Origin of the sequence: Streptomyces sp. BK79, from assembly GCF_044142145.1 — a bacterium.
Taxonomy (GTDB): Bacteria; Actinomycetota; Actinomycetes; order Streptomycetales; family Streptomycetaceae; genus Streptomyces.
Genome location: NZ_JBHVOC010000004.1, coordinates 115,343 through 173,013 on the forward strand (window position 1 = coordinate 115,343; position 57,671 = coordinate 173,013).

General features: G+C 73.4%; 46 protein-coding genes (1 of these 46 cut by a window edge). 26 read left to right on the top strand and 20 right to left on the bottom strand.

Going from position 1 to position 57,671, the window contains the following annotated elements:
* Positions 1-117: 117 nt before the first annotated feature.
* The 9 genes from ACFIF2_RS06170 to ACFIF2_RS06210 all read left to right on the top strand — a co-directional run bounded on the left by ACFIF2_RS06170 (position 118) and on the right by ACFIF2_RS06210 (position 11,106).
* Positions 118-888: an SCO2525 family SAM-dependent methyltransferase gene (locus tag ACFIF2_RS06170; RefSeq protein ID WP_395571470.1), complete on the top strand. Its 771-nt coding sequence runs from the start codon at positions 118-120 to the stop codon at positions 886-888.
* A 53-nt stretch (positions 889-941) separates the two neighbouring features.
* On the top strand, positions 942-2,786 hold the full coding sequence (locus ACFIF2_RS06175; RefSeq protein WP_395571471.1) for an SCO2524 family protein: 1,845 nt from the start codon (positions 942-944) through the stop codon (positions 2,784-2,786).
* A gap of 2 nt (positions 2,787-2,788) precedes the next feature.
* Positions 2,789-3,706, top strand: a complete 918-nt coding sequence (locus tag ACFIF2_RS06180) for an SCO2523 family variant P-loop protein (RefSeq protein ID WP_395571662.1) — start codon at positions 2,789-2,791, stop codon at positions 3,704-3,706.
* Positions 3,703-4,668, top strand: a complete 966-nt coding sequence (locus tag ACFIF2_RS06185) for an SCO2522 family protein (protein ID WP_395571472.1) — start codon at positions 3,703-3,705, stop codon at positions 4,666-4,668. Before ACFIF2_RS06180 ends, ACFIF2_RS06185 begins: the two co-directional genes overlap by 4 nt.
* A 1-nt stretch (position 4,669) precedes the next feature.
* Positions 4,670-5,650, top strand: a complete 981-nt coding sequence (locus tag ACFIF2_RS06190; protein ID WP_395571473.1) for an SCO2521 family protein — start codon at positions 4,670-4,672, stop codon at positions 5,648-5,650.
* A 73-nt stretch (positions 5,651-5,723) separates the two neighbouring features.
* Positions 5,724-6,839 (top strand): hypothetical protein, encoded by a 1,116-nt coding sequence (locus tag ACFIF2_RS06195; RefSeq protein ID WP_395571474.1) that lies wholly within the window; start codon positions 5,724-5,726, stop codon positions 6,837-6,839.
* Positions 6,840-7,002: 163 nt separating this feature from the next.
* Positions 7,003-9,093, top strand: coding sequence for an MMPL family transporter (locus ACFIF2_RS06200; protein WP_395571475.1), 2,091 nt, complete (start codon positions 7,003-7,005; stop codon positions 9,091-9,093).
* Between the two features lie 118 nt (positions 9,094-9,211).
* Positions 9,212-10,438 carry a sensor histidine kinase gene (locus tag ACFIF2_RS06205; protein ID WP_395571663.1) on the top strand — a complete coding sequence of 409 codons (1,227 nt, stop codon included), beginning with the start codon at positions 9,212-9,214 and terminating at the stop codon, positions 10,436-10,438.
* Entirely contained in the window at positions 10,435-11,106 is a 672-nt protein-coding gene (locus ACFIF2_RS06210; RefSeq protein WP_395571476.1) for a response regulator, read from the top strand. Before ACFIF2_RS06205 ends, ACFIF2_RS06210 begins: the two co-directional genes overlap by 4 nt.
* Here ACFIF2_RS06210 and ACFIF2_RS06215 read toward each other — a convergent pair.
* The 3 genes from ACFIF2_RS06215 to ACFIF2_RS06225 form a co-directional block, all read right to left on the bottom strand.
* Positions 11,103-12,608 (bottom strand): alpha/beta hydrolase, encoded by a 1,506-nt coding sequence (locus ACFIF2_RS06215; protein ID WP_395571477.1) that lies wholly within the window; start codon positions 12,606-12,608, stop codon positions 11,103-11,105. The two genes, ACFIF2_RS06210 and ACFIF2_RS06215, sit on opposite strands and share 4 nt — an antisense overlap.
* 967 nt (positions 12,609-13,575) lie before the next feature.
* On the bottom strand, positions 13,576-13,887 hold the full coding sequence (locus tag ACFIF2_RS06220; protein ID WP_395571478.1) for a DUF397 domain-containing protein: 312 nt from the start codon (positions 13,885-13,887) through the stop codon (positions 13,576-13,578).
* Positions 13,869-14,702 (bottom strand): helix-turn-helix domain-containing protein, encoded by an 834-nt coding sequence (locus ACFIF2_RS06225; RefSeq protein ID WP_395571479.1) that lies wholly within the window; start codon positions 14,700-14,702, stop codon positions 13,869-13,871. The genes ACFIF2_RS06220 and ACFIF2_RS06225 overlap by 19 nt, the downstream gene beginning before the upstream one ends.
* A 318-nt stretch (positions 14,703-15,020) precedes the next feature.
* Here ACFIF2_RS06225 and ACFIF2_RS06230 point away from each other — a divergent pair, with 318 nt between their 5' ends.
* Genes ACFIF2_RS06230 through ACFIF2_RS06240 form a run of 3 tightly spaced genes read left to right on the top strand, consistent with a single transcriptional unit; the run spans position 15,021 to position 16,912 of the window.
* A complete protein-coding gene (locus ACFIF2_RS06230) occupies positions 15,021-15,239 on the top strand; it encodes a hypothetical protein (RefSeq protein ID WP_395571480.1) in 219 nt (72 codons plus the stop codon).
* Between the two features lie 22 nt (positions 15,240-15,261).
* A complete protein-coding gene (gene recO / locus ACFIF2_RS06235) occupies positions 15,262-16,011 on the top strand; it encodes a DNA repair protein RecO (RefSeq protein ID WP_395571481.1) in 750 nt (249 codons plus the stop codon).
* A gap of 52 nt (positions 16,012-16,063) precedes the next feature.
* Positions 16,064-16,912, top strand: a complete 849-nt coding sequence (locus ACFIF2_RS06240) for an isoprenyl transferase (RefSeq protein WP_395571482.1) — start codon at positions 16,064-16,066, stop codon at positions 16,910-16,912.
* A 58-nt stretch (positions 16,913-16,970) separates the two neighbouring features.
* Here the strand turns inward: ACFIF2_RS06240 and ACFIF2_RS06245 are convergent, their stop codons facing one another.
* Genes ACFIF2_RS06245 through ACFIF2_RS06260 form a run of 4 tightly spaced genes read right to left on the bottom strand, consistent with a single transcriptional unit; the run spans position 16,971 to position 20,141 of the window.
* Entirely contained in the window at positions 16,971-17,390 is a 420-nt protein-coding gene (locus ACFIF2_RS06245) for a Fur family transcriptional regulator (protein ID WP_395571483.1), read from the bottom strand.
* 60 nt (positions 17,391-17,450) lie between these two features.
* Positions 17,451-18,353, bottom strand: a complete 903-nt coding sequence (locus ACFIF2_RS06250; protein ID WP_395571484.1) for a metal ABC transporter permease — start codon at positions 18,351-18,353, stop codon at positions 17,451-17,453.
* A complete protein-coding gene (locus tag ACFIF2_RS06255; protein ID WP_395571485.1) occupies positions 18,353-19,120 on the bottom strand; it encodes a metal ABC transporter ATP-binding protein in 768 nt (255 codons plus the stop codon). Before ACFIF2_RS06255 ends, ACFIF2_RS06250 begins: the two co-directional genes overlap by 1 nt.
* Positions 19,121-19,145: 25 nt before the next feature.
* Positions 19,146-20,141: a metal ABC transporter substrate-binding protein gene (locus tag ACFIF2_RS06260; RefSeq protein ID WP_395571486.1), complete on the bottom strand. Its 996-nt coding sequence runs from the start codon at positions 20,139-20,141 to the stop codon at positions 19,146-19,148.
* A 158-nt stretch (positions 20,142-20,299) separates the two neighbouring features.
* On the opposite strand from ACFIF2_RS06260, the gene ACFIF2_RS06265 reads away from it, so the two are divergent.
* The 3 genes from ACFIF2_RS06265 to ACFIF2_RS06275 all read left to right on the top strand — a co-directional run bounded on the left by ACFIF2_RS06265 (position 20,300) and on the right by ACFIF2_RS06275 (position 27,088).
* The gene (locus ACFIF2_RS06265; protein ID WP_395571487.1) at positions 20,300-21,682 is read left to right on the top strand and encodes a glycine--tRNA ligase; all 1,383 of its coding nucleotides are present in this window, start codon (positions 20,300-20,302) and stop codon (positions 21,680-21,682) included.
* Positions 21,683-21,907: 225 nt separating this feature from the next.
* On the top strand, positions 21,908-22,696 hold the full coding sequence (locus ACFIF2_RS06270; protein ID WP_395571488.1) for a hypothetical protein: 789 nt from the start codon (positions 21,908-21,910) through the stop codon (positions 22,694-22,696).
* Positions 22,697-22,705: 9 nt separating this feature from the next.
* A complete protein-coding gene (locus ACFIF2_RS06275; RefSeq protein WP_395571489.1) occupies positions 22,706-27,088 on the top strand; it encodes an HAD-IC family P-type ATPase in 4,383 nt (1,460 codons plus the stop codon).
* A 247-nt stretch (positions 27,089-27,335) separates the two neighbouring features.
* Here the strand turns inward: ACFIF2_RS06275 and ACFIF2_RS06280 are convergent, their stop codons facing one another.
* Complete coding sequence (locus tag ACFIF2_RS06280) at positions 27,336-28,781, bottom strand: MFS transporter (protein WP_395571490.1); 1,446 nt, start codon at positions 28,779-28,781, stop codon at positions 27,336-27,338.
* A gap of 78 nt (positions 28,782-28,859) precedes the next feature.
* Between ACFIF2_RS06280 and dusB the strand changes: the two genes are divergently transcribed.
* Complete coding sequence (gene dusB / locus ACFIF2_RS06285; protein WP_395571491.1) at positions 28,860-29,993, top strand: tRNA dihydrouridine synthase DusB; 1,134 nt, start codon at positions 28,860-28,862, stop codon at positions 29,991-29,993.
* Here the strand turns inward: dusB and ACFIF2_RS06290 are convergent, their stop codons facing one another.
* Positions 29,994-31,769 (bottom strand): CDP-alcohol phosphatidyltransferase, encoded by a 1,776-nt coding sequence (locus ACFIF2_RS06290; protein WP_395571492.1) that lies wholly within the window; start codon positions 31,767-31,769, stop codon positions 29,994-29,996.
* 482 nt (positions 31,770-32,251) lie between these two features.
* Between ACFIF2_RS06290 and ppdK the strand changes: the two genes are divergently transcribed.
* Entirely contained in the window at positions 32,252-34,981 is a 2,730-nt protein-coding gene (gene ppdK, locus ACFIF2_RS06295; protein WP_395571493.1) for a pyruvate, phosphate dikinase, read from the top strand.
* A 231-nt stretch (positions 34,982-35,212) separates the two neighbouring features.
* A complete protein-coding gene (locus ACFIF2_RS06300) occupies positions 35,213-36,418 on the top strand; it encodes an acyltransferase family protein (RefSeq protein WP_395571494.1) in 1,206 nt (401 codons plus the stop codon).
* A gap of 30 nt (positions 36,419-36,448) precedes the next feature.
* Here ACFIF2_RS06300 and ACFIF2_RS06305 read toward each other — a convergent pair whose 3' ends face one another.
* A complete protein-coding gene (locus ACFIF2_RS06305) occupies positions 36,449-36,916 on the bottom strand; it encodes an excalibur calcium-binding domain-containing protein (protein WP_395571495.1) in 468 nt (155 codons plus the stop codon).
* 182 nt (positions 36,917-37,098) lie between these two features.
* On the opposite strand from ACFIF2_RS06305, the gene ACFIF2_RS06310 reads away from it, so the two are divergent.
* Positions 37,099-38,034 (top strand): oxidoreductase, encoded by a 936-nt coding sequence (locus ACFIF2_RS06310; protein ID WP_395571496.1) that lies wholly within the window; start codon positions 37,099-37,101, stop codon positions 38,032-38,034.
* A gap of 31 nt (positions 38,035-38,065) precedes the next feature.
* Here the strand turns inward: ACFIF2_RS06310 and ACFIF2_RS06315 are convergent, their stop codons facing one another.
* From ACFIF2_RS06315 to ACFIF2_RS06335, 5 genes are all read right to left on the bottom strand, one after another.
* Complete coding sequence (locus tag ACFIF2_RS06315) at positions 38,066-39,220, bottom strand: alkaline phosphatase PhoX (protein WP_395571497.1); 1,155 nt, start codon at positions 39,218-39,220, stop codon at positions 38,066-38,068.
* 147 nt (positions 39,221-39,367) lie between these two features.
* Positions 39,368-40,318: an SMP-30/gluconolactonase/LRE family protein gene (locus tag ACFIF2_RS06320; protein ID WP_395571498.1), complete on the bottom strand. Its 951-nt coding sequence runs from the start codon at positions 40,316-40,318 to the stop codon at positions 39,368-39,370.
* Positions 40,319-40,440: 122 nt separating this feature from the next.
* Entirely contained in the window at positions 40,441-40,806 is a 366-nt protein-coding gene (nirD, locus tag ACFIF2_RS06325) for a nitrite reductase small subunit NirD (RefSeq protein WP_395571499.1), read from the bottom strand.
* Positions 40,803-43,418: a nitrite reductase large subunit NirB gene (gene nirB / locus ACFIF2_RS06330; RefSeq protein WP_395571500.1), complete on the bottom strand. Its 2,616-nt coding sequence runs from the start codon at positions 43,416-43,418 to the stop codon at positions 40,803-40,805. The genes nirD and nirB overlap by 4 nt, the downstream gene beginning before the upstream one ends.
* Positions 43,418-44,635, bottom strand: coding sequence for an NAD(P)/FAD-dependent oxidoreductase (locus tag ACFIF2_RS06335; RefSeq protein ID WP_395571501.1), 1,218 nt, complete (start codon positions 44,633-44,635; stop codon positions 43,418-43,420). The genes nirB and ACFIF2_RS06335 overlap by 1 nt, the downstream gene beginning before the upstream one ends.
* A 189-nt stretch (positions 44,636-44,824) precedes the next feature.
* On the opposite strand from ACFIF2_RS06335, the gene ACFIF2_RS06340 reads away from it, so the two are divergent.
* Complete coding sequence (locus ACFIF2_RS06340; protein ID WP_395571502.1) at positions 44,825-45,607, top strand: sulfite exporter TauE/SafE family protein; 783 nt, start codon at positions 44,825-44,827, stop codon at positions 45,605-45,607.
* On the opposite strand, the gene ACFIF2_RS06345 is transcribed toward ACFIF2_RS06340, so the two are convergent.
* Positions 45,604-46,521 carry an NAD(P)-dependent oxidoreductase gene (locus ACFIF2_RS06345; protein ID WP_395571503.1) on the bottom strand — a complete coding sequence of 306 codons (918 nt, stop codon included), beginning with the start codon at positions 46,519-46,521 and terminating at the stop codon, positions 45,604-45,606. The two genes, ACFIF2_RS06340 and ACFIF2_RS06345, sit on opposite strands and share 4 nt — an antisense overlap.
* Before the next feature lie 106 nt (positions 46,522-46,627).
* On the opposite strand from ACFIF2_RS06345, the gene ACFIF2_RS06350 reads away from it, so the two are divergent.
* Positions 46,628-47,017: a winged helix-turn-helix transcriptional regulator gene (locus ACFIF2_RS06350; protein WP_395571504.1), complete on the top strand. Its 390-nt coding sequence runs from the start codon at positions 46,628-46,630 to the stop codon at positions 47,015-47,017.
* Here the strand turns inward: ACFIF2_RS06350 and ACFIF2_RS06355 are convergent.
* Both ACFIF2_RS06355 and ACFIF2_RS06360 read right to left on the bottom strand, forming a co-directional pair.
* The gene (locus ACFIF2_RS06355) at positions 46,955-47,581 is read right to left on the bottom strand and encodes a class F sortase (RefSeq protein WP_395571505.1); all 627 of its coding nucleotides are present in this window, start codon (positions 47,579-47,581) and stop codon (positions 46,955-46,957) included. The genes ACFIF2_RS06350 and ACFIF2_RS06355 overlap by 63 nt on opposite strands.
* Positions 47,582-47,704: 123 nt before the next feature.
* Positions 47,705-48,238 carry a hypothetical protein gene (locus ACFIF2_RS06360; protein ID WP_395571506.1) on the bottom strand — a complete coding sequence of 178 codons (534 nt, stop codon included), beginning with the start codon at positions 48,236-48,238 and terminating at the stop codon, positions 47,705-47,707.
* A 292-nt stretch (positions 48,239-48,530) separates the two neighbouring features.
* Between ACFIF2_RS06360 and ACFIF2_RS06365 the strand changes: the two genes are divergently transcribed.
* On the top strand, positions 48,531-49,115 hold the full coding sequence (locus tag ACFIF2_RS06365) for an NADPH-dependent FMN reductase (RefSeq protein ID WP_395571507.1): 585 nt from the start codon (positions 48,531-48,533) through the stop codon (positions 49,113-49,115).
* 33 nt (positions 49,116-49,148) lie between these two features.
* On the opposite strand, the gene ACFIF2_RS06370 is transcribed toward ACFIF2_RS06365, so the two are convergent.
* Together ACFIF2_RS06370 and ACFIF2_RS06375 are read right to left on the bottom strand one after the other, a co-directional pair.
* Positions 49,149-51,266: a molybdopterin oxidoreductase family protein gene (locus ACFIF2_RS06370; protein WP_395571508.1), complete on the bottom strand. Its 2,118-nt coding sequence runs from the start codon at positions 51,264-51,266 to the stop codon at positions 49,149-49,151.
* A gap of 103 nt (positions 51,267-51,369) precedes the next feature.
* A complete protein-coding gene (locus tag ACFIF2_RS06375) occupies positions 51,370-52,056 on the bottom strand; it encodes a vancomycin high temperature exclusion protein (RefSeq protein ID WP_395571509.1) in 687 nt (228 codons plus the stop codon).
* Between the two features lie 165 nt (positions 52,057-52,221).
* Between ACFIF2_RS06375 and ACFIF2_RS06380 the strand changes: the two genes are divergently transcribed.
* The 4 genes from ACFIF2_RS06380 to dnaG all read left to right on the top strand — a co-directional run.
* Positions 52,222-53,004: a sirohydrochlorin chelatase gene (locus tag ACFIF2_RS06380; RefSeq protein WP_395571510.1), complete on the top strand. Its 783-nt coding sequence runs from the start codon at positions 52,222-52,224 to the stop codon at positions 53,002-53,004.
* Between the two features lie 49 nt (positions 53,005-53,053).
* The gene (locus ACFIF2_RS06385; RefSeq protein ID WP_395571511.1) at positions 53,054-54,328 is read left to right on the top strand and encodes a deoxyguanosinetriphosphate triphosphohydrolase; all 1,275 of its coding nucleotides are present in this window, start codon (positions 53,054-53,056) and stop codon (positions 54,326-54,328) included.
* A 149-nt stretch (positions 54,329-54,477) separates the two neighbouring features.
* A complete protein-coding gene (locus tag ACFIF2_RS06390; protein WP_395571512.1) occupies positions 54,478-55,752 on the top strand; it encodes an NAD(P)/FAD-dependent oxidoreductase in 1,275 nt (424 codons plus the stop codon).
* A 107-nt stretch (positions 55,753-55,859) separates the two neighbouring features.
* Positions 55,860-57,671 carry the 5' portion of a DNA primase gene (gene dnaG, locus ACFIF2_RS06395; protein ID WP_395571513.1) on the top strand. It continues 117 nt past the right edge of the window, so only the first 1,812 of its 1,929 coding nucleotides appear in the window; the start codon lies at positions 55,860-55,862; its stop codon lies beyond the right edge, outside the window.

Sequence of the window (57,671 nt, forward strand, 5' to 3'; positions counted from 1 at the left end):
CGGGGGTGCGACCGTGCGCCCGACGTGCGCCCGGCGGATGAGGACTGGCGTGTTCCCGGCTGTCTCGGCGTCTCCTGGTGGCCTACCGTGCACGGCACTGGGCTTGTCCGGAACCGAATGGAACGCGGCAGGGTGACTATGGACCGCAACGCCGACGCACCGTGGTCGAAATTCGATCCCGAGGTGTACGTCGACAACAACTACCGGACGCCGCTCGAAGTCGACCTGCTGATCGTCCGGTTGATGCGCGACTACTTCGGCCGCTGTTTCACCGGGACCGCCCCGGACGCCGTGCGGGGCGTCGACGTCGGCGCCGGCGCCAACCTCTACCCCGCGCTCTCCATGCTCCCCTGGTGCGAGAAGGTGCTCCTGCTGGAGTACGCGCGCCCCAACGTCGAGTACCTGGAGCGACAGGTCTCCTCCGGCGGCTACGACACGGCGTGGGACGCCTTCTGGGAGGAACTGCGCGAGGCCCCGGCCTACGCCGGGATCGAACCGAGGAGCCGGTTCGGCGAGATCGTCCGGGTGGAGCGCGGCAACCTGTTCGACCTGGACGGCAACCGCCGCTGGGACATCGGCACGATGTTCTTCGTCGCCGACTCCATGTCCGAGTGCCCCGAGGAGTTCCACCGGGGCGTGCGCTGCTTCATGAACGCGCTCACCGAGGGCGCGCCGTTCGCCGCCGCGTTCATGAAGGAGTCGGTCGGCTACCGCGTCGGCGACCACGACTACCCGGCCTACCGGGTGAACGAGGACCGGGCCAGGGAGAGCCTGGAGGCGTTCACCGGAGAGCTGGAGATCCACGACCTGCACCACATGGTGCGGCCGGGACACGAGGGAATCATCCTCGCCCTGGGGCGGCGCAACGGGGAGATTGCCGCCCCGTAGGAACGGGGACCATTGCTGAACACAGGGCAAGCGGATCTGTACGAGGGGTGCGGATGCAGATCAAGCCACGCCAGCATCTGCTGGACATCTGGCAGGCCATGGCCCGTCACTCGTTCGACGACGGGAAGCTCGTCCGGGGGGACACCGACGGGCTGAGCAGCGTCGCCGACGCCGAGCGCCTGCTGTGCCTGCTGTACCCGGCCACCGAGGTACCGGCCTTCCGCCTCGACCAGCCGGACACCACCGAACGTGACGTCCTGCGCGCCCTCGACCGGCTCGGCAGCAGGCTGGAGATCCCGCCCAACCTGATCAGCGCGCTGAGCCAGTTCATGCGCACCCACACCGGCACGGACGAGAGCCCCACCTTCGCCGGCGGCCACTACTTCCGCCCCGCCGAACCGGGCGGCGAGATCACGCACGAACAGAGCCAGCTCGGCGTGGTCGACTCCTACTCCATGTCCGTCACGCTCTGCCTCGCCACCCTCGGTTTCCTCAAGGTCTACGAGGGCACCACCACCCGCCCCGAGGTGCTCAGGGCCATCGCCGAGCTGAGGGACGCCACGAACGCCCGGCTGACCTCCGCCATGATCAGCCTGCTGCGCTCCTTCACCGTCAACGTCTTCGACGCCGAGTCCGAGCAGGGCAAGCGGCTCATCCAGGTCGTCGGCCAGGGCAGACAGTCCGACCGCGCCGTCCTCCAGCAGTTCTCCCGCCGGTTACGCCCCCTGCGCGCCACCATCATCGAGAGCCTCACCCGCGGCATCCAGGTCGACGAGGGCATCCGCGACGAGAGCCAGCTCTTCGAGTGCGGCTGGGCCTGGGGCATCGTGCAGGACGCGCCGACCATCACCGACCTCGACGTCCAGGTCCCCGGCCAGCCCGACGGCATCGCCGACCGGCTGCCCTACGTGTACTTCACCGTCGTCGCCCTCGACGGCATCCAGGACCTCTTCTCCGACCGCACCCTCACCCTCGGACTGCTCGACGCCGACCAGCAGAAGCTCGCCGAGGCACTGCGCCTGCGCTGGGAACTCAGCCAGCAGTACTGGTCCGCGATCGCCCGCTTCGGCTCCGAGCGCTGGCCCCTGGAGGACCTGCCCTGGCAGACCACCGGCCTGCGCCTGGAGTCCGAGTACTTCTCCCTGACCGTCGCCGCCATCCTCGTCCACGACCTGGTCCGCCGGAAGGCGACCGACGACGACCTCACCCGCACCGTGGCCGTCATGGAACGCCTCGCCGACCGCGGCCGGGTCACCAGCCGGATGACCAAGGACGACCCCACCATCCGGCTGCACCACCCCGGCGTCACCATGCCGCTCGCCGGGTCCGAGCGCTCCGGCTCGGTCCTGCTGTGGCGGATGACCGACTTCTCCGCCCAGCTCCTCAAGCGGATCGTCCAGCTCGCCGAGCTCTCCCGGAACATCGGCGCCCAGGACCGGCTGCTGCGCCTGGCCGAGCAGGCCTTCGAGCACCTGTGGGCCCGGCGCATCGACGACGAGGACGGCGCCGGCCTGTGGGACAACGTCCGGGCCGTCTACCCCGACGCCCGCGACGTCGGACTGCGCATGTCCTGGAGCATCACCGAGCGCGTCACCGAGTGCCTCGTCGCCGCCCGCAACCTGTACGAGCAGCAACCCATCCGCAGCCCCGAACTGGCCGAACTGGCCCGCGAACTGCTCAGCGAGGCCACCCACCTGTTCGGCAAGGAGCAGCTGGAGGCGTCCGCCGCCGCCGACGGCAGCAGAGCCCGGGCCATGCGCAGCATCGAGAGCCGCCTCGACCACGCCCGCAGCCTGGTCGACGAACGGCCCGCCACCGCCTTCGCCCTCGCCCTGCCCGTCCTCCAGGAACTCGACACCCTGGCCCAGGCCAGGGGCGCCGCCGCGCAGGAGGTGTGAGGGTGCTCGTCTTCGCCGCCTCCGACAAGGGAGGCACCGGCCGTTCGGTGACCAGCGCCAACCTCGCCTACCAGCGTGCCCTCACCGGCGACGACGTCGCCTACGTGGACTTCGACTTCGGCTCGCCCACCGCCGCCGCCGTCTTCGACGTGCCCGGCGCGATGCGCGGCACCGAGGAACTGGGCCTGCACTCCTACCTGGAGGGCGAGGTCGCCGAACCGGTCCGGATCGACGTCTGGCGGCAGACCGAGCACCCCCTGCTGCGCGCCCGCCCCAACCAGTCCGGCCGTCTCGTCCTGCTGCCCGGCGACGCGGGCGGCGGCGAGTTCGCCATCGGCGAGGAGTCCCTGGAGCGGTGCATCGACCTGCTGCTGCGGCTCAACGGCGAGTTCGACGTCACCGTCGTCGACCTCAGCGCCGGCCGCAGCTACGCCGTCGACATGGTCCTCGCGGCCACCGCCCACCCCCGGATGCGCAACGTCCCCTTCCGCTGGCTGGTCTTCCACCGCTGGACCCGGCAGCACGTGATCGCCGCCTCCGGACTCGTCCACGCCGACCACGGCATCGTCGGCGGCGGCGTCGAACGCGGCCACGACAAGGAGGCGCTGCGGGCCGCGATCCGCTTCGTGCGGGCCGCCGTACCCGACCCCGAGTCGCCGCTGTGGTCCCAGGGCTCGCCCGCCCAGGCCGCCTGGATGCAGGCCTGCGACGAGGCGCTGCGCCGGCTCGCCGCCGAGCAGGGCATCGGCGACAGCGTCGTCCTCGGCATCGTCCCGCTGGAGCCGATACTCCAGTGGCGCGAGCAGTTGATCACCGAGGAGGACGTGCTCTCCACCCAGATCGCCAACAAGGAGACCCTGGAGGCGCTGGAGGAGATCGCCCGGCGGCTGACGGACGACACGCACTGGGGGCGGCCGTGACGGACGCCGTGTTCCGCGAGACCGCCGCCGAGCCGCGCACCCAGTCGGTGCCGCTGGCCCACCTCTCCCTGGAGCTGGGCCACCTCTACATGGAGGACTTCGAGGCCGGACCGCAGCGGCTGCGCCGGCACTTCGCCGAAGTACGCACGTGGGCCGAGGCCGCGCGGACCGCCGCCACCGCGCGGGCCGGCGGCAAGCGCGCCCGGATCAGCACCTGCTTCCTGATCGACGACTACTTCACCCGCTTCTCCACCCCCGCCGACGTCGTCCCCATGCTCCTCGCCGAGGCCGAGCGGGCCGGGCTGACCGTCGACTACCTCGCCCGCGAGTCCGCCTGCGCCGTCACCGGCACGGTGCCCGTCGCCGAGGCCGTGGCCGGCCGCATCGTCGAGTCGCCGCCGCCCGGCAGCTACGGGCTGCGCCCGCCCGCCGCGCAGACCGGCTGGCTCGCCAACGGCGAACGCGGCCCCGTCGCCCGCGCCCCGCAGGCCATGAAGCGGGCCGTCGCCTGGGAGCCGCCCCGGGAGACCGCCGCCCGCCGCCACTCCGTCTTCCTCGACGTCGAGCTGTGGAGCGACGACGCCGACGGACACCGCACCTGGTCCTGCCCCTTCCTCGCCGCCGTCTGGCAGCTCGCCCGCCTCGGACTGCTGCGCCACGAGGGCGAGGCCGTCCTCGTCCCCCGGCCGCACACCACCACCGGCTTCCCGGACACCTGGGACGACCTGCCCGCCCTGCTCCGGCTCAACGACCGCGCCGACCCCTTCTGCGCCTACCGGACCTGCTCCGTCCTGCCCACCCGCTTCCTCCCCGTCGAGCACGCCGTCCGCGTGATCCTCGACCAGGTCGAGGTCGACCCGGGAGCACTGGCCCAGGTCGCCGAACGCTCCGGACGGGAACACCTGGCCGTCCCCGGCCCGGTCGCCGACCGCGTCTCCTACGTCTACTACTCGGGGCCCTGACGTGGCGCCGGGGCAGAGCACACCGCGCGCCGTCCTCGCCTGCGGCGAGATCCGCACCCTCCTGCTGCCCACCCGGCAGGCCCTCGACGTCCGAGCCGCCGCCCAGCTCCTGGCCCTGCGCGCCGACGAACGCGTCCTGGTCTCGGAGCGCCCCGGTCTCTACGCGCGTTCCCCCGACACCCTCACCGGCGTCGACTGCCCGCTGCCCAGCGCCAACGGCGCCCGGGTCCGCGCGGTCGGCACGGTCACGGCGCACGCCGCCCTCACCGAGGGCCGCGTCCTGCAGACCTCCGCCCACTTCCGCGTGCCGGCCGCCGGACCCGACCAGCGGCGGCCGTGGGGCGAGTACCTGGTACGCCCCGGCGTCGTCGAACCGCTCGGCAAGCTGCCGCACGAGGCGGTCGCGCGGGGCGTGCTCGACGGCGGACGCCACGGCGACCTCGACGCCGGACTGATCGCCGACGCGCTGCTCACCCGGCTGCTGCGCCACCCCCTGCTCGACCAGCGCCCGCCCTTCCGGTCCCGCCCCACCCGGCTGCGCTGGGCCGCCCTGCCCGCCGGCCCCGGCGAGGGACCCCGGCTCGAACGGTTCACGCTCGCCGAGGACGAACTGCGCACCGTGCGGCTGCGCGTGCCCGAGGGCATCACCGACGCCGGTCTCGCCGCGCTCTGCGACGACCTCGCCCTGCACGACTGGCTGCTCACCACCGTCGTCCGGATGCTCGACGGCCTGCGTCTGGGCGGGGGAGCGGACCAGGACGCCACCGCCGTCGTCACGACCCTGCGCCCCGCCGTCGACCACCTGCTGCACCTGTGGATGCCCCGCGCCCGGGTGAGCGGGGAACTGGCCGCGCTGTGGGACCCGCTGGAGGAACGGCCCGGCTTCACCCGGCAGTGGCGGGCGCTGGTGCAGCGCATCCGCGACCAGCTCACCCTGCACGCCATCCCCGCATCCCACCGGGAGGCCGAAGCGGTCCCCTGACCGGGCGCCGGCGCCTGGCACGCACATCCCCGCACCCCGATCCGACGCGTATCCCAACGGGGGGAGAAGCGAGATGAGCACGGCACAGTCACCCCAACCCGACGAGACGCCCCGCAGGCCGCACCCGGCCGACCCGAGGGGGGAGTCCCCCTGGGCGCGCATGCTGCTGACCGCCCTGGTCGTCGGCGGCCTCTTCTGGAGCGTCACGGCCCTGCTGAGCCCGGAGGACGGAACACCGCGGCAGTTCGCCGCCGCAGTGCTGTGCGCCGGCGCCGCGGTGCTCGTCCAGTACGTCCTGGGCCTCGCCCCACGCCCGGACCACCCGCGGCTGGAGGAGCACACCCGGCGGGTGGAGAGCGCGCTCGCCGAGAACACCGCCGCCGTACGGGACGGACTGAACCGGTACGACGACGAGCTGCGCACCGGTCTGACCCGGCACACCGAGGACGTGAAGCAACTGGTCGAGACCCACGTCACCCAGGCCGACCACGGGAGCGCCGAGTTCCCGCCGCCGCTGGACCACACCCGCATCGACAGCGTGCCCGAGCTGGCCAAGGGCTTCGCCGACGTGCTGCTGCCGGAGCCGTCGATCCTGCACACCTTCGTCCACCTGGAGATGGCCCGGGTGGTCGGCCACATGGCGGACCTCACCAACCTGAGCGCCGAGTGCCCCGGCGAGAACCACGACTGGATGCTCACCCTCACCCGCGCCGCCGAGCACTCCATCTGCGCCACCAGCACCTCCGTCGACCGGGAGTTCTGGAACAGCGAACCGGCGGGCCGCTACCTCGACGCCCAGCAGGAGGCGATCGAGGAACAGGGCGTGACGGTACGCCGGCTGTTCCTGCTGGAGAGCGCGCGCGAGCTGGACGACCGGCTGCTGCGGCTGTGCGAGGAGCAGGAACTGCGCCGCATCGACGTCCGCGCGGTCGTCCTGCCCGAACTGCCCCCGCACCTCCAGCGCGGTACCACCAACGACCTCGTCCTCTACGACGAGGAGGTGGCGTTCGAGATCGAGCAGGACCTGCGCGACGTCAACGTCAGGACCCGGCTCACCGCGCGCCAGGACTACGTACGGGACCGGCTCAAGCGCTTCCGGGAACTCTGGGACGCCGGCATGGGCCTGCGCGAACTGGAGGTCCGGGTCGACGCCGAGGAGGACGGCAACTGGATGGTCGACCGGGCGTGACCGACCCGGCGCCCGCCCCGCCCGTACTCCCCGGGGAGTAGCGGCCGCCGTGTGTCACCCCGGGCAGTAACCGGCAACTCGCCCTCCCGCGCGACGTGTCGGCGGTCCGTCGCCGGAAGTCTGGAGACACCGACCAGACATCCGACCGGAGGAGGCCCGTCACATGGGGGCAGCAAGGACACGCGGGGCGAGCGGCGCGGGGCGGCGGCGGGCCGTGCCCTGGGTGGTGCTCGGGCTGTGGATCGCCGTCCTGGCGATGGCCTCGCCGTTCGCGTCGAAACTGTCGGACGTGCAGCGCGACCGGCCCGTCGACTACCTGCCGGCGAGCGCCGACTCCACCCAGGTCGCCGAGATCCAGGACCGGCTGCCGGGCGGTGGGGCCACCGAGATGGTCGTCGTCTACCACCGTGAGGGCGGGCTGACCGCCGCCGACAGGGCCACCGCCGCCGGCCAGATCGCCGACATCGCGTCCGCGCACCGGCTGACCGACCGCCCGGCGGGCATTCCGTCGAAGGACGGCACCACGCTCATGTACCCGGTCGCCAGCACCGAGCCCGGCCAGGACGAGGAGGCCCGCGACGCACTGGTCGACGCCGTACGGGACGTCGCCGAGGGCGGCGGGGGACTGAACGTCGACGTGGGCGGCGAGGGAGCGCTCGCCACCGACGCCGCCGAGGTCTACAACTCGCTCGACGGCCCGCTGCTCTACACCACGGCCGCGGTCGTCGCCCTGCTCCTCATCCTCATCTACCGCAGCCCGTTCCTGTGGCTCGTGCCCCTCTCCGTCGCCGGGGTCGCCGACTACCTCTCGATGGGCGTCGCCTACGGCCTCAACCAGAGGTTCGGCACCTCGGTATCCGGCCAGAGCACCGGCATCATGACCATCCTCGTCTTCGGCGTCGGCACCGACTACGCGCTGCTGCTCGTGGCCCGCTACCGCGAGGAACTGCGCCGCTTCGAGCGTCCCTACGACGCCATGCTCGCCGCCCTGCGTGGCTGCGGGCCCGCCGTGCTCGCCTCCTCCGGCACCGTCGCCGCCGGACTGCTGTGCCTGCTCGCCGCCGACCTCAACTCCAGCCGGGGCATGGGCCCGCTGGGCACCGTCGGCGTGCTGTGCGCGCTGGCCGCCATGCTGACCCTGCTGCCCGCCCTCCTGGTCCTCCTCGGCCGCCGCGTCTTCTGGCCGCTGGTCCCCCACCACGGCAGCCCGCCCAAGGCCCGCCGGTCGCTGTTCACCGCGATGGGCGGCTCCGCCGAACGCCGCCCCCGTACCGTCCTCGTCGGCGGCGCGGTCCTGCTCGGCGCGCTGGCCCTCGGCACGTTCGCCCTGCCCGGCTCCCTCAAGCAGGAGGACTCCTTCACCACCAAGCCCGACGCCATCGCCGCGATGGAGACCCTCGCCGCCGCCTACCCGGAGAGCGGCACCCGGCCCATCACCGTCATCGCCCCCACCGGCCGCGCCGACGCCGTCCTCGCCGAGGCCCGCGAGACCCGCGGTGTCGAGAGCGCCGAGAAGGGCCGCGGCGGCGGAGGCTGGACCGAGTTGACCGTCCTGGCCGCCGCCCCGCCCGAGTCGGCGGCCGAGACGGCCACCATCGAGGCCCTGCGCGACAGGCTCGACGGCTCCTACGTCGGCGGCCCGAGCGCCCAGCAGATCGACCTGAAGGACACCAACGCCCGGGACACCGCCATCGTCGTCCCGATCGTGCTGCTGTCGGTGCTGCTGATCCTGGTGGTGCTCCTGCGGTCCCTGGTGGCGCCGCTGATCCTGGTCGTCGCCGTCGTCGCCGTGTGGGGCGCGGCCCTCGGCATCGGCGGCCTGGTCTTCGGGCCTCTCCTCGGCTTCGAGGGCACCGACCCCGGCCTCGGTCTGCTGTCCTTCGTCTTCCTGGTGGCCCTCGGCGTGGACTACGGCATCTTCCTGATGCACCGCATGCGCGAGGAGTCCCTGCGCGGCGCCGAACCCACCGAGGCCGCGCTCACCGCGCTGCGCACCACCGGCGGGGTCATCGCCTCCGCCGGGCTGGTCCTCGCGGCGACCTTCGCGGTGCTCACCAACATGCCGATGGTGCAACTGGTCGAGCTGGGCTTCGTCATCGCGGTCGGTGTCCTCCTCGACACCTTCCTCGTCCGCACCTACCTGGTCACCAGCGCGAGCGTGGTCCTGCGGCGCCGGGTGTGGTGGCCTGGCCGGCTGTCCCGGGCGCCCGAGGAGCCGGCGCCGGCCCGCGAGCGGGAGTCCGTCGGTGTCTGACGTGCCCGGTGACCGGAGTGCGCCCCTCCCCTCCCGGAGGGGCGCGCCGGTCGCGGAGGATGGGCGGGTGCAGGCAACCACCCGGGCAGCGTCCCGCCCCCGCGTCGGCGAGCGGATCATGGCCGCCGTCAACCGCGATCCGCGCACCGCCCCGCACGGCACCCGCAACGACGCCGTGCTCGCCGCGGTCCTCCTCGCCGGTGCCGTGTGCCTGGCGCTGCTGACCGACGAGGACCGCCGTCCGGACGCGCTCGGCTGGACCCTGCTGGTCGCGGCGCACGTCCCGATCGTGTGGCGGCGCCGGCACCCGCTGCTGGTGCTCGCGACGGTCGTCGCCCTCGTCGGGCCCTACCACGCCCTGGACAACAACCACGCCGCGGCCGGCCCCGCCTCCTACGTGGCGCTCTACACGCTCGCCGTCACCGGACGGCCCCTGCGCACGATCCTGACCGGTGTCGCGGTCCTCACCGTGTCCGTGAGCATCATGCTCACCGTCAACACCCACCAGGCCATCGAGCTGATCCGCATCTCCGGCTGGGTGATCGCCATCCTCTTCGCCGGTGTCGACGTCCGCTACTACCGCCAGTACGTCGCCTCCATCGTCGAGCGCGCCGAGCGCGCCGAGCGCACCCGCGAGGAGGAGGCCCGGCGCCGCGTCGCCGAGGAGCGCCTGCGCGTCGCGCGGGACCTGCACGACCTGCTCGCGCACAGCATCACCCTCATCGGCGTGCAGACCTCGGTCGCCGCCCACGTCCTGACGGCCGATCCCGAGCGCCTGGACCGGGCCGCCGTCGCCAAGGCCCTCGACGACATCGCCGAGACCTGCCGCAGCGCGCGCGGCGAACTGCGCACGACGCTGGAGGTCCTCCGGGACCAGGACACCCGCGACGCCCGCGGCCCCCTGCCCGGACTGCACGGCCTGCCCGACCTGGCGGAGGCCGCCCGGCTGGCCGGAGCCCGGGTGGACCTGTCGGTGCGCGCCGACGACGTCCCGCCCGCGGTCGGCGCCGCCGCCTACCGCATCGTGCAGGAGGCGCTGACCAACGCCGTACGCCACGCGGGGCCCGCACCGTCCGTCCGCGTCGCGGTGCACGCCGAGCGGGGCGCCCTGCGCCTGTCGGTCACCGACGACGGCACCGGCCCCGACCCGAGGGGAACGCCGGGCTTCGGCCTCGTCGGCATGCGGGAGCGGGCCCGCAGCGTGGGTGGCACACTCGACGCCGGGCCGCGGGCCCAGGGCGGCGGCTTCGCGGTGACGGCCGTACTGCCGGCCCCCACGGCGGCCCCGGCACCCGAGCCGCCCGCCATGCCCCTGACCGCCGTGACCCCGGAGAGAGACGGATGACCATACGCGTGCTGCTCGCGGACGACCAGAACCTCGTCCGGGCCGCGTTCGCCCTGCTCGTCGCGTCGGCCCCGGACATGGAGGTGGTCGGCGAGGCGGGCACGGGCCGCCAGGCCGTGGAACTGGCCCGCACCGCACGCGCCGACCTCGTCGTCATGGACGTCCGCATGCCCGACCTGGACGGCATCGAGGCGACCCGGCTCATCGCGGCCGACGAGGACCTCGCGGGCGTGAAGGTGCTCGTCCTCACCACCTACGACACCGACGACAACATCGTGGAGGCCCTTCGCGCGGGCGCCTCCGGATTCCTGGTGAAGGACACGAGGCCCGCCGAACTCCTCGACGCCATACGCACCGTGACGGCGGGCGACGCGCTCCTGTCGCCCGGCCCGACGGCCCGCCTGATCGAGCGGTTCCTGCGCAGCCCCTCCACCCCGGTGCCGGGCGCCGGCGGCCCCGACTGCCTGTCGGACCGCGAGCGCCAGGTGCTCACCCTGGTCGCGCGCGGCCTCAACAACACCGAGATCGCCGACGCCCTGGGGCTGAGCCCCCTGACCGCCAAGACCCACGTCAGCCGGATCATGGGCAAGCTGGCGGTGCGCGACCGGGCCCAACTGGTCATCGTGGCGTACGAGTCGGGCCTGGTGACGCCGGGAGCCGTGTCCTAGGCGCAGTGGGTGTCCGCCTCCGGCCGCTGCCCGGTGGCCAGGAAGCGGGAGGCCGTGTCGTCGCCGCAGGCGTTGCCGTTGACGAGGTACGGGTTGTGGCCGGTGGCGTCCACGGTGACCAGGACCGCCCGCCGCCCGAGCGCCTCCCGCATCTTCAGCGCGCCGGCGAGCGGGGTGGCGACGTCCCGCTCGCTCGACACGAGCAGGATGTTGGACGGCCCCTCGTCGGTGATCCGCACGGGCGCCTCACGCGGCGGGTACGGCCAGGCGGCGCACAGCATCGCGTTGCGGGGCATCCCGGCGGTGAGCGGGTACTCGGCGCGGCTCTCGGCGACGTCCTTCTCGTACACGCCCTGCTCCTTGGGCCAGGCCACGTCGTTGCACAGCGTCCCGGCGCCCACGGCGGTGACGTTCTGTAGCACGGCCTCGGGCGGCGCCTGGGGCGCGGGCGGCACGGTGCCCTCCCGCGCGGCCCGCATCAGCCGGGCGAGCGTCGGGTAGCGGCTGGGGGCGTAGAGGCTGTCCAGCATGGTCTGGCGCAGCACGTTGCCGTTCAGCTCCGCCGGATTGGCTCCGGGCCACGGGATCGGCTCCCGGTCGAGCCGGGCGGCGAGCCGCAGGAACATCGGCCGTACGTCGGCGGCCCGGGCGGCCAGGCGGTCGGGGTTGCCGGGCCGGGCCGCCCAGGCCGCGAAGTGCGGGAAGGTGTCCTCGACGCCCTGCTCGTGCCCGGCCAGCCAGGCGCGGTTGACGCGGGCGGGGTCGGGATCGTCGACGCTGTCCAGCACGAGCCGGTCGGTGCGGTGCGGGAACAACTGCGCGTACACGGCTCCCACGTACGTCCCGTACGACGTCCCCCACGCGGAGAGCTTCCGCTCGCCGAGCGCGGCCCGGAGGCGGTCGAGGTCGCGGGCCTCGTTGGCGGTGCTGAGGTGTTTGATCAGCTCGCCGCCGTTGCGGATACAGGCGTCCGCCATGCGCCGGGCGGTGGTCATGTTCCCGTCCACCGAGCCGTCGGGGGCGGGCCAGGGGCGGAGTCTGGAGGTGGCGAGGTCGCCGTGCTCCAGGCCGCAGCTGACGGACGTGGACGGCGCGAGGCCGCGCGGCGCGAACCCGACGAGGTCGTAGGCGTCCCGTACCTCCTGCGGCAGCTTCTGCCCCTTCCCCGAGGGGTCGTTGATACTGGAGCCGCCCGGTCCGCCGGGGATGAGCAGGAGCGTGCCGCGCCGGGCGCCCGGGTTCTCGCTCGGGATACGGGAGACGGCGATGTCGATGCGGGGGCCGTCCGGGTCGGCGTGGTCCATCGGGACCTCGAGGGTGGCGCACTGCTGGCGGGGGTCGAGTCCGGTGCCCTCGCAGGCGGTCCAGGCGAGGGGCTCGGACGCCGCTCCGTCCGGGGCCGTGGAGGCGGTGGCGGTCAGGGGCGCGGTGATGCCGAGGAGGAGGGCGGTGGACACGCCGGCGATGGCGGCGTTGCGGATGGTGCGGGTGCGCTGCGTCATGGGACGAGCCTCGCGGAGGCGGGGGGTTCGCCCCATCCGGGCAACAACCTGAAATCCAGGGGGGATTACCCCAGTACGGCGACTCAGGGTGCCCCCTGGCGCCCTCTCCCGACCGCCCACTGTGAAGTGGCCGTGGGGCCGCCCGCTTCTTCGTCAGTGTCGTGCCTCCGCGAGCCGCGTCAAGGGCGCTCCGCTGACGCTCCGCGTCGCCTTCGGCGATCGGCCTGCGGCCGCCCCTTGACCCGGCTCGCTCCAGCACGCGGGAGAAGCGAGCGGGCGGCCCGGGGGAAGCGGGTGTCCAGGTACGTCGGTCCCTTACACCGGCTGCCCGGCCCCCGGCGTCCGGGAACGCGCTCGCGCCTCGCCTGCACGCCGGGCCGGCTCAGCGGCTTGCGGTGGGTGGGGTGGGGCGGTTCGTGCGCGCGCTGGGCGGGTGGCGGCACGCCGCGCCGTCTCGGCGGCCAACCCTCAGTCCGGAAAGGGGGGGGTGAGATGGGCCTGAAAGGGGGGATGGGCCGGAAAAGGGGGTGGGGTGGAGGGGAGTGGTCTCTCGGGGAGACGTGAACGGATGACGGAGAAATGTCATCGAGACGCTCATGTGAGCGCCATGGTGACAGTGGGAGGCGAAGTGTTCACGCTTTCGGTAGAGACGCCGCTCCCGGGGCGGCCGAGGGAGCGGAGGGGGAGCCGTGGGAGGTGGCGCGGCCGCCGTACCCGGGCGGCGTGCCGTCACTCGGCCGTTGCGTTGCGAGCCGCCCACCGGCGGTTGGCCGCTGAGCCTGCCCGGCGTGCGTGCGAGGCGCGAGCGCGTACCGTCGGCGCCGGGTGCGGGGTGGCGGGCGGCTGATCGTGAACCCGGTTCGGCCACCCGTTTTCCGGGCCGCTCGCTCGCTTCTCCCTCGTGCCGGAGCGAGCCGAGTCAAGGGTCGGCCGCAGGCCGATCGCCGAAGGCGACGCGCAGCGCCCTTTACTCGGGTCGCGGAGGCACGACACTGGCAAGGAAGCGGGCGGCCCCAACGGTCCGTACAAACTCCGTCCAGGCCCCCGACCCCACGACGACCACCGGCCCCCCGGCCACCTTGCTGTCCCGCACGGGGACGACACCGGGGACTCCGTCGGCGACCTCGACGCAGCTACCGCCCTCGCCGTTGCTGTAGCTGCTCTTGCGCCAGCGGGCGGCGCCGGGGAAGTCGTACGCGACCTCGACGCAGTTGCCGCCCTCGCCGTTGCTGTAGCTGCTCTTGGTCCAGCGGGCGTTGGTCAGGTCGTACTCGCGCATCGTCTGAAGTCCTCCGCCGCCGATTCGATCAGGGCCAGGGACGCCTCCGGCGACAGCGCGGCGACCCTGAGCAGATCGTATGCGCGCTGCGCCCGCTTCACCACGGCCGGTTCGTCCACCAGCGTTCCCGAAAACGACGTCTCTGTATAGGCGACCGGAGGCGCGTCCTCGAACTCCATGAGTCTCAGATCTCCGGTCATGGCCGCATGCGCCCCGGCCGCGTACGGCAACACCGTCACCACTGCCGTGCGTTCCCGCATCAACCCTGCGATGTGGTCCAGTTGCGCCGCCATCCCCTGCGGCCCGCCCACCGGCACGCGGAGCACGGTCTCGTGCAGCGCCACCCAATACTCGGGCCTTGTGGCGTCGTCGAGGATCAGTGACCGCTCCAGGCGCGCGGCGACGATCTCGTCCACGTAGGAGTCCGGCTTGAACGGGTTCGCGGCGATCGTGACCGCGCGCGCGTACTCCCTGGTCTGGAGCAGGCCCGGCACCACCGTCGGCGCGAACTCGCAGATCCGTGTGGCCAGCCGCTCCAGCTCCACCACGTGGGCGAAGTAATCCGCATACCGAGGATCGTCAATCAGCTTCCTGCACAACCGCTCGAAAATACCGTCGGTTTGTAGCGCCTCGTCAATCCGCTGGGCCACGTCCAGTTGCGGCTTCCGAATTGCCTGTTCGAACTGGCCGATGTATCCCCCGGACACGAAAACCCGCGCACCCAGCTCCACTTGAGTGATTCCGGCATCCTCGCGCCGGCGTTTCAGCTCCGCACCGAAGAACTCCCACGCTGCCTGCCGTGAACCGTTGGCCATGACCAAACCCCCAGCACTGACCCGCACTTGTAGTGCACGGACTCCAGCCGAGTGTAGTCACCGCACGGCATTCTGGGGACACGAAGAGTGAAACCGTAAAGGGAAGGGGAACACCGTGGAGGCACGGCACTCGGCGCACTGCGTCGAAGAAGCGGAGGTAGTGGTGAAAGAATTGCGCGCAGCACTCGCCGGGGCAGGAATTACTCTTCCCTCCCTCGGGATCGACCCGGTGAGTCTCGCGCGGGAGGCACCCTGTCCACTCATCGAATTGGGGCGGTGTTCCGTCGAGACCGCGCAGCGCCTCGCGGCGGTGCTGCGATGAGGACGCCGCCGGTCGGGTCGTACGCCGTCGACACCCGCGACGGCCGGGTCGGCATGGTCATGGGCCACGAGGGGCCGTACGTCCAGATGCGGCCGTACGGCGGTGGCAGGGAGTGGGACGCCGAGCCCGGTGACGTACGCCACGCCACCCCGGCCGAGCGGCTCAGCGCGGCGATGGCGTACACCAACGCCCGGAGCCGGGGCGAGGTGCCTTGAAGCATGCGCGAGAATGGGCGGCATGAGTCTGTTCCGCGACGACGGCATCGTGCTGCGCACCCAGAAGCTGGGTGAGGCGGACCGGATCATCACCTTGCTCACGCGCGGTCACGGTCGCGTACGCGCCGTGGCGCGCGGGGTGCGGCGCACGAAGTCGAAGTTCGGGGCGCGGCTGGAGCCGTTCTCGCACGTGGACGTGCAGTTCTTCTCGAAGGCGAGCGAGCTGGTCGGGCGCGGGCTGCCGCTGTGCACGCAGAGCGAGACCATCGCGCCGTACGGCAGCGGGATCGTGACCGACTACGCGCGGTACACCGCCGGGACGGCCATGCTGGAGACGGCCGAGCGGTTCACCGACCACGAGGGCGAGCCGGCGGTGCAGCAGTACCTGCTGCTGGTCGGCGCGCTCCGGACCCTCGCCCGGGGCGAGCACGCGCCGAACCTCGTGCTGGACGCGTTCCTGCTGCGCTCCCTCGCCGTGAACGGGTACGCCCCCACCTTCGGGGACTGCGCGAAGTGCGGGATGCCCGGTCCGAACCGGTTCTTCTCGGTCGGGTCGGGCGGCTCCGTCTGCGTCGACTGCCGGGTGCCCGGCAGCGTCGTACCCTCGCCGCAGGCCCTGGAACTGCTCGGGGCGCTGCTCACGGGGGACTGGGGGACCGCGGACGCGTGCGAGCCCCGGTACGTCCGGGAGGGCAGCGGGCTGGTGTCCGCGTACCTGCACTGGCACCTGGAGCGCGGCCTGCGCTCCCTGCGGTACGTCGAGAAGTCCTAGAACGTCCTAGAGCGACCTGGCAACACCAACAGCACGAGGAGACGAGAGACACATGGCCGTACGCGGGATCCTGGGGCGTCAGCGCCGGGAGTACAGGACGCCGGAGCCGCATCCGTCCGGCGCGCGGCCTCCGAGGCTCGGCGAGCTGGTCCCGGAGCATGTGGCGATCGTCATGGACGGCAACGGGCGCTGGGCCAAGGAGCGAGGGCTGCCGCGCACCGAGGGGCACAAGGTCGGGGCCGAGCGGGTGCTGGACGTGCTCCAGGGCGGCATCGAGATGGGCGTCAGGAACATCTCCCTGTACGCCTTCTCCACCGAGAACTGGAAGCGGTCGCCGGACGAGGTGCGCTTCCTGATGAACTTCAACCGGGACTTCATCCGCAAGACCCGCGACCAGCTCGACGAGCTGGGGATCCGGGTGCGCTGGGTGGGGCGGATGCCCAAGCTGTGGAAGTCGGTCGCCAAGGAGCTGCAGGTCGCCCAGGAGCAGACCAAGGACAACGACCGGCTGACGCTGTACTTCTGCATGAACTACGGCGGGCGCGCCGAGATCGCCGACGCGGCGCAGGCCCTCGCCGAGGACGTGCGGGCCGGGCGGCTCGACCCGTCGAAGGTGAACGAGAAGACGCTCGCCAAGTACCTGTACTACCCGGACATGCCGGACGTGGATCTCTTCCTGCGGCCGAGCGGGGAGCAGCGGCTGTCGAACTACCTGCTGTGGCAGAGCGCCTACGCCGAGATGGTCTTCCAGGACGTGCTGTGGCCGGACTTCGACCGGCGTGACCTGTGGCGGGCGTGTCTGGAGTTCGCCTCCCGGGACCGCCGCTTCGGCGGCGCGATCCCCAACGAGGAGCTGCTCGCGATGGAGGGGACGGAAGACTCCAGCCCGTCCGGCGTTTGAGGACGAGGCCGTTCAGGCCGATGAAAGGGGGGCCCGGGCGCAGCCCGGCCCCCTCGGCTCAGCCGCCGGAGGCACCCGCGCAGTCGGCGCAGGTGCCGAAGATCTCCACGGTGTGCGCGACGTTGACGTAGCCGTGCTCGGCGGCGATGGCCTCCGCCCACTTCTCCACGGCAGGGCCCTCGACCTCGACCGCCTTGCCGCAGGCGCGGCAGACCAGGTGATGGTGGTGGTCGTCGCTGGAGCAGCGGCGGTAGACGGACTCGCCGTCGGCGGTGCGCAGGACGTCGACCTCGCCGGCGTCGGCGAGGGACTGCAGAGTGCGGTAGACGGTGGTGAGCCCGACCGAGTCGCCCTTGTGCTTGAGCATGTCGTGGAGCTCCTGAGCGCTGCGGAACTCCTCGACCTCCTGGAGGGCCGCCGACACGGCGGCCCGCTGCCGGGTGGCACGGCCCTTCACGGGCGGTCCAGCGGTCGTCACCGGATTCCTCCTCACGTCTGCGGCTTGCCGGGCCATTGTGCCAGCCCGGCAGGGCGGCGGTCAGACGCCGATCTCGTCGGTGCTCCCCCTGGTGGCCGGAATCCTGCACTCCGCCGGATCGGCGGCGGGCCCCGCCGCGCCGGCCGCCCGCGCGCGTCGCCGGGCCAGGGGCGCGGCCAGCGCGGTCAGCAGGACGAAGGCGCCGATGGTGAGCAGCACGATCGTCGCGCCGGGCGGCACGTCCTGGTAGTACGAGGTGACCGTGCCGCCGATCGTCACGGTGACGCCGATGGCCACGGCGACGGCGAAGGTGGCGGCGAAGGAGCGGGTGAGCTGCTGGGCGGCGGCCACCGGGACCACCATCAGCGCCGACACCAGCAGCAGCCCGACGACACGCATCGCGACCGTCACGGTGACGGCGGCGGTGACGGCGGTGAGCAGGTTCAGCGCGCGCACCGGCAGGCCGGTGACCCGGGCGAACTCCTCGTCCTGGCTGACGGCGAACAGCTGGCGGCGCAGGCCCAGGGTGACGAGGACCACGAAGGCGGCCAGCAGGCAGATCGCGGTGACGTCGGACTCGGAGACCGTCGACAGGGAGCCGAAGAGGTACGAGGTGAGGTTGGCGTTGGAGCCCGTCGGCGCGAGGTTGATGAACATCACGCCGCCGGCCATGCCGCCGTAGAAGAGCATGGCGAGGGCGATGTCGCCGCGGGTCTTGCCGTACCAGCGGATCAGCTCCATGAGGACCGCGCCGAGGACGGAGACGAGGGTCGCCATCCACACCGGGGACCAGGAGAGCAGGAAGCCGAGGCCGACGCCGGTCATCGCCACGTGGCCGATGCCGTCGCCCATGAGGGCCTGGCGGCGCTGGACCAGGTAGATGCCGACGGCGGGGGCGGTGATGCCGACCAGGACGGCCGCCAGCAGCGCGCGCTGCATGAAGGCGTAGTTCAGGATTTCCATCAGCTCAGCAGTCCCGTGCGGATCGGTTCGGCGCCCGCCGGCGCGTGCGGGTGTACGTGGTCGTGGCCGGGCAGCGCGTGCTGGCCGACCGCCTTCGGGGGCGGGCCGTCGTGCAGCACGCAGCCGTCGCGGAGCACCACGGCCCGGTCGATGAGAGGCTCCAGGGGGCCCAGCTCGTGCAGGACGAGGAGGACGGTGGCGCCGGTCCCGACCTGCTCGCGCAGGGTCTCGGCCAGCACCTCCTGGCTGGCCAGGTCGACGCCCGCCATCGGCTCGTCCATGATCAGCAGCTCGGGTTCGGCGGCGAGCGCGCGGGCGATCAGCACCCGCTGGTGCTGGCCGCCGGAGAGGGCGTCCACCGAGTCCTTGGCGCGGTCCGCCATGCCGACCAGCTCCAGGGCCCGGCGCACGGCCTCGCGGTCGGCCCTGCGCAGGATGCCGAAGCGGGCGCGGGAGAGGCGGCCGGAGGAGACCACCTCGGTCACCGTGGCGGGGACGCCGCCCGCGGCCGTGGTGCGCTGCGGGACGTAGCCCACGCGCGCCCAGTCGCCGAAACGGCGCCTCGGGGTGCCGAACAGCTCGATCTCCCCGGCCGTGACCGGCACCTGGCCGATGACCGTGCGCACGGCGGTGGACTTGCCCGAGCCGTTGGCGCCGAGCAGCGCGACGACCTCGCCGCGTGCCACGGTGAGGTCGATGCCGCGCAGGACGGGGCGTGAGCCGAGTTCGGCGCGGACGCCGCGCAGGGATATGACGGGCTCGGTCACGAGGTCCTCCGTACTGACGTGGTGCTCACTTGGCGCCCAGGGCCGCCTGGAGGGCCTTGAGGTTGGCCTCCATGACCTGGATGTAGTCGTCGCCGCGGGACTTGTCGGTGATGCCCTCGACCGGGTCGAGGACGTCCGTCTTGAGGCCCGCGTCCTTGGCGACGGTCTTGGCGGTCTCGTCGCTGACGAGCGTCTCGTAGAAGACGGTGGAGACGCCGTCCTCCTTGGCCGTCCTCGCCAGCTCCTTGACCCGGGCGGCGCTGGGCTCGGACTCGGGGTCGAGGCCGTTGATGGCCTCCTCGGTGAGGCCGTAGCGCTCGGCGAGGTAGCCGAAGGCGGCGTGCGTGGTGATGAAGACCTTGGTCTTCGTGTCCTTCAGGCCGGTCTCGAACTTCGTGTCCAGCTCGTCGAGCTTTCCGAGCAGGGCCTCGGTGTTCTTCTTGTAGTCGGCGGCGTGGTCGGGGTCGGCCTTCTGGAGGGCCTTGCCGACGCCCTCGGCGACCTCGGCGTACTTGACCGGGTCGAGCCAGATGTGGGGGTCCTTGCCGCCCTCGGTGGCGTGGTCGTGGCCGTGCTCCTCCTCGGCGTGCTCGCCCTCGTGGGCGTGCTCGTCCTCGTGGGTGTGACCGCCGGCCTCCGTGCCGTGCTCCTCCAGGGAGGTCAGCGTGGTCGCGTCGATCTTGGTCTTGGCGCCGGACTGCGCGATGGCCTCGTCGACGGAGGGCTGCAGGCCCTTCAGGAAGAGCGCCGCGTCGGTCTCCTCCAGCTGCGCGCGCTGCTTGGCGCTGATCTCCAGGTCGTGCGGCTCCTGGCCGGGCTGGGTCAGACTGGTGACGTTGACGTGGTCACCGCCGATCTCCTCGGCGAGGAAGGCCATGGGGTAGAACGACGCGACGACGTCGAACTTGTCCGTGTTGCCCGCCGCCTCACTGTCACTGGAGCAGGCGGAGAGGGTCCCGAGGCCGAGCGCGGCGGCCGCGGTGACTGCTATGCCGGATATGCGGCGTCGTCGTACGTTCATGGCATTCATTTTCAACAAATATGGAAACCGTTGTCAACTAACGGCCGATACGTCGGTGGGGCCCCCGATTTGGTCGAGGGGCGGCCCACGCCGGTAACCTGAAGCATTCGCTGGAAGCATCTCGCTTCGTCGCCCGTCGTCGTAATGAAGAGAGCACCGTGGCCGCCGACAAGATCGACACCATCGTCAGCCTGAGCAAGCGCCGTGGCTTCGTTTTCCCTTGTAGTGAGATCTACGGCGGCCAGCGCGCCGCCTGGGACTACGGTCCGCTGGGTGTCGAGCTCAAGGAGAACCTCAAGCGCCAGTGGTGGCGCTACATGGTCACCTCGCGCGAGGACGTCGTCGGTCTCGACTCGTCCGTGATCCTGGCCCCCGAGGTCTGGGTGGCCTCCGGTCACGTCGCCACCTTCACGGACCCGCTGACCGAGTGCACCTCCTGCCACAAGCGGTTCCGCGCGGACCACCTGGAGGAGGCCTACGAGGAGAAGAAGGGCAGGGCCCCGGAGAACGGCCTCGCCGACCTCAACTGCCCCAACTGCGGCAACAAGGGCACCTTCACCGAGCCCAAGCAGTTCTCCGGTCTGCTCTCCACCCACCTCGGCCCGACCCAGGACAGCGGCTCCGTCGCCTACCTGCGGCCCGAGACCGCGCAGGGCATCTTCACCAACTTCGCCCAGGTGCAGACCACTTCGCGCCGCAAGCCGCCGTTCGGCATCGCCCAGATGGGCAAGTCCTTCCGCAACGAGATCACGCCCGGCAACTTCATCTTCCGCACCCGCGAGTTCGAGCAGATGGAGATGGAGTTCTTCGTCAAGCCGGGCGAGGACGAGAAGTGGCAGGAGTACTGGATGGAGCAGCGCTGGAACTGGTACACCGGCCTCGGCATGCGCGAGGAGAACATGCGGTGGTACGAGCACCCGGCTGAGAAGCTCTCCCACTACTCCAAGCGCACCGCCGACATCGAGTACCGCTTCTCCTTCGGCGGCAGCGAGTGGGGCGAGCTGGAGGGCGTCGCCAACCGCACCGACTACGACCTGTCCTCGCACGCCAAGGCATCCGGCCAGGACCTCGCCTACTACGACCAGGAGGCCGGCGAGCGCTGGACGCCGTACGTCATCGAGCCGGCGGCCGGTGTCGGGCGCGCGATGCTCGCCTTCCTGCTCGACGCGTACGTCGAGGACGAGGCGCCCAACGCCAAGGGCAAGATGGAGAAGCGGACCGTGCTGCGGCTCGACCCGCGGCTGGCCCCGGTGAAGGTCGCCGTGCTGCCGCTGTCCCGCAACGCGGAGCTGTCGCCGAAGGCGAAGGGGCTCGCGCAGGCGCTGCGGCAGAACTGGAACATCGAGTTCGACGACGCCGGCGCGATCGGCCGCCGCTACCGGCGCCAGGACGAGATCGGTACGCCGTTCTGCGTGACGGTCGACTTCGACACGCTCGACGACAACGCGGTGACCGTGCGCGAGCGCGACACGATGAAGCAGGAGCGCGTGTCGCTGGACCAGATCGAGGGGTACCTGGCCTCGCGGCTGCTCGGCTGCTGACCGTTCGGCCCACGCCCCACGCCCACTGAACGCCCACCCCTCACCCGGCTCGCCCGGGTGAGGGGTGGGCGTTCGGCGTCGCGGGCCGTTTCCCTCGCTTGGAGTACGTGGCGAGCCCGTCGGGATGAGTGCCCGAAGTGCGGGAACCCGGAGATATGCGGAAGGTGAGATTCCCAGGGTTTCCACCAGCTTGCACAAGCTTGCACAGGGCGAGGTCGAACAGTCATGGCTGCTGAGCAGAAGTCGGCGCAGACGCTCCCGAGGCCGCTGCACGCGGCCGCATCGGCGCTGCGGAAGGTTCCGGGCGCCGGGACGGTCGGCAGGGCCGCCGAGGGCGCGCTGGACAGGATCGGGGCGGTGTCGCCGCGCGGGCGGCGCGCGCTCGTGTACACGGGTGCCGGAGTGCTGGGCATCGCCGGGTTGGTGGAGTGGCCGGTGGCGGCCACCGGGGCGGCGGTGGCGTGGCTGACGCGGCCGCGCCCGCAGGAGTCGCCGGAGGCGGAGGCCGCGCGGGTGCTCCAGGACGGCGGCAAGTCGGACGCCGGGAAGACCCGCGGGGGCACCACGGCCGCCGGGAAGCAGACGGCCTCGGGCGCGAAGCAGACCGCCGCCGACGCCAAGAAGACCACCGCCGACGCGAAGAAGACCACCTCGGCGGCGGCGAAGAAGGCATCCGCGAGCACGCGGAAGACCACCTCCGCGGCGGCGAAGAAGACCTCCGCGGCGGCGAAGGACACCTCCGCCGCGACGACCGGGAAGAGCACCGCGGCCAAGAAGAGCGCCGCGACGAAGAAGTCCGCCACCACGAAGCGGGCCTCCGCGACGAAGAGCACCCCCGCGGCGAAGCGGTCCGCGTCGGCCAAGAGCGGGACCGGCGGGACCAAGCGCTCGGGCGGCGCCAAGGCGTCCTCCACCCGGCCCAAGAAGAGCACCTCGGCGTCCGGCGCCAAGAGCACCTCCGCGTCCGGCGGCCGGAGCCGCAAGACGGCCGCGCGTACGCGGAAGGCGGGCTGAGAAGCAGCGATGGTGGGTGGACTTCTCACGCGCTCCCAGTCAGCCGTCACCGGGATCGTCCTGGCCGGACCGCGGCTGCTCGCGCGCGGCACCGCGCCCGCCGTGGGCGTCGCGGCCGGCGCCGTGGCGGGCACCGCGCGGGCCGGTGTGCGCGGTGCCGACTTCGCCGCGCGGGCGGCCCGGGTCGCCCGCGCCGCGCTGCCCGGCGGTGACACCGCCGACTGGCGGGCCGGACACCGGGCGCACCTCGCGCTGCGGCCGGCCGCGACACGGAACGCGACACGGAAGGTGCAACGGGCGGGCGGCACGGAACGCGTGGCGCGGCGGGTGGCGGCCGTGCTGGCCGAGCACCCGGACGTCCTGCTCGCCTACTGGGACACCGGCCTCGCCCGGCTCGTGGTGACCGCGACCGAGGAGGCCCTCACCGACCGCGTGGTGGACCGGGCCACCGAGGTCGCCGCACAGCACGGTCTGACCCGGGCGGACGACGGGGGCGGCGGGGACGACGGGGTGGAGGAACTGGCCCACCCGGGCGACCCGGCCTCCGTACGGGTCGCGGCGACCGCCCTCGGCGCCGACCTGCTCGGCATCGCCGCCGCCGTGACCGGCGCACGCCTGCGGCTGCCGCCGACGCCCCGCCTGGTCACCGCCGTGGCGACGCTGCTGCGCGAGAACCCGACGTTCCGCGCCTGGCTGCGCGAGCGCCTCGGCGCCCAGGCCATGGACGTCACCCTGGCCGCCGCCAACGCGGCCGTCCACGGCGCCGGGCAGAGCCCCGCCTCCCTGGTGCTGGACGGGGCGCTGCGCGTCTGCCAGCTCACGGAGGCGGTGACCCGGACGGCGGCCTTCGAGGTCGTTCACGACCAGCTGTGCGCCCCGGGCCGCGGCAGCCTGCCCGCCCGGCCCGTCCCGCGCCCGCCGCTGCGCACCTCCCCGGCCCAGGAGTACGCCGCCCACGCCTCGACCGGCAGTGTGGCGGGCGCGGTGGCGACGCTGCTGGTCAAGCACGACGTGACGGAGGCCGCCGAAGCGGTGCTGGCCGGCTCGCCCAAGGCCGCCCGCTACGGGCCCGCCGCCTTCCACGCCGTACTGAGCGCCGCGCTGTCCCGCACCGGCGTGCTCGTGCGCGACCCCGAACGGCTGCGCCAGCTGGAGATGGCCGCCACCGTCGTCCTGCACCCCAGCGCGCTGCGGGTGCCGGGGGCCGGCGCGGACCCGTGGACCGAGGACGTGCTGGACGCGGCGCGGCGCGCGGGCCTGCGCGTGGTGATGGTGGAGGATCCGGCGCTGGCCGACTTCACCGGCCTCGCCGACCAGGTGGTCAGCGCCCGGCGCCCCCTGCGGGACGTCGTGGACGAACTGCGCCCCGAGGGCGGCGTGATCACGGTCGTACGGCCGCTGCCCGGCGACGACGAGACGATGGCCGACGGGCTGCTCGGCGGGGACGTGGCCGTCGCCCTGGCCGACGGGGACTGCCCGGTGGCGTGGGGCGCCGACGTCATCGCCGCGCAGGGGCTCGCCGACGTGTGGCGGCTGCTGCGGGCGGTGCCGAAGGCCCGCGCGACCGGACGCCGGTCGCAGACGCTGGCCCGGTCCGGGGCCGCGCTGTCCGGGCTGCTGGTGGCGGTCGGCGAGGCGCGCGAGGGCCGGCGGGGCTTCGCCGGCTCCCTGCTGCCCGGGCTGCGGCACGCGCCCGTCGACGTGAGCGCGGCGGTGGCCCTGCTGTCCGGGACGCGCGCCGCGCTCGGCGTGGCGATGGCCCGCGCCCCGCACCCGAGGGCCCGGGTGGCCTGGCACACCCTCGACCCCTCCGGCGTACGGGAGCGCCTGGCACGGGAGAAGGAGCCGGAACCGTCCCTCGCCGAACAGCTGACGGCCAGGGCGCGCGCGGCGGCCGACCGGGCGGGCCGGGTGCCCGTCCTCGCGCCGGTGAAGTGGACGTGGCAGCTCGGCCAGGCGGTACGGGGCGAACTGGACGATCCGCTCACTCCGGTCCTGGCGGTGGGTTCGGCGGCGGAGGCCATCCTCGGCTCCGTGATGGACGCGCTGCTCGTCGTCGGCGCCCTCGACCTGAACGCGCTGGTCGGCGGCTTCCAGCGGCTGCGTGCCGAACGGGCGCTGTCCGGGCTGCTCGCGCAGCAGAAGCAGAAGGCGCGGGTCGCCGAGGAGGAGACGCACGACCCGTCGGCCGAGCCGCGCGTCATGGACGCCGCCAAACTGCACCCGGGCCACATCATCGACCTCAAGGCGGACGACGTCGTGCCCGCCGACGCCCGGCTGCTGTGGGAGGACGGCCTGGAGGTCGACGAGTCGGCCCTCACCGGCGAGTCGCTGCCGGTCGACAAGAGCGTGGACCCGGTGACCAACGCCCCCGTGGCCGAACGGCACTGCATGGTCTTCGAGGGCACCACCGTGGTGGCCGGCCGCGCCCAGGCCGTCGTCGTGGACACGGGGGAGCACACCGAGTCCGCGCGGGCGGTCTCGCTGGCCGCCCGCACGCCCTCGGCGGCCGGGGTGCAGGCCAGGCTCCAGGAACTCACCCGCAAGGCCCTCCCGCTCACCCTCGCGGGCGGGGCGGCGGTGACCGGGCTGTCGCTGCTGCGCGGGACGCCGATCCGGCAGGCCGTCGCGGGCGGGGTGTCGGTGGCGGTGGCCGCCGTGCCCGAGGGGCTGCCGCTGGTGGCGACGGTGGCGCAGCTGGCGGCGGCCCGCCGGCTCAGCCGCCACGGCGTCCTCGTCCGCACCCCGCGCACGCTGGAGGCGCTGGGCCGGATGGACACCATCTGCTTCGACAAGACGGGCACGCTCACCGAGAACAAGCTGCGGCTGACCCGGATCGCGGGCGCCGACGGCACGGTCCGCAAGGTGGGCGACCCGGACGCCGCCGACGCCGTACGGATCGCCGCGCGGGCCTGCCCCCGCCTGGGCGGCGACGGCGCCCGCCCCACCCACGCCACCGACGAGGCCGTACTCGACGCCGCGGGCCCGGACCCGGAGTGGGCCCAGGAGGAGGGCCTGCCCTTCGAGACCTCGCGCGGTTACGCCGCCGCCGTCGGACGGGACGGCGACGGGGCGCCGGTGCTGGTGGTCAAGGGCGCCCCGGAGACCGTGCTGCCCGCCTGCGCCGACCTGCCCTCGCACGTCACGGAGGTGGCGCAGGGGATGGCCCGCGACGGGCTGCGCATCATCGCCGTCGCCAGCCGTCCCCTGCGCAAGGGCGAGAAGGCGGCCGACGTCCTCGAACAGGAGCCCGGGAAGCTGGAGTTCACGGGGATGCTCGGGCTGTCCGACGTGCCGCGCGAGACCTCCCCGGCGCTGGTGCGAGGGCTGCGCGAGGCGGGCGTACGGCCCGTGGTGCTGACCGGCGACCATCCGCAGACCGCCCACGCCATCGCCGTCGACCTCGGCTGGCCCGAGGGCGCGGTCGTGGTCACCGGCGACGAGCTGGCCGCCGCGGACCGTTCGGCGCGCTCCCGGATGCTGCGCGACGCGGACGTCGTCGCCCGGGTGGCGCCCGAGCAGAAGCTCCAGGTCGTCGAGTCGCTGCGGGACGCCGGGCGGGTGGTCGGCATGGTCGGCGACGGCGCCAACGACGCCGCCGCGATCCGCGCCGCCGACATCGGCGTCGGCATCAGCGCCCGCGGCTCGGCCGCCGCCCGCAACGCCGCGGACCTGGTCGTCACGGGTGACGACCTGCTGGTCCTGGTGGAGGCGGTACGGGAGGGCCGGGCGCTGTGGCACAGCGTCGCCGACGCCATCGCCATCCTGATCGGCGGCAACGCGGGCGAGGTCGGCTTCGGCATCCTCGGCACGGTGCTCGGTGGCGCGGCCCCGCTGTCCACCCGTCAGATGCTGCTGGTCAACCTGTTCACGGACCTGTTCCCCGCGATGGCGGTGGCGGTGACCGAGACGTCGGACCCCGAGCAGGAGGACGCCGACGCGGGCGCGCCGCTCGGTGCGGCGGTGCTGGGCGAGCCGCTGATCCGGCAGATCCGGCACCGGGCCCTGACCACGGCGCTCGGCGCGACCGCGGCCTGGCTCTTCGGCCGGTTCACGCCGGGTACGGGGCGGCGCTCGACGACGATGGCGCTGTGCGCGGTGGTCGGCACGCAGCTCGCCCAGACCCTCGCCGACCGGCGGGGCAGCCGCCTGGTCCAGGTGACCTCGCTGGGGTCCGCCGCGGCGCTGGTCGCGCTGGTGCAGACGCCGGGGGCCAGCCAGCTCTTCGGGTGCACGCCGCTGGGGCCGCTGGCCTGGGCGGGCGTGGTCGCGGCGATCGTCCTGGCGCTGGCGGGGCAGCGGGCGCTGCCCGCGGTGGAGGAGGCGGTGGTGAAGTACTGGCCGACGGTGGCGGAGAGGCTGCCGGGGGTTGGGCGGGGGGCGGTTGCCTGAGCGGCGGCTTGGGTGGGGGTGGGGGGTGTTCGGTGGCGGTGGGGTGTCGGGTGCGGGTGGGTGGGGGGTGGTTGCGCAGTTCCCCGCGCCCCTTTTGGGGTGGTGGCGGTGGGGTGTTTGGTGCGGGTGAGTGAGGGCTGAGCGCGCAGTTCCCCGCGCCCCTTTGGGGTGGTGGCGGTGGTGTGTGGGGTGCGGGCGGGTGGGGGTTGGGCGCGCAGTTCCCCGCGCCCCTTTTGGGGCGCGTTGCTTACGAGGCTGATCGGGCCGCCTCGCGGGGGTCGGGGGTTTTCAGGCGGGTGGCGGTTCGTTGGGCCGTGCGGTGGGCCCAGGGGCCGGTGGTGAGGGCGCCGAGGAGCAGGACGGCCAGGCCGCAGGCGGTCAGGATCCACCAGCCGGGGCGGGCGGCGGAGACGAAGGTGTCGCGGTACGACGAGGTGCCCACGCCCGCCGCCAGCACCGCGCCGACCACCGCCACGCCCAGCGTCTGGCCGAGCTGCCGGCTGGTGGAGGCGACGGCGGCGGCGACCCCCGCCTGGGCGCGCGGCATGCCGGAGACGGCGGTGTTGGTGATGGGGGCGTTGACGAAGCCGAAGCCGATGCCGAACAGGACGTAGCCGAGGAAGCGGGTGGCGTTCGACGTCTCGGCCTCGAAGGCGGCGAACAGCACCGCGCTCACCGTCAGCGCGCCGCCCGCGATCAGCAGCGGCAGCCGCGGCCCCCGGCTGCCGACCAGCCGCCCGGCCAGCGGGGCGCACAGGAAGGTCGGCACGGCCATCGGCAGCATCCACAGCCCGGCGTGCAGGGCGCTCAGCCCCCGCACGTTCTGCAGGTACAGCGTGGACAGGAACAGGAAGCCGCCCAGCGCGGCGAAGGCGCTGACCGCGATCACGGTCGCCCCGCTGAACGGAGCCGAACGGAAGAAGCGCAGGTCGATGAGGGGTTCGGCGCGCCGGGGTTCGTGGACGAGCAGGCCGGTGAGCGCGGCGAGCGCCAGCGCGGCGTAGGGCAGGACCGCCGTGAGCCCGGCGTTCGGCGCCTCGATGATCGCGTACGTCAGCGAGCCGAACAGCACGATCACCAGCAGCTGGCCCAGCGGGTCCGGGCGGCGGGCCTTCGGCGCGCGGGACTCGGGGACGAAACGCAGGGTGAGCAGCAGGGCGGCGAGGCCCACCGGGAGGTTGACCCAGAAGATCGAGCGCCAGCCGACCGACTCCACGAGCAGCCCGCCCACCAGGGGACCGGCGGCCATGGATATGCCGACGACCGCGCCCCACACCCCGATCGCGCGGGCGCGCTCGCGCGCGTCGGTGAAGGTGTTGGTGATGATCGACATGGCGACCGGGTTGAGCATGGAGCCGCCCACGGCCTGGATCATCCGGAAGACGACCAGCGACGACAGGTCGGGCGCCAGCGAGCACAGCAGCGAGCCGAGGGTGAAGACGACCAGGCCCGTCATGAAGACCCGCTTGCGGCCGATCCGGTCGGCCGTGGAGCCGGCGAGCATCAGCAGCGCGGCCAGCACCAGCGTGTACGCGTCGACCGCCCACTGGAGCCCGGACGTGCTCGCGTGCAGGTCGCGCTGCACGGAGGGGAGGGCGACGTTGAGGATCGTGTTGTCGATGCTCACGATCAGCAGGCTCATGCAGCAGATCGCGAGCACGAGCATCCGGCGGCGGCGACTCGGCTCGGGCATGGTGTCCATCGTAACCCGATTTCAATAGTGTGCCTAACTAATGAATTTTGCCAAGTCATTGCACGGCACAATGGAGACATGTCCACGCCCCTGCAGATCGGTCCGCACACCGTCCGGCCGCCCGTCGTCCTCGCCCCCATGGCCGGGATCACCAACGCCCCCTTCCGCACCCTGTGCAGGGAGTTCAGCGGTGGCAAGGGCCTGTTCGTGAGCGAGATGATCACCACGAGGGCGCTGGTCGAGCGCAACGAGAAGACCATGCAGCTGATCCACTTCGACGCCACCGAGACACCGCGCTCGATCCAGCTGTACGGCGTCGACCCGGTGACCGTCGGCAAGGCCGTCCGCATGATCGCGGAGGAGGACCTGGCCGACCACATCGACCTGAACTTCGGCTGCCCCGTCCCCAAGGTGACCCGCAAGGGCGGCGGCTCGGCCCTCCCGTACAAGCGGAACCTGCTGCGGGCCATCGTCCGCGAGGCCGTCACCGGCGCCGGCGACCTGCCGGTCACCATGAAGATGCGCAAGGGCATCGACGACGACCACCTCACCTTCCTCGACGCCGGCCGGATCGCCGTCGAGGAGGGCGTGAGCGCCATCGCGCTGCACGGCCGCACCACCGCCCAGCACTACGGCGGCACCGCCGACTGGGACGCCATCGCCCGCCTCAAGGAGCACGTCCCGGAGATCCCCGTCCTCGGCAACGGCGACATCTGGTCGGCCGAGGACGCGCTGCGGATGGTGCGGGAGACCGGCTGCGACGGCGTCGTGGTCGGGCGCGGCTGCCTGGGGCGCCCGTGGCTCTTCGCCGACCTGGTGGCCGCCTTCGAGGGACGTACCGACGCCTACGTACGGCCGACGCTGCGCGAGGTCGCCGACGTGATGGTGCGGCACGCCACCCTGCTCGGCGAGTGGATCGGCGACGAGGCGCGCGGCGTCATCGACTTCCGCAAGCACGTCGCCTGGTACCTCAAGGGCTTCGCGGTCGGCTCCGAGATGCGCAAGCGGCTCGCGGTCACCTCGTCCCTGGAGGCACTGCGTGCCGGGCTGGACGAGCTGGACCTCGACCAGCCCTGGCCCACCGGCGCCGACGGGCCCCGCGGCCGTACCTCCGGCAACAACCGGGTGGTCCTGCCCGACGGCTGGCTCAAGGACCCCTACGACTGCGCGGGCATCGGCGAGGACGCGGAGCTGGACACCTCCGGCGGCTGATCAGCCCCCGGTGGGGTGCGGCACCGAGCCGTACGCCGTCAGGAAGCGGTCGCGGAAGGCGTCCATCCGCCACACCGGGGCGTCCTGGGCGGGCTTCAGGCCCTCCGTCCAGTCCCAGTCGTCGATCGCGTCGAGCACCTCAGGGTCTTTGGCGACGACCGAGACGGGCACGTCCCGGCTCGCCCCGGCCCCGCTGACCCGGGCGAGCGGCTGGTGGTCGCCGAGGAAGACCAGGACGGTGTCGTCGGTGCCGTAGCGCTCCAGCCACTGGGTGAGGCTGGTGAGCGAGTACTCGACCGACCTGCCGTACTGCTCCTTGGACCGCGTGGCGTCGGCGATGACGTCGGAGGCGTCCACGCCCGACGCCTCGATGCCGTCGAACACCGAGCCGTCGCCGATCGCGTCCCAGTCGACCAGTTCCGGGAGCGGCGCCCAGGGCTGGTGGCTGGAGGTGAGGATGACCTCCGCCATCAGCGGCCGGGCGCGCTCCCTGCCGTGCTCCAGGCGCTGGAAGGCCTCCAGCGCGTACTGGTCCGGCATCGTCGACCAGCTGAACTTCGGTCCCTCGTAGCCGACGTCGAAGGCGTCGTAGACCTTGTCGAGCCCGTACCACTCGGCCTCCGGCCACGCCTTCTGCACGCCCGGCATGACGCCGACCGTGTCCCACGCGCCGGTCTTAGCGAACGCCTTGGTGAGGGTGAGGTGGTCGCCGGCGGTGACGGTGCGGTAGCGCTGCTGGTTGTCCACCCACAGGCCCGACAGGAACGTGGAGTGGCCGAGCCAGCTGCTGCCGCCGTACGTCGCCGACGTGAGCCAGCCGCTGCGGGCCCTGAAGCCCGCCTCCTCCAGCGCCTTCGTGCTCGCGTCGAGCGTGCGGCCGACGCCGGGCGCCATGACCGGGTCCTCGACGGCGCTGCGGCCGTAGCTCTCGATGAACGTGAAGATCACGTCCTTGCCCCGCAGCTCCGGCACCAGTTGCGCGCCGGGCGTGGCGCCGAAGCGGTCCGACCGCGCCTGGCGCGCGAACGCCGCCTCGTCCCGCAGCGTGTCCACCACCCGGCGCGCCTGCGCCTGGAGCGCCGCCGAGGCGCTCCTGGTGGCGACCGGCACGCCGAAGGTCTGCACGCCCAGCGCGACGCAGGTCATCCACACGGTGGCCGCCGTCAGCGCGCCCCGGGCCGCCCGCTCCCGGTGCGCGGCGAGCAGCTCGCCCAGCCGGACGGCGGCCAGCGCCGTCAGCACCGGTACCAGCACGGCCAGCGCGACGGCGCCCACCGCCGCCCAGGTGGCCGCCGCCCCGCCCATCGAGTCGGCCACGTACGACCGGGCGTCGTCCAGCAGGCCCCAGTCCAGGACGAGGTTGAAGCCCCGGCCCAGGTACTCGGTGAAGCCCATGTCGAGCAGGTTCAGCACGGTCAGCGCGCCGAGGACGGTCCCGAAGAGCGCCGCCGCCACGACGCGCGGCACGCGCGGCAGGCAGAGCAGCAGCACCGCCGCGATCAGGGCCTCCACCGGGATGCGCGCGAACCGGTTCGGCTCCAGGGCGGCGACGGTGTTCGGCAGCAGCAGCGACCCGAGGACGAGAGCGGCGGCGAGGACGGTCGTGGTCCGGTGGACGGCGCGGGCGGCGCGGGGACGGCGGGTGCGCCAGGCGCGCCAGTGGGCCAGGCGGGACCGGAGCGAGGGGAGCGACGGGAGTGCGGCGGGCTCGGGTGCGGGTGTGCCGGGGGCGTCGGCGGTCCGCGCCGGCCTGCGGAAAGGCGTGATGACAGGCACCCGGAGGTCCTTCCGTACGTAACCCGGTGGTCGGCGGACCCGGCGAGGGGGCCGGGTCCGCCGCACCCTGTCGTACGTCCGCCGCGAACGGTCCGTTCACCGGTCCGCATGGTGAAATCCGACGGCCTGTGGCAGCGTGATTCTCGCCACCTCTGATAGGAGTGACGCTCAGATGAGCGGATCTTGGACGATTCCACTTCTCCAAGGGGTGGCACTGAGTGCCATATCATGATCGTTCATCGATCGAACTCAAACGTGGCGAAAGGCGCTCACCTGAGCGACAACGGCCTGCTTCGAGGGTCCATTCGTTCAAGAAGTGAAAACACAAGCCGTCGCTCGCTTGCCAAGCCTTGACTTTCGATCCGCTGGCGGACGAGTGGTTACAGGCGTATGACGCGCAAGTGGACGTACCCAGGTGCCTTTGATCTGGGTACATTCCTCGCCGTCAGGGCAGCCACCGCGTCCTCGAGGAGTCGAGACCCGTGTCGGAAAACAAAGAACCTCAGGTAACGAACACGACCAAGTTCGTTTACGACTTCACCGAGGGCAACAAGGACCTCAAGGACCTCCTCGGCGGCAAGGGCGCCAACCTCGCCGAGATGACCAACCTGGGTCTTCCGGTCCCTCCCGGCTTCACCATCACCACCGAGGCATGCAAGACCTACCTCGACAGCGGCGAGGAGCCGGCGGCACTGCGTGACGAGGTGAGTGCGCACCTCGACGCCCTCGAAGAGAAGATGGGCAAGAAGCTCGGCCAGGCCGACGACCCCCTCCTCGTGTCGGTCCGCTCCGGGGCCAAGTTCTCCATGCCCGGCATGATGGACACGGTCCTCAACATCGGCCTCTCCGACAAGTCGGTGCAGGGCCTGGCCAAGCAGGCCGGCGACGACCGCTTCGCCTGGGACTCCTACCGGCGCCTGATCCAGATGTTCGGCAAGACCGTCCTCGGCGTCGACGGCGACCTCTTCGAGGAGGCGCTGGAGGCGGCGAAGGCGGCCAAGAAGGTCGCGGTGGACACCGAGCTGGAGGCCGCCGACCTCAAGAAGCTCGTCACCAAGTTCAAGAAGATCGTCAAGACCGAGGCCGGCCGGGACTTCCCGCAGGACCCGCGCGAGCAGATGGACCTCGCCATCAAGGCCGTCTTCGACTCCTGGAACGGCGAGCGCGCCAAGCTCTACCGCCGCCAGGAGCGCATCCCGCACGACCTCGGCACCGCCGTCAACGTCTGCTCCATGGTCTTCGGCAACCTCGGCCCCGACTCCGGCACCGGCGTCGCCTTCACCCGCGACCCCGCCTCCGGCCACCAGGGCGTCTACGGCGACTACCTCCAGAACGCCCAGGGCGAGGACGTCGTCGCCGGCATCCGCAACACCGTCCCGCTGGCGGAGCTGGAGCAGATCGACAAGAAGTCGTACGACCAGCTGATGCAGATCATGGAGACGCTGGAGAACCACTACCTGGACCTGTGCGACATCGAGTTCACCATCGAGCGCGGCCAGCTGTGGATGCTCCAGACCCGCGTCGGCAAGCGCACGGCGGGCGCGGCCTTCCGCATCGCCACCCAGCTCGTCGACCAGGGCCTGATCGACGAGGCCGAGGCCCTCCAGCGCGTCAACGGCGCCCAGCTCGCCCAGCTGATGTTCCCCCGCTTCGACGAGGACGCCAAGGTCGAGAAGGTCGGCCGGGGCATCGCGGCCTCGCCGGGCGCGGCGGTCGGCAAGGCGGTCTTCGACTCGTACACCGCCGTCAAGTGGTCCCGCTCGGGCGAGAAGGTCATCCTGGTCCGCCGGGAGACCAACCCCGACGACCTGGACGGCATGATCGCCGCCGAGGGCATCCTGACCTCGCGCGGCGGCAAGACCTCCCACGCGGCCGTCGTCGCGCGCGGCATGGGCAAGACCTGTGTCTGCGGCGCCGAGGAGCTGGAGGTCGACACCAAGCGCCGCCGGATGACCGTGCCCGGCGGGCACGTCGTCGAGGAGGGCGACGTCATCTCCATCGACGGCTCCTCCGGCAAGGTCTACCTGGGCGAGGTGCCGGTCGTGCCGTCGCCGGTCGTCGAGTACTTCGAGGGCCGCATGCACGCGGGCGCCGAGGACGCCGATGAGCTGGTCGAGGCCGTGCACCGCATCATGGCCTTCGCCGACCGCAAGCGCCGGCTGCGGGTGCGCGCCAACGCCGACAACGCCGAGGACGCGCTGCGCGCCCGCCGTTTCGGCGCCCAGGGCATCGGCCTGTGCCGCACCGAGCACATGTTCCTCGGCGACCGGCGCGAGCTGGTGGAGCGGCTGATCCTGGCCGACACCGAGGCCGAGCGCGAGGAGTCCCTGAAGGAGCTGCTGCCGCTCCAGAAGCAGGACTTCGTCGAGCTGTTCGAGGCGATGGACGGCCTCCCGGTCACCGTCCGCCTCCTGGACCCGCCGCTGCACGAGTTCCTGCCCGACATCACCGAGCTGTCGGTGCGCGTGGCCCTCGCCGAGTCCCGCCAGGAGCCGCACGAGAACGAGCTGCGCCTGCTCCAGGCCGTGCACCGCCTGCACGAGCAGAACCCGATGCTGGGCCTGCGCGGCGTCCGTCTCGGCCTGGTCATCCCCGGCCTGTTCACCATGCAGGTGCGGGCCATCGCCGAGGCGGCGGCCGAGCGCCGGGCGGCCAAGGGCGACCCGCGCGCCGAGATCATGATCCCGCTGGTCGGCACCGTCCAGGAGCTGGAGATCGTGCGCGACGAGGCCGACCAGGTCATCGCGGAGGTCGAGGCGGCCACCGGCGCCAAGCTGAAGCTGTCCATCGGCACGATGATCGAGCTGCCGCGCGCCGCGCTGACCGCCGGTCAGATCGCCGAGGCCGCCGAGTTCTTCTCGTTCGGCACCAACGACCTGACCCAGACCGTGTGGGGCTTCAGCCGCGACGACGTGGAGGCCAGCTTCTTCACGGCGTACCTGGAGAAGGGCATCTTCGGCGTCTCCCCGTTCGAGACCATCGACAAGGACGGCGTCGGCTCCCTGGTCGCCGCCGCCGCGCGGGCCGGCCGCGCCACCCGCCCCGACCTGAAGCTCGGCGTCTGCGGTGAGCACGGCGGCGACCCGGAGTCGGTCCACTTCTTCCACGAGGTGGGCCTGGACTACGTCTCCTGCTCCCCGTTCCGGATCCCGGTGGCCCGCCTGGAGGCCGGCCGCGCGGCGTCCCAGTCGAAGGGCAGCGACCACCGCTAGCCGTTCCGAGCGGGGCGAAGACCCCGGAGCCGCCGTCTGTCACCCGACCACCCTCACCGATCGGCGGCGGCTCCGGTTCACGGGAAGGGGGGCGGCACCCTGTGCGGGGGTGCCGCCCCCTTGTGATCTGATCGTCGGTGTGAATACCTGTGAGCTGAGCAGCAGCAGGCTGTCAGCAGAATCGGAGCGCCCTGGCAGCGGACAGTGGCCCCACACCGGAACGGTGGTTGGATGACCTCGACGGATCACAGGGAACCCGCCGGCAGGACCGCTTCGCGCGGCGGCGAGCCGGCCTCCGGGGTGCCGGGACCTCGCACCGCCGCCGAGGCGAAGGTGCCCGGGGCCGGGCCCCCCGTCCGCCGCAACCGGCTCGCGGCGCTGGACGGACTGCGGTTCCTGGCGGCGCTGGCCGTGGTCTTCTTCCACTTCGTCGGCCAGGCGCCCTCGACGATGGAGACCATCTGGGGCCGCCCGGTCGAGGCCGTCTTCCCCGACTCGCACGGCTACTTCGCCTTCGGCCGGCTCGGCGTCGAACTGTTCTTCCTGATCAGCGGCTTCGTCATCTGCATGAGCGCGTGGGGCCGCACCCCGCGCGACTTCTTCATATCGCGCGTGACCCGGCTGTACCCGATGTACTGGGCGGCCATCGTGATCACGGCGTGCGTGATCTACTTCGCCGACAACCCGTTCGGACACCCCCACCCGCGCGTGCTGTTCGCCAACCTCACGATGCTGCAGACCCCGCTCGGCGTGGAGCACCTCGACTCCGTGTACTGGACGCTCTGGCCGGAGCTGTGCTTCTACCTGACCTTCGCGGTCGTGGTGTGGAAGGGCCTGACCTACCAGCGCGTGGTGATCTACTGCGGGGTGTGGACGGTCGCCGCCGTGCTGGCCCCGAGCGCCGACATCCGGCTGCTCACCCTGCTGGTCAACCCGCCGTCCGCCCCGTACTTCATCGCCGGCATGGCCTTCTACCTCATGTACCGCTACCGGCCGACGCCGCTGCTGTGGGGCATCGTCGCCATGTCGTGGCTGATCGCGCTGCACTTCCTGCTGCTGCCCGAGGGCGGCCGCATCAACCGGGACTCCTGGTCGCCGTGGAACGGCTGGCTGGTCCTGGTGATCACGGTCTTCTTCCTGCTGGTCGCCGCCGTCGCCCTCGGCTGGACCAGCCGGATCCGCTGGCGCTGGCTGACCGTCGCCGGCACCCTGACCTTCCCGCTGTACCTGCTGCACGACGCCATCGGCGTGAACGTCCTGCACCGCTTCGGCGACCGCGTCGACCCCCGGCTCCTGGTCGTCCTCACCGTCGCCGGCCTGGTCGCCCTGTCGTACGTGGTGCAGCGGTTCGTGGAGCGTCCGCTGGCCCTGGCCATGCGGCGCCGGCTGAGCAGCGCCGAGTTCGGCCTGAAGACGCCGGCGCCCCGCCGCCGCTGAGGCGAGGGGCACCGGCGGCCGTACGCGGGGTCAGCCCGCGCCGTCGCTCCGGCGCCGGCGCGCGGCCAGCAGCAGCCCGCCGCCCGCGAGGACGACGGCCGCGCCGCCCGCCGCGAGGTACGGGGTGGTGTCGTCGCCGCCGGTCTCGGCCAGGTCGGTGCCCTGCTGCCCGGCGGCCTCCTCGGCGCCGGAGTCCTCCTCGCTCCCGGAGTCCGAGGAGTCCGAGGAGTTCCCCGAGCCGGCCGCGTCGTCGGTGTCCTTGTCGCCGGCCGGGACGAAGCCGGCGGGCGGCTTGTCGCAGCCGACGCCGTCCCGGTCGCGGTCCAGGTGCTCGCCGTAGTGCTCGTCGCCCTGCTCGATGCCGGAGTACCCGGCCTCGTAGGCCTCGGTGCAGTTCTTGAACGGGTGGGTGCCCTCGTGCGCCTCGGCGGCGGTCGGCAGGGCGGACAGGGCCAGTGCCGCGAGGGCGACGGCGGCGGGCTTGCGGAGCAGCTTCATCGAGAGTCCCGGGAACGGTGTGGATGGGTGGGTGTGAGGTGACCGAAGGTAGGGGTGTGCCGGGGATGTGGTGGCGACATGGAGGACTCGTGATGTGAACGTGACGTGACCGGACGGTAGCTCTCCGTTCCGGCGCTCCGGGCGCGTACGGTGGCAGGGTCCGGACCAGGGAAGGAGCCGCGATGACCGGCTGGAACGCGGGCGACATGCCCCGCCTGGACGGGCGCGTCGCCGTCGTCACCGGCGCCAACGGCGGCCTCGGCTACGTCGTGGCCCGGGAGCTGGCGCGCCGGGGGGCGTGCGTGGTGCTCGCCTGCCGCGGTGAGCAGCGGGGGAGCGAGGCCGTGGCGCGGCTGCTCGGCGAGGTGCCGGACGCCACCGTGGAGCTGAGGCGGCTGGACCTCGGGGACCTGTCCACGGTCCGGGAGTTCGCCTACGGCCTGCCGTACGAGCGGCTCGACCTCCTGGTCAACAACGCCGGGGTGATGGCCCTGCCGTACGGGACGACCGCGGACGGCTTCGAGACGCAGTTCGGCGTCAACCACCTGGGACACTTCGCGCTCACCGGGCTGCTGCTGCCCGCCCTGCTCGCCACGCCGGGCGCCCGGGTCGTGACCGTCTCCAGCTCCCTGCACGCGCTCGCGAACGTCGATCCGCGCGACCTCAACAACGTCCGGCGCTACGGGCGCTGGACCGCCTACGCCCGCTCCAAGTCCGCCAACCTGCTCTTCACGCACGAGCTGGCGCGCCGCCTCGCGGCCCGGGACGGCGCCTCGGACGTGCGCGCGGTCGCCGCCCACCCGGGGTACGCGGACACCGGCCTGCTGACCGCCGGGCCCCGCGCCGAGGGGCGCCGGCTCGCCGAGCGGCTGGTCCTGCTCGCCAACCGGGCCGTCGCCCAGAGCGCCGAGGCGGGCGCGCTGCCCGTCCTGTACGCGGCGACCGCGCCCGGCGTCCCGTCCGACTCCTTCACCGGCCCGTCCTTCGCGATGTGGCGCGGGGCGCCCGCCCCGTCCTGGCGGGCGCCCTGGACCACCGACGACGCGATGGGCGAACGGCTGTGGGCCGCCTCCGAGCGGCTCACGGGGGTGACCTACCAGGGCCTGGACGCGCCCTGAGCGAGGGGCGCCCGGGGCCTGTCCGGCGGCGCTACGCCCGGAACGGCCCGCGCACCTCGTAGGTGATCCCGCCGGAGGAGCTGCCGCTCGTGCCCCGCTGGCTGGAGAAGTACAGCCGGGTCCCGTCGGGCGAGAACGCCGGGCCGGTGATCTCCGAGCCGGACTGGCCGTCGATGCGCAGGAACGGCGCGATGACGTCGCTCGGCGTGATCACGCAGATCTCCATGTTGCCGCCGTCCTCCGCCACGAACAGGTCGCCGGAGGAGCTGCCGGTGACGTTGTCCACGCCGGTCAGCGGGGCCGTGCCGGACGTCACCAGGGAGTCGTCGTAGGCCAGCTCGATGGTCTGGGCGGCGGCGTTGTACTGCCAGACGCGGTTGTCGCCCTTGGTGGTGAACCAGCAGGTGTCGTCCGCGTAGTAGCAGCCCTCGCCGCCGTTGAACCGCTTGGCGCCGGAGACCTGGCCGCGGGTGGCCGTCGCGCCGGACGGGTCGGGGACCCTCGCCCAGGTGACCGGGCCGCTGGCGGCCGAGCCCGCGACCAGCACCTCCAGCGTGCCGGACGACAGGTCGCCCCAGGTGGTGGGGCGGAAGCGGTAGAAGCAGCCGTCGGTGACGTCCTCCGTCAGGTAGACGACCTTGCGGACCGGGTCGGCGGCCGCCGCCTCGTGCTTGAAGCGGCCCATCGCGTCCCTGCGCACCGCGGCCTTCACGCCCCACGGGTCGGTCTCGTAGACGTAGCCGCGGTCCACCTCCTCGCAGGACAGCCAGGTGTTCCACGGCGTCCGGCCGCCCGCGCAGTTCTGCCGGGTGCCGGACAGCACCCGGTACGCCGAGGTGATCGCCCCGGTGGCGGAGAACTTCACCGCGCTCGCGCCGCCGGAGGGGTTGATCTCCGAGTTGGAGACGTAGATCCAGCCGGAGCCGTCCGCGTAGCAGGCGCCGCCGTCCGGGGCGTTGTGCCAGGTGTACGAGGTGCCCGCGACCTTCTGGCCGGAGCGGGCGATCACCCTGCTGGTGAAGCCGGCCGGCAGTCTGATGCCGTTGGCGTCGGGGGAGCCGAGCGCGCCGTAGGGGCCGCTGCCGGGCTGGGCGGGGGCGGCGTACGCGGCACCGCGCCACAGGGTTCCGCCGAGGACGGCCGAGCCGCCGACGATGGCCGTGCGCAGGAGGGTACGACGTTCCACTGCTGCCTCCGGGGGTCATGACCGGCCCCGCCGCCGGGCGGCGGCGGGAGCGTGCGGCTACGGACCCTAGAGGCACTCGATTGACGGTTCATGGACAACCCGTGACGGCTGGGCGGCGCGTCCCTCCCCCGGCGTTCCCCGGGGCCCTCAGCGGTCCACCGCCACCGCCGTGAACGTCGTCTCGGGCGTCTGCGGGCTGGTGAAGCGCGCGTTGACGAGGTAGAGCCGGTCGCCGTAGCGGGCCGCGGTGGCCGGCACGTCGAAGCCCGGGTCGGTGATCGTCCGGCGCAGGGTGGCCCGGCCGGCGCGCGCGTCCAGGTCCCAGACGCTGACCAGGTCGAGCCGGTTCTGCACGACGTACAGCGTGCGGCCGACGCGGACCAGGCCGTCGCCGTTGACCACGTCGGCCGCGCCGGCCAGGGCGATCCGGGTGGCCCGGCCGGTGGCGAGGTCGACGCGGTACAACTCGCCCGGTGTGCTCCGCACGACGATCAGGCCCCGCCCGTCGGGGGTGGAGACGATGCCGTTGGCGTTGTTGACGTCCGGGGTCTGCTCCCAGTCGCCGGTCAGGGGCAGGGCCCGCACCGCGCCGTCCCGGCCGCGCGGGACGCCGTACAGGACCGGGCCGCGGGAGTCGGTGAACCAGGCGCGGTCGCCGAGCAGGACCACGTCGTTGACGAAGTGACCGGTCGCCTCGGTGAGCCGGTGGGTGCGCAGCAGGCGGCCGTCGCGGGCGTCGACGATCCTCGCGGTGCCCCCGCCGCCCCCGGCGACGTACAGCAGACCGTCGCGGTCCAGCTTCAGGCCGATGGCCGCGAGGCCCGGGGCGCCCTCGTGGACGATCCGGCCCTCGCCGGTGCGCAGGTCGGTGCGGTAGACGGCGCCGTTCGCGCGCGAGCCCATGTAGGCGTACGGCCGCGACCCGATGGTGATGCCCTCGGGCAGCCAGCCGTCGGGCAGCGGGAACCGGGTCGGCCACCTCGCCCCCCGGGCGCCGGCCGCGGCGGGGGCGGCCCCGGCGGCCACCGTGAGGGCGGCGACGGCGGCGGCGCCGAGCACCGCGCGCCGGGACGGCGGGACGTCGTGGGTCCGAGTCATGGTGCGGGCCTCCATGAGGGAAGGGCGTGGGACTCGATGAAACCCGACGGCCCCGCCGAACTCGACGCGCCGGCCGTCTTCGACAGGAAACCGACAGTTGTCCCGCGGGACGGGCCGGGGCGCTACGCGGCCTTCACCTCGTACGTCGCCACCCGCACCGCCTCGTCGTCCAGGCACTGCCCGGTCGCCAGGTCGAAGCGCTGCTTGAGCAGCGGGGACGCGACGAACGGGCGGCCCCGGTGGGAGCCGGTCAGGCCGCGGGAGAGGACCGCCGCGCCGGTGAACGGGTCCCGGTTGTCGATCGCGTACAGCTCGCCGCCCCGGTCGCGGAACAGGGCCACCTGGGCGCCGTCCGGCAGCAGGGCCGCCACGCCCCGGCCCGGGAGCAGGGCGCCGAGGTCGCAGGCCGTGAACCAGTCGTCCGTCAGGCGCAGCCGCACCTTCAGGCCGGTCGTCTCGGGTGCCGTCGTCTCGGGTGCCAGGGTCATCGCCGGGTGCTTCCTTCCAGGAGGTCGTTCTCGAGGTCTTCCTCGGTGCGCCGCAGGCCGATGCTCAGCAGCGGCAGGTCGGGCTTCATCTGGTCGCGCTCGGGCACGAAGCCCACCACGGGGTCCGGGGTGTCGGGCGCGTTCACGAAGGACACGAACCGGGCCAGCTTCTCGGGGTCGTTGATGGTCTCGGCCCACTCGTCGCGGTAGTGCGAGACGTGGGCCCGCATCAGGGACTCCAGCTCGTCGCAGATGCCGAGCGAGTCGTGCACGACCACGTCCCGCACGTGGTCCAGGCCGCCGGGGACGCGCTCCAGCCAGGTGGAGGTGCGCTCCAGCTTGTCGGCGGTGCGGATGTAGAACATCAGGAACCGGTCGATCAGGCGGACCAGTTCGGCGTCGGACAGGTCCTGCGCCAGCAGGTCGGCGTGGCGCGGGGTGGCGCCGCCGTTGCCGCCGACGTACAGGTTCCAGCCGTTGGAGGTGGCGATCACGCCGAAGTCCTTCGACTGGGCCTCGGCGCACTCGCGGGCGCACCCGGAGACCGCCGACTTGAGTTTGTGCGGCGACCTGAGCCCCCGGTAGCGCAGCTCCAGGTCGATCGCCATGCGCACGGAGTCCTGGACGCCGTAGCGGCACCAGGTCTGCCCCACGCAGGACTTCACCGTGCGCAGCGACTTGCCGTACGCGTGCCCGGACTCGAAGCCGGCGTCCACCAGCCGCGCCCAGATCACCGGCAGCTGCTCGACGCGGGCGCCGAACATGTCGATGCGCTGACCGCCGGTGATCTTCGTGTAGAGCCCGAAGTCCCGGGCGATCTCGCCGATGACGATGAGCTTCTCCGGCGCGATCTCGCCGCCGGGGATGCGCGGGACGACGGAGTACGAGCCGTTCTTCTGGAGGTTGGCCAGGAAGTGGTCGTTGGTGTCCTGCAGGGCGGCCTGCTCGCCGTCCAGGACGTAGCCGCTCGCGCCGATCGCCGGGGCCAGGGAGGCGATGATCGAGCCGACCGCCGGCTTGCACACCTCGCAGCCGTCACCGCCCCGGGCGCCCTCGCGGCCGTGCCGGTCCAGCAGGTCCCGGTAGGAGGTGATCCGCAGGGCGAGGACGATCTCGTACAGCTCCTCGCGGGTCTGGGCGAAGCAGCCGCACAGCCCCTTGTCGACCTCGACGCCGCTCGCCTCCAGCTCGGCGGTGACGAGCTGGCCGAGCACCTTGACGCAGGAGCCGCAGCCGGTGCCGGCCTTGGTGCACTTCTTCACCTCGGGCACGGTCGTGCACGAGTGCTCCGTCACCGCGCCCCGGATGGTGCCCTTGGTGACGTTGTGGCAGGAGCAGATCACCGCGTCGTCGGGCAGCGCGGACGGGCCCAGCTGGGCCGGGGCGCCGGCGCCGGCGGGCAGCACCAGGGACTCGGGGGAGACCGGCGGGATGGAGCCGGTGAACGCGCGCAGGGTGCCGTACGCCTCCGCGTCGCCGACCAGGATGCCGCCGAGCAGCGTGCCGTCGCGGCCGACGACCAGCTTCTTGTACAGGCCCGCGCGGGAGTCGGAGTAGACGACGTCCAGGCAGTCGGCGGTGGTGCCGTGCGCGTCACCGAAGGACGCCACGTCCACGCCGAGCAGCTTCAGCTTGGTGGACAGGTCGGCGCCGGTGAACGCCGCCTCGTCGCGGGCGATGGTCGCGGCGGCCGTCTCGGCCTGCTCGTACCCGGGCGCCACCAGCCCGTACACCCGACCGTCGGCCGCCAGCGCGCACTCGCCGATCGCGAACACGTGCGGGTCGCCGACGGTCCGGCACTGCTCGTCGACGCTGATGCCGCCGCGCTCGCCGACCGCCAGCCCGCAGTCCCGGGCGAGCTGGTCACGGGGACGGACACCGGCGCTGAACACCACCAGGTCGGTGGCGAGTTCGGACCCGTCGGACAGCTTCATGCCGGTGACGGCGCCGTCCGCGCCGACCACGATCTCCTGCGTGCCGACGCCCGTGTGCACGGACAGGCCCATGTCCTCGATGGTGCGCAGCAGCGCCGCGCCGCCGCCCTCGTCGACCTGGACCGGCATCAGGCGGGGCGCGAACTCCACGATGTGCGAGGTGAGTCCGAGGCCCTTGAGGGCGCCGGCCGCCTCCAGGCCGAGGAGCCCGCCGCCGACCACCGCGCCGGTCGTCGCGTTCTTCGCGTACGCCTCGATGGCGAGCAGGTCCTCGATCGTCCGGTACACGAAGCAGCCCTCGGCGTCCTTGCCGGGGACCGGCGGGACGAAGGGGTAGGAGCCGGTGGCCAGGACGAGTACGTCGTAGCCGACGACCAGCCCGGAGCGGGCGGTCACCTCGCGGGCGGTCCGGTCGACGGCCACCGCCGGGTCGCCGACGCGCAGCTCGATGCCGTGCTCCGCGATGAACGCGAGGTCGGTCATCGACAGGTCCTCGGGGGTCTTCCCCGAGAAGTACGAGGTGAGCTGGACCCGGTCGTAGGCGGGGCGCGGCTCCTCGCACAGCACGACCACGCGGTGCGTGCCGGTCAGGCCGCGCTCGGCGAGCGCTTCGAGGAAGCGCTGGCCGACCATGCCGTGGCCGACGAGCACGATCGTGGGGGTGTCGTCCGTGGACATCAGGAGCCTCCGTCAGTGGTGAGCAGGTGGAGCAGGGGGCCGCCGTCGGACGGGAGCGGCTCTGCTCCCTCCCAGGCGCGCGCGAGCGCGCCGACGGTGCCGAGTTCGCCGACCAGGACCCCGCCGACCAGCCGGTCGTCGCGGACGACGACCTTGCGGTAGGTGCCCCGGGTGGCGTCGGCGAGCTGCACGACGTCGTCGCCGGGGCGGGGGTCGGTCTCGCCGAACGCGGCGAGGTCGAAGGGGCTGTCCGGCCCGGTGAGGGTGAGCCGGGTCAGGGAGCGGGTGCCGGTGTAGCGGGCGGTGCCGCTCCCGGCGAGCAGCCCGGCGAGCGCGCCGGCCTGTTCGAGCGCCGGGGCGGCCAGCCCGTACACGCGCCCCGCGTGCTCGGCGCAGTCGCCGACGGCCCGGATGTGCGGGTCCGAGGTGCGCAGCTCGTCGTCGACGACGACGCCCTTGCCCACCTCCAGTCCCGCCTCCTGCGCCAGCCCGACGCGCGGCCGGACCCCGCAGGCGAGGACGACCAGGTCGGCGCCGAGCGCGTACCCGTCGGCCATCTCCACCGACCTGACCGCCCCGCCGACGCATCGCACGTCCCGGACCCGGCACTCGGTGTGCACCTCGACGCCCAGGTCCTCCAGGTGCCGCCGCACCAGCGCGGAGGAGCCCGGGTCCAGCTGGCGTTCCATGAGCCGCTCGGACTGCTGGGCGAGGACGACCTGCGCGCCGCGCACGGCCAGCGCGCGGGCGGCGGACACCCCGAGCAGCCCGCCCCCGATGACGACCGCCCGCACCCCGGGCCGTACCGCCTTCGACAGGCTCAGGCAGTCGTCCATCGTCCGGAACGCGTGCACGCCCTCGGGCAGCTCGCGGTCCGGCGTGAACAGGCCGCGCAGGGGCGGCAGTACGGCGTTGGAGCCGGTCGCCAGGACCAGCGTGCCGTAGGCGATCACCGAGCCGTCGGCGCACCGCACGGTCCGCCCGGCCCGGTCGATGCCGGTCACCTTGGCGCGGGTCAGGCCGGCCGGCGCGGGCAGGGCGGTCACCTCGGGGCCGTACCGCTCGGCCAGCACCTCGGCGAGCAGCACCCGGTTGTACGGGCGGTGCTCCTCGTCGCCGACGACCAGCGCGGGCGTGCCCAGCTCACCGAGCCGCCGGGCCAGCGTCACGCCCGCCAGTCCGGCGCCGATCACCACCACACGCTCGTTCGAGGTCATGCGACGAGCGTGCGGGGCGGGTGTTACCCGGTGGCATCACGTCTGTTTCCCGCGGGGAACGCTGCCCTCAGCGGGGGCGGGGGGTGGGTGTGAGGGGCCCGGCCGCCCCGGCCCGCGGCCGGGGCGGCAACCTCAGAAGTCCCTCATCTCGATGGACGGCACATCCATCCCGTCCATAGGGTCGCGATCATGCCCGACATAGCGCTGACCACGGTCGTCCTGCTCTGCCTCGCGGCCCTCGCGGCCGGCTGGATCGACGCCGTGGTCGGCGGGGGAGGGCTCCTGCTGCTCCCCGCCCTGCTGCTCGGGCTGCCCGCCGGCACGTCCGCCGCGCACGCCCTGGGCACCAACAAGGCGGTCGCCATCGTCGGCACCACGGGCGCGGCGGTCACGTACGCCCGCAAGGCCCCGGTGGACGTCCGCACCGCCGTCCGCATCGGCCTGGCGGCGCTGGCCGGGTCGTCCGGCGGGGCGTTCTTCGCGGCCGGGATGAGCACCGAGGTGCTCAAGCCGGTGATCATGGTGGTGCTGCTGGCGGTCGCGGCGTTCGTGATCCTGCGCCCCGCCTTCGGCACCGCCCCCGCCCCCGGCCCGGCCACCCGCCGGCGCGTCCTCGCCGCGATCGGCCTCGCGGGCCTCGGCATCGGCTTCTACGACGGGCTGATCGGCCCCGGCACCGGCACGTTCCTTGTCCTGGCGCTCACCGCCGTCCTCCACCTGGACCTGGTGACCGCCTCCGCCACCGCCAAGATCGTCAACTGCTGCACCAACGCCGGCGCCCTCGCCACCTTCGCCTGGCAGGGCGCCGTCCTGTGGCAGCTGGCCGCCCTGATGGCGGTCTTCAACCTCGCCGGGGGCATGTTCGGCGCGCACACGGCCCTGAAGAAGGGCAGCGGCTTCGTCCGGATCGTGCTGCTGACGGTCGTCTTCGCCCTGGTGGCGAACCTCGCCTACGAGCAGTGGCTGGCCTAGGCACGCTCCGCGCGGCCCCGCCGCAGGTCCAGCAGCTCCACCATCCCGGTCGTGTCCTCCTGGCCGTGCCCCTCGGCGAGCCACCGCTCCATCAGCGCCGTGTACGGCGTCAGCAGCTCCGCGCTCACGCCCTGCTCCTCGGCGGTGCGCAGCAGCGTCGCGTTGCCCGCCACCTGCATCGCGAGGTTGGAGACGACGCCCTTGCCGTAGTCGCCGCTCTCGATCTGGTCGGCGGCCAGGTGGGCGGAGCCGGTCATCGCGCCGAGCCACGACACCAGCAGCGGCGCGAAGTCCTTCGGGGCGATGTCCTCCGGGCCGATCAGCGCGAAGGCGTGCGTGATGCCCGCGAACATGCCGCTCATCGCGCTGAGCAGCGCCACGTCGTGCAGCGCCGCGAAGCCCGCGTCCGCGCCCACGTACCGGGTGCCGGCCGGGACGGCGAGGGTGGCCCGGTGCTCCTCGAACAGCTCGGCGGAGCCGCTGTAGAAGACGTACGCGCCGGAGCCGGCGTCCCCGATCATCGGCGGTACGGCCATGATCCCGCCGTCCAGGAACCGGGCCCCGCGCTCCGTCGCCCAGGCGGCGCGGGCGCGGCCGTCGGCGGGGGTGCCGGTGGTGAGGTTCACCAGGTCCCGGCCGGTCAGGTCGACCCCCTCCAAGGCCGCGCCGACCGAGGCGTCGTCGAGCAGGCAGACGATCACCAGGCGGTTCGCGGCCACCGCCTCGGCGGCGCTCGCGGCCACGGTGGCGCCGTCGGCGGCCAGGGCCTCGGCGCGGGCGGGGGTGCGGTTCCAGACGGTCACGGGGTGGCCGGCGGCCAGCCAGGCGCGGGCGAGGGCGGCGCCCATGGCGCCGGCGCCGAGGACGGTGAGGGGGGCGGCCGGGATGCGGGAGGTGGTTGCGTCGTCGGTCATGTGATCAGCCTCCGCCCCGGTCGGCGGCGGCTCAAGTACGCACTTGCGAGTGGGTGGTTACCTTGGGGGAAGCATCCAGGCAGCGGACACGGACGGGGAGACGGTCATGGGGACGGCACGGCGGCCGGGGGCGTACATCTGCGGGATCGACGCGGCGATGGACGTGATCGGCGGGAAGTGGAAGGTGCTCATCCTGTGGGCGCTGGCCGAGCGGCCGTACCGCTTCGGCGCCCTGCGCCGGGAGCTGCCCGGGGTGACGGAGAAGGTGCTCGCCGCGCAGCTGCGGGAGCTGGAGGCCGACGGCATCGTGCACCGCGAGGAGTACGACGACGTGCCGCCGCGCGTCGAGTACTCGCTCACCGCCCGGGGCGTCGCCCTCAACAAGGCGCTGGCCCCGCTCGGCGCCTGGGGGAAGGAGAACGTGCTGAACGGCTCACCGGCTGCCGGTCAGGTGCGCGAAGACGACCACGTTGCCCTCGTAACCGGTGCCGCGTGACCACTCGCCGCCGCAGGTGATGACGCGCAGCTCGGGGCGGCCCGCCGCGCCGTACACCTTCGCGTCGGGGAAGTCCTCGGCGGCGTACACCTCCACCGCGTCCACGGTGAACACCGCGACCGAGCCGTCGCGCCGGTCGACCTCGATCGTGGCGCCCTTCTCCAGCGCGCCGAGCCGGTAGAACACCGCCGGGCCCTCGGCGTTGTCGACGTGCCCGGCGACGATCGCGGTGCCCGTCTCGCCGGGCGTGGTGCCGGCCTCGTACCAGCCGGCGAGGTTCGCGCGCTCGGGAGGCGGCACGTCCAGGCTGCCGGACGGCGTCAGGCCGAGGCCCGTCATGGGGGCGTCCACCCCGATCGCGGGGACGCGGACGCGGTCGGGCGGGGAGGGCGGCAGCGCGGGCGCGGCGGGCGGCCGGCCGGCCTGCCCGGAGCCCGAGCGGGCCTGCGCGGCCGACGGCTGGGGCGGGGCCCCGGCCCCGGCGCCGCCCGCGAGCAGCCACGCCCCCGAGCCCAGGGCGAGCGCGGTGACCGCCGCTATCGCGGAGTTGCCGACCCTGCGCATGACGCGACCCCTCTCCGTCGGGTCCTTCGGTGAGACCCCTGCCCCCTCCGGGCCGCGAGGGGCGTCGGACCCGGAGGGGGTGGGGAAGTGCGGTACCGGCGGACGGGCAGCGGAGGGTGCCCGTCAGATCCCGTCGCCTCTCGCCCGGCGATGCAGGAGCCAGGTACCGCCCGCGGCGGCGACGGCCAGAGCCGCCACACCGGCCGCGGTCTGCACGGGATCGGGGCCAAGAGCGCCGCCGACCCCCGTCTTCACGCTTCCTCTGGGATACACCTGCTCACGGGCCGAGGTCAGGGTGACCACCAGGTCGCCCGTCACCCGCAGTCCGTCCGAGCCGCAGGTCGCGACGATCTCGTACGTCCCCGGCTGCGCGCTCGGCGGCACCTCGAAGTCGCCTCGCGCCCCGCCCCCGCCGGCGCCCGGCGCCAGCGGGAAGGCACCGGCGCCCACCGCGCCGGCGTCACCCGCCGCGGCACCGTCCTCGCCGCACGCCGCCGTGCGCACCGTGGCACGCTCGCCCGGCACGACGGAGGCCGGGTACACCTCCAGACCGCCTCTCGCCACGGCGTCCCCGGCGTACCCGGGTGCCGGGGCGATGAGGCCGGCGGCCGCGACGGCGAGCGCGGTACCGGTCAGCAGGCGGGCGGTAACTCGCATCGGTGCTCCTTCGAGCTCTCGGTGGCCCCTGCCCTACCGAGGAAAGTGGCACCGGGGGCGGCCCGCTTGTCGAGAACGCGGCGGCGCTGGGACGAACGGGTGTCGGCCGCGCGCCCCGCGACCCCCGGCGCGATGCCGTTCGGGCAGGTCACAGGGGCCGGGCGGGCACGTACCGGAAAAGATCCGGAAGGGTGCGGGGCGCGGGTGTGAACGGGTGACCCGGTGCCTGGCGAACGGGCCCGTGGGGACGGGACTTGACCTCAACCAAAGTCGAGGTACCAGGCTGTCCCGCATGAACACCGCGACCGCTCCGCTCCATGTGACCCTGCTCGTCGGCAGCAACCGCCACGGCCGCTTCGGCCCCGTCGTCGCCGACTGGCTCCTGGACCACCTCACGGCCCACGACGACCTCGTCCCGGACGTCGTGGACGTCGCCGCCACCGACCTGCCCATGACCTTCGCGCGGACCCCCGAGGCGGACGCCGCCCTCGCGGAGATCACCCCCAAGCTGGCCCGGGCCGACGCGTTCGTCGTGCTCACGCCCGAGTACAACCACTCGTTCCCGGCCGGCCTGAAGAACGTCATCGACTGGCACTTCTCCGAGTGGCGGGCCAAGCCCGTCGGCCTCGTCTCCTACGGCGGCCTGTCCGGCGGTCTGCGCGCCGCCGAGCACCTGCGCCAGGTCTTCGCCGAACTGCACGCCGTCACCGTCCGCGACACGGTCTCCTTCCACCAGGCGGGCGCGTCCTTCGACGACGCGGGCCGGCTGCGGGACCCGTCGGGCCCGGACGCGGCGGCCAAGACCATGCTCGACCAACTGGTGTGGTGGGGCCGCGCCCTGCGGGAGGCGAAGGAGAAGCGCCCCTACGACGCGTGACCCCCGGGGCGGTGGCGCACGCCCCGGTGAGCCCTACGACGTCCCCGCCACCGCCTCCAGGGTCTCCACCGTCTCCACCCGCACCGCGCACACCTTGAACTCCGGCATCCGCGACGTCGGGTCGAGCGCGGGGTTGGTCAGGGTGTTGGCGCGGCCCTCGCCCGGCCAGTGGAAGGGCATGAACACCGTGTCGGGACGGATGCCGGCGGTGATGCGGGCCGGCGCCACCGCCCGCCCCCGGCGGGACACCACGGCCAGCGGGTCCCCCTCGGCCGCCCCGAGCCGCGCCGCCAGCCGGGGGTGCAGCTCCACGAACGGGCCCGGCGCGGCGGCGTTCAGCTCCGCCACCCGCCGGGTCTGGGCGCCGGACTGGTACTGCGCCACGACCCGCCCGGTGGTCAGCAGCACCGGGTACTCGTCGTCCGGTTCCTCGGCGCTCGGCCGGTGCGAGACGGACACGAACCTGGCCCGGCCGTCGTCGGTGGCGAACCGGTCCAGGAAGAGGCGCGGGGTGCCCGGATGGGGTGCCGCCTCCCGGTCGGCGGGCGCCGGGCAGGGCCAGAACACCCCGTTCTCCTCGGCCAGCCGCCGGTAGTCGATCCCGGAGTAGTCCGCCGGGCCGCCCGCGCTCGCCCGGCGCAGCTCCTCGAAGACCTCCTCGGGCTCGGTCGGAAAGCCCTTCTCCACGCCGAGCCTGGCGGCCAGTTCGCGCAGCACCTCCAGGTCGCCGCGGACGCCGTCCGGCGGGCTGATCGCGCGCCGCCGCAGCAGCACCCGCCCCTCCAGGCTGGTCGTGGTCCCCGACTCCTCCGCCCACTGCGTCACCGGCAGCACCACGTCCGCCAGCGCCGCCGTCTCGGAGAGCACCACGTCGCACACGGCCAGGAAGTCCAGCGACCGCAGCCGCTCCTCGACGTGCGCCGCGCGGGGCGCCGACACCACCGGGTTGGAGCCCATCACCAGCAGCGACCGGATGTCCGTGCCCAGCGCGTCCAGCAGCTCGTACGCGCTGCGCCCCGGCCCCGGCAGCGTGTCCGGGTCCACCCCCCACACCTCGGCCACGTGCCGCCGCGCCGCCGGATCGGTCAGCTTGCGGTAGCCGGGCAACTGGTCGGCCTTCTGCCCGTGTTCGCGCCCGCCCTGGCCGTTGCCCTGCCCGGTCAGGCAGCCGTAGCCCGACAGGGGCCGCCCGGCCCGCCCGGTCGCCAGGCACAGGTTGATCCACGCGCCCACCGTGTCCGTCCCCTTGGCCTGCTGCTCGGGCCCGCGCGCGGTCAGCACCATCGCCGCCTTCGGCGCGCAGAACAGCCGCACCGCCTCCCGCAGCTCGGGAACGGACACCCCCGTGATCCGCTCCACGTACTCCGGCCAGTGGGCCATCGCCGCCGCCCGCGCGTCCTCCCAGCCGGCCGTGCGCTCCTCGACGTACTCCTGGTCCACCCGCCCCTCGGCGACGACCAGGTGCAGCATCCCCAGCGCGAGCGCGAGGTCGGTGCCGGGCCGGGGCGCGAGGTGCAGGTCGGCCTGCTCGGCGGTCTTCGTCCGCCGGGGGTCGACGACGATCAGCGTGCCGCCGTTCTCGCGCAGCTCGGTGAAGTACCGCAGGGACGGCGGCATCGTCTCCGCCGGGTTCGACCCGACGAGGATCACGCACCCGGTCCTCGGGATGTCCTCCAGCGGGAACGGCAGCCCCCGGTCCAGCCCGAACGCCTTGGTGCCGGCCGCCGCCGCCGACGACATGCAGAACCGCCCGTTGTAGTCGATCTGCGAGGTGCCCAGCGCCACCCGGGCGAACTTGCCCAGCGTGTAGGCCTTCTCGTTGGTCAGCCCGCCCCCGCCGAACACGCCGAGCGCGTCCGCGCCGTGCCGCTCCCGGGTGCGGGCCAGGTTCCCGGCGATCCGGTCCAGCGCCTCCTCCCAGGAGGCCGGCTCCAGCGCGCCGCCGGCGGAACGCACCAGCGGCGAGGTCAGCCGGGCGCTCGCCGAGAGCACCGCCGGCGCCGTACGCCCCTTGCCGCACAGCGCGCCCCGGTTCACCGGGAAGTCCGCGCGCTCGGACACCTCGACGCTCCCGTCGGCGGCGGGCGTCAGATTCATCCCGCACTGCAGGGCGCAGTACGGGCAGTGCGTGGGCGTGGCGGTGTTCTGCATGCCGCCCAGCGTGCGCCGCCCGTGTTACGCGACCGGGCGGCGCTCTGTTACGCCACCGGGACGGTGACCTCCCCGCCGCCCTCCGGCCACGGTGAGGGCCGTGTCACCGCGCGTCCGCCAGGGCCCGCGCCACGCCCGGCTCCTTCGGCCCGAGGAACGTCGGATCCGGCTCGAACACCGCGTCGAGCGCCGCCTTTCCCGCCGCCAGGACCTCCCGAGCGCCCCCGTAGTACCAGGTCGCGTCGTGCGCCTCGTCGACGCCGACCCCGTACGACGTGACCCCCGCCTCCTGGCACAGCGCCACCGCCCGCCGGACGTGGAAGCCCTGGCTGATCAGCACCGCCCGGTCCACGCCGAAGATCTTCTTCGCGCGCACGCAGGAGTCCCAGGTGTCGAACCCCGCGTAGTCGCTGACGATCCGCCCGTCGGGCACCCCGTGCCGGACCAGGTAGGCGCGCATGGCGTCCGGCTCGTCGTACTCCTCGCGGCTGTTGTCGCCGGTGACGAGCACCACCTCGATCCGGCCCGCCCGGTACAGCCCGGCCGCCGCGTCCAGCCGGTGCGCGAGGTACGGCGAGGGCTCCCCGTCCCACAGTCCGGCGCCGAAGACGACCGCGACCTCGGTGCGGGGCACGTCGGCCGCGGTGCGCAGCCGGTCGCCGGTGACCAGGTGCATCCACGTCGCGGGCAGCAGCGCCAGCACGCACCCGGCCACGACGCCCTGGACCAGCCTCCGCCTGCCCTCGCGGGTGCGCGGAAGGCGTGGTCTGCGTGGTCTCCAGCGGCGCATGGGTGTCGGCCCCTCCCCGATCGTCTCCTGACCCCAGGGACGCCCGGGCGCGCCGTCCGGTTCACCGGCCGCTCACACGCCGGGCCCGGCGCCGTGTGAACCGACGGTAAACGGCTGTGACACCCGCGCAACGGGGAGGCAACGTCCGGCCCGCACGCTCTACACATGACGGCGACGACACTGACGGGCAGGACGACGAGCACGGCGAGCCCCGGCGGCACCCCCGCCCTGGTCGTCGTCGCCCACGGCAGCCGCGACCCGCGCGCCCTGAGCACCGTACGCGCCCTCCTCCACCGGGTCCGGGCCCTGCGCCCCGCCCTGCCCGTGCACCTCGGCCACATCGAACTGAACGCCCCGCTCCTGCCCGACACGCTGGCCGCGCTCGGCGACGGCGAGGCGGTCCTCGTCCCGCTCCTCCTCAGCCGCGGCTACCACGTGAAACGGGACATCCCCGAGCTGGCCGCCGCCTCCCCGGCCCGCACCCGCGTGGCCGCCCCGCTCGGCCCGCACCCCCTCCTCGTGGACGCCCTGCACGACAACCTCCTGGAGGCCGGCTGGCCCCTGCACGCCCCGCGGGACGCCGCCGTCGTCCTCGCCTCCGCGGGCTCCCGCGACCCGGAGTCCCGTACCGACACGGGCCGCACGGCGGCGCTCCTGGCCGACCGCCTCGGCGTCCCGGTGGTCCCGGCGTACGCCTCGGCCGCCGCTCCCACGGTGCCGGAGGCGGTACGGGCGCTGGAGGCCCGGGGCCACCGCAGGGTGGCCGTCGCCTCGTACTTCACCGCCCCCGGCCGCTTCGCGACGGAATGCGCGGCGGCGGCCCCCTGGATCGCGTCCGCCCCCCTGGGCACCCACGCGGCCATGGCCCGCCTGCTCCTGCACCGCTACGACGAGGCGCTGAAGACCGGCGGCCGTGGCGCGGAACGCCGGGCGCTCGCCCTCCCCTAGGACCCTCCTGAGCGCCCGCGTGTCACCCCCTCCCCTTACTGTTCCTGACATGGAAGGCACCGCACCCCCACCCCCGTACGACCCCACGTCCGTGGCCCGCTACGCCCCCGAACCCGACAAGCGCCCGGGCCGCACCGCCTTCCAGCGCGACCGCGCCCGCATCCTGCACTCCGCGGCGCTGCGCCGCCTCGCCGGCAAGACCCAGGTCGTCGCGCCCGGCGAGGGCAGCCCCGTCTGGGACGCCAGCCCCCGCACCCGCCTCACGCACTCCCTGGAATGCGCCCAGGTCGGCCGGGAGCTGGGCGCCGCCCTCGGCTGCGACCCCGACCTCGTCGAGGCCGCCTGCCTCGCCCACGACCTGGGCCACCCGCCCTTCGGCCACAACGGCGAACAGGCGCTCAACGCGTTCGCCGAGGACTGCGGCGGCTTCGAGGGCAACGCCCAGTCCCTCAGGCTCCTGACCCGCATCGAACCCAAGCGGTTCACCGAGGACGGCTCCGTCGGCCTCAACCTCACCCGCGCCACCCTCGACGCCGCCACCAAGTACCCCTGGCCCCGGGGCGCCCACCCCACCGACCCGGCCTCGCCCAAGTTCGGCGTGTACGACGACGACCGGCCCGTCTTCGAGTGGCTCCGCAAGGACGCCCCCGGCGCCCGCACCTGCTTCGAGGCCCAGGTCATGGACTGGGCCGACGACGTGGCGTACTCCGTGCACGACGTCGAGGACGGCCTGCACGCCGGCCACGTCGACCCCAACTGCCTGCTCGCCGACCCCGAGCGCGAAGAGGTCTTCGCCGCCGCCGTCGGCCGCTACGTCCCCGCCGGCACCGACCACGCCGAACTCGCCGCCGCCCTCGACCGCCTCCTCGCCCAGGAGTGGTGGCCGCACGGCTACGACGGCTCCGCCGTGGCCCAGGCCCGCCTGAAGGACGCCACCAGCCAGCTCATCGGCCGCTTCTGCCTCGCCGCCGAGGCCGCCACCCGCGCCGCGTACGGGAGCGGCCGGCTCACCCGCTACACGGCGGAGCTGGTCGTCCCCCGCGAGACCCGCATGGAGTGCGCCGTCCTCAAGGCGGTCGCCGTCCGGTACGTCATGCAGCGCACCGAGCAGGAGCGGCTCCGCGCCGACCAGCGCGTCGTCGTCGCCGAACTGGCCGAGGCCCTCACCGCCCGCGCCCCCGAGGGCCTCGACCCCCAGTTCCGCTCCCTGTTCGACCTGGCCGCCGACGACCGCGCCCGCAAACGGGTGATCGTCGACCAGATCGCCTCCCTCACTGACGCCTCGGCCCGCTCGCTTCACGCCCGTCTGACGGGGCATCCGTGAGACTGGCCCGCGGGACAGCGGCGACCCGGCGGACCCCGGAACCCGCGAAAAGCGGCCCCCGGTGGCCTGATCGGGTCACCCCCTCTTCCCGCACCACGCCACGTGCGGGACGCTCGCATGTGGCGGCACCCTGACGAGGAGGCAAACAAGTGGTCGACGCGGATCAGACATTCGTCATCGTCGGAGGCGGCCTGGCCGGCGCGAAGGCGGCCGAGACGCTCCGCACGGAGGGCTTCACCGGCCGGGTGATCCTCGTCTGCGACGAACGCGACCACCCCTACGAGCGCCCGCCCCTGTCCAAGGGGTACCTCCTCGGCAAGGAGGACCGCGACAGCGTCTTCGTGCACGAACCCGCCTGGTACGCGCGGCACGACATCGAGCTGCACCTCGGCCAGACCGTCGTCGGCATCGACCGCGCCGCCAGGACCGTCCACTACGGCGACGACGGCACCCGCGCCCGGTACGACAAGCTGCTCCTGGCGACCGGCGCCGAGCCCCGCCGCCTCGACGTCCCCGGCACCGGCCTCGCGGGGGTCCACCACCTGCGCCGCCTCGCCCACGCCGAACGCCTCAAGGGCGTCCTCGCCTCCCTCGGCCGGGACAACGGCCACCTCGTGATCGCCGGCGCCGGCTGGATCGGCCTGGAGGTCGCGGCGGCGGCCCGCGAGTACGGCGCGGAGGTCACCGTCGTCGAGCCCGGCCCGACCCCGCTGCACGGCGTCCTCGGCCCCGAGCTGGGCTCCGTCTTCGCCGAGCTGCACGAGGCGCACGGCGTCCGCTTCCGCTTCGGCGTGCGGCTGACCGAGATCATCGGCCAGGACGGCATGGTGCTGGCCGCCCGCACCGACGACGGCGAGGAGCACCCCGCGCACGACGTGCTGGCCGCGATCGGCGCCGCCCCGCGCACCGCGCTCGCCCAGGCGGCCGGGCTGGAGATCGCCGACCCGGCCGACGGCGGCGGCATCGTCGTCGACGCGAACCTGCGCACCTCCGACCCCCACATCTACGCCGCCGGAGACGTCGCCTCCTTCCACCACGCCCTCTTCGACACCCGCCTGCGCGTCGAGCACTGGGCGGGCGCGCTGAACGGCGGCCCGGCGGCCGCCCGCGCGATGCTCGGCAAGGGCCTCGCCCACGACCGCGTGCCCTACTTCTTCACCGACCAGTACGACCTCGGCATGGAGTACTCCGGCTGGGCGCCCGCGGGGTCCTACGACCAGGTGGTGATCCGCGGGGACGCCGCCAAGCGCGAGTTCATCGCCTTCTGGGTGAAGGAGGGCCGGGTGCTGGCCGGGATGAACGTGAACGTGTGGGACGTCACGGAGCCCGTCCAGCAGCTCATCCGCTCGAGGACCCCGGTGGACCCGGACGCCCTCGCCGACCCGCACGTACCGCTCGAAAGCCTCGTCGCACAGCTGTCGTAGCCGTCGTACCGCCGCCGACCCCGGTTCCCGGGGGCAGCCCCCGGACCCCCGGCCGGGGCCGGTCACCGCAGCGGTGGAGTGTCGGCGCCGCCCCGTAGACTTCAGGCGTGGCAGGACGGATCAACGACGAGGACGTGAAGGCGGTACGGGACGCGGTCCCGATCGACGCCGTCGTCTCCGAGTACCTCCAGCTGCGGGGCGCGGGCGGCGGCAACCTGAAGGGCCTGTGCCCGTTCCACGACGAGAAGTCACCGTCCTTCCAGGTCAGCCCGAGCAAGGGGTTCTTCCACTGCTTCGGCTGCCAGGAGGGCGGCGACACCATCACGTTCGTGATGAAGATCGACCACCTCACCTTCTCGGAGGCGGTCGAGCGGCTGGCCGGCCAGGCCGGCATCACCCTGCGGTACGAGGAGGGCGGGTACAACCCCTCCCACCAGCGCGGCGAGCGCATCCGCCTGGTCGAGGCCCACAAGATCGCCGCCGAGTGGTACGCGGAGCAGCTGGCGACCAGCCCCGAGGCCGACACCGGCCGCGCCTTCCTCGCCGACCGCGGCTTCGACCAGGCCGCCGCCCAGCACTTCTCCGTCGGCTACAGCCCCCAGGGCTGGGACCACCTCGTCCGCTTCCTGCGCGGCAAGGGCTTCAGCGACAAGGAACTGCTCCTGTCCGGCCTCGCCCAGGAGGGCCGCCGCGGCCCCATCGACCGCTTCCGCGGCCGGCTGATGTGGCCCATCCGCGACATCGGCGGCGACGTCGTCGGCTTCGGCGCCCGCAAGCTCTACGAGGCGGACAACGGCCCGAAGTACCTGAACACCCCCGACACCGCCATCTACAAGAAGTCCCAGGTGCTGTACGGCATCGACCTGGCGAAGAAGGACATCGCGAAGGCGTCCCGCGCGGTCGTCGTCGAGGGCTACACCGACGTCATGGCCTGCCACCTCGCCGGTGTGACGACCGCCATCGCGACCTGCGGCACCGCCTTCGGCGGCGACCACATCAAGATCCTGCGCCGCCTCCTGATGGACAACGGCTCCGCCCGCGTGATCTTCACCTTCGACGGCGACGCGGCCGGCCAGAAGGCGGCCCTGCGCGCCTTCGAGGACGACCAGAAGTTCGCCGCCGAGACGTACATCGCCATCGCCCCCGACGGCATGGACCCCTGCGACCTGCGCCTGGCCAAGGGCGACGACGCGGTCGCCGACCTGGTCGAGCCGCGCACCCCGCTCTTCGAGTTCGCGCTCCGCCAGATCGTCGGCCGCTACGACCTGGACACCCCGGCCGGCCGCGCGGCGGCCCTGGACGAGGCCGCCCCGGTCGTCGCCCGCATCAAGAACAGCGGCGCCCAGCACGAGGTCGCCGTGCAGCTCGCCGGCATGCTCGGCATCCTCGACACCCAGTTCGTCGTCAAGCGGATCGCCCAGCTGGCCCGCTGGGCCCGCGACCGCGGCGGCAAGGGCCCCGCCCCCGACCGGCAGCAGCGCGGTGGCGCCGAGCGGCAGTACGCCGCCCCGGCCGGTCCCGGCCCCCGAGGCGGCCCGGCCCTCAACCTGCGCAACCCCGTCTTCGCCACCGAGCGCGAGCTGCTCAAGCTCGCCCTCCAGCGCCCGGAGCTGGTCTCCCCGGCCTTCGACGCGTACGGCGTCGACGAGTTCACCGCCCCGCCCTACGCCGCCGTCCGCGAGGCCATCATGGCGGCGGGCGGCGCCGAGACCGGCGTCCAGGACCCCCAGGACTACCTGGTCCGCGTCCGCGAGGCCGCCCCCGACGACACCGTCCGCGCCATGGTCACCGAGCTGGCGGTCGAGGCGATCATGCTGCACCGCGGCGTGAAGGGCGTCGACGAGGTCTACGCCGGCGCCCAGCTCGTCACCGTCCGCCGCCGCGCCGTCGAGCGCCGCATCCGCGACATCACGGGCCGC

Coding starts and splice junctions, on each gene's coding strand:
- dusB (WP_395571491.1), top strand. CDS start 28,860: ATGTCCACGCCCCTGCAGATCGGTCCGCACACCGTCCGGCCGCCCGTC.
- ACFIF2_RS06195 (WP_395571474.1), top strand. CDS start 5,724: ATGAGCACGGCACAGTCACCCCAACCCGACGAGACGCCCCGCAGGCCG.
- ACFIF2_RS06365 (WP_395571507.1), top strand. CDS start 48,531: ATGAACACCGCGACCGCTCCGCTCCATGTGACCCTGCTCGTCGGCAGC.
- ACFIF2_RS06320 (WP_395571498.1), bottom strand. CDS start 40,318: ATGACTCGGACCCACGACGTCCCGCCGTCCCGGCGCGCGGTGCTCGGC.
- ACFIF2_RS06340 (WP_395571502.1), top strand. CDS start 44,825: ATGCCCGACATAGCGCTGACCACGGTCGTCCTGCTCTGCCTCGCGGCC.
- recO (WP_395571481.1), top strand. CDS start 15,262: ATGAGTCTGTTCCGCGACGACGGCATCGTGCTGCGCACCCAGAAGCTG.
- ACFIF2_RS06375 (WP_395571509.1), bottom strand. CDS start 52,056: ATGCGCCGCTGGAGACCACGCAGACCACGCCTTCCGCGCACCCGCGAG.
- ACFIF2_RS06220 (WP_395571478.1), bottom strand. CDS start 13,887: ATGCGCGAGTACGACCTGACCAACGCCCGCTGGACCAAGAGCAGCTAC.
- ACFIF2_RS06250 (WP_395571484.1), bottom strand. CDS start 18,353: ATGGAAATCCTGAACTACGCCTTCATGCAGCGCGCGCTGCTGGCGGCC.
- ACFIF2_RS06355 (WP_395571505.1), bottom strand. CDS start 47,581: ATGCGCAGGGTCGGCAACTCCGCGATAGCGGCGGTCACCGCGCTCGCC.
- ACFIF2_RS06230 (WP_395571480.1), top strand. CDS start 15,021: ATGAGGACGCCGCCGGTCGGGTCGTACGCCGTCGACACCCGCGACGGC.
- ACFIF2_RS06275 (WP_395571489.1), top strand. CDS start 22,706: ATGGTGGGTGGACTTCTCACGCGCTCCCAGTCAGCCGTCACCGGGATC.
- ACFIF2_RS06260 (WP_395571486.1), bottom strand. CDS start 20,141: ATGAACGTACGACGACGCCGCATATCCGGCATAGCAGTCACCGCGGCC.
- ACFIF2_RS06300 (WP_395571494.1), top strand. CDS start 35,213: ATGACCTCGACGGATCACAGGGAACCCGCCGGCAGGACCGCTTCGCGC.
- ACFIF2_RS06380 (WP_395571510.1), top strand. CDS start 52,222: ATGACGGCGACGACACTGACGGGCAGGACGACGAGCACGGCGAGCCCC.
- nirD (WP_395571499.1), bottom strand. CDS start 40,806: ATGACCCTGGCACCCGAGACGACGGCACCCGAGACGACCGGCCTGAAG.
- ACFIF2_RS06205 (WP_395571663.1), top strand. CDS start 9,212: ATGGCCGCCGTCAACCGCGATCCGCGCACCGCCCCGCACGGCACCCGC.
- ACFIF2_RS06210 (WP_395571476.1), top strand. CDS start 10,435: ATGACCATACGCGTGCTGCTCGCGGACGACCAGAACCTCGTCCGGGCC.
- ACFIF2_RS06310 (WP_395571496.1), top strand. CDS start 37,099: ATGACCGGCTGGAACGCGGGCGACATGCCCCGCCTGGACGGGCGCGTC.
- ACFIF2_RS06345 (WP_395571503.1), bottom strand. CDS start 46,521: ATGACCGACGACGCAACCACCTCCCGCATCCCGGCCGCCCCCCTCACC.
- ACFIF2_RS06170 (WP_395571470.1), top strand. CDS start 118: ATGGAACGCGGCAGGGTGACTATGGACCGCAACGCCGACGCACCGTGG.
- ACFIF2_RS06280 (WP_395571490.1), bottom strand. CDS start 28,781: ATGCCCGAGCCGAGTCGCCGCCGCCGGATGCTCGTGCTCGCGATCTGC.
- ACFIF2_RS06350 (WP_395571504.1), top strand. CDS start 46,628: ATGGGGACGGCACGGCGGCCGGGGGCGTACATCTGCGGGATCGACGCG.
- ACFIF2_RS06270 (WP_395571488.1), top strand. CDS start 21,908: ATGGCTGCTGAGCAGAAGTCGGCGCAGACGCTCCCGAGGCCGCTGCAC.
- ACFIF2_RS06175 (WP_395571471.1), top strand. CDS start 942: ATGCAGATCAAGCCACGCCAGCATCTGCTGGACATCTGGCAGGCCATG.
- nirB (WP_395571500.1), bottom strand. CDS start 43,418: ATGTCCACGGACGACACCCCCACGATCGTGCTCGTCGGCCACGGCATG.
- ACFIF2_RS06215 (WP_395571477.1), bottom strand. CDS start 12,608: ATGACGCAGCGCACCCGCACCATCCGCAACGCCGCCATCGCCGGCGTG.
- ACFIF2_RS06370 (WP_395571508.1), bottom strand. CDS start 51,266: ATGCAGAACACCGCCACGCCCACGCACTGCCCGTACTGCGCCCTGCAG.
- ACFIF2_RS06225 (WP_395571479.1), bottom strand. CDS start 14,702: ATGGCCAACGGTTCACGGCAGGCAGCGTGGGAGTTCTTCGGTGCGGAG.
- ACFIF2_RS06335 (WP_395571501.1), bottom strand. CDS start 44,635: ATGACCTCGAACGAGCGTGTGGTGGTGATCGGCGCCGGACTGGCGGGC.
- ACFIF2_RS06240 (WP_395571482.1), top strand. CDS start 16,064: ATGGCCGTACGCGGGATCCTGGGGCGTCAGCGCCGGGAGTACAGGACG.
- ACFIF2_RS06305 (WP_395571495.1), bottom strand. CDS start 36,916: ATGAAGCTGCTCCGCAAGCCCGCCGCCGTCGCCCTCGCGGCACTGGCC.
- ACFIF2_RS06360 (WP_395571506.1), bottom strand. CDS start 48,238: ATGCGAGTTACCGCCCGCCTGCTGACCGGTACCGCGCTCGCCGTCGCG.
- ACFIF2_RS06385 (WP_395571511.1), top strand. CDS start 53,054: ATGGAAGGCACCGCACCCCCACCCCCGTACGACCCCACGTCCGTGGCC.
- ACFIF2_RS06200 (WP_395571475.1), top strand. CDS start 7,003: ATGGGGGCAGCAAGGACACGCGGGGCGAGCGGCGCGGGGCGGCGGCGG.